Raw genomic sequence first — 57,362 nt, forward strand, 5'->3', positions numbered from 1 at the left:
CCGGGGGCGTCGGCGGACGGGGGCCGCCCCCAGGGTGTATCCGGTGGGCCCGGCGCCGGTTTCTGCCGTATGAGGTTGTCCGCGCGACGCCGTCTCCCCGAGTCGGACGGCGTCGTGCAGTTCTCGGCCTGGCTCAGCTCTCGGCCAGGATGTGTGAGAGCTCCGTATCGAGATCGAAGTGACGATGCTCGGTGCCGGGCGGAACCGCGGCGTCGGTCCTTTTCAGGAACGACTCCAGGGCCCTTGCCGGGGCCTCGAGCAGGGCTTCGCCCTCCGGGGAGCTCAGCGCGATACAGACGACGCCCTGGCCGTGACTTCGGGATGGCCAGACGCGGACGTCTCCGGTGCCGGTGGGCCTGTGCAGCCCCTCGGCAAGGAGGTCACGGGCGAAAACCCACTCGACCGTTTCCTCCGCTCCGGTGTGGAAGGTGGCGTGCACGGCATACGGATCGGCCGTGTCATACCGCAGGCCCGCGGGTACAGGCAGTGAGGACTCGCTCGACACAACGAGGCGCAGGTGCAGCTCGCAGCTGACCGTGGTGTTCATAAGCGCCAGGGCCTTTCGCTCAGTGTGCGCTCGGGGATTCGCACGTCGGCGAAATCGACATGCCACCTACGGTGGCGTTGTAAACCCCTCTGACCGTTTTGTGATCCTTCAGGTAGCTCGTACAGCGGTGTGTAACTTTGGGTTATGCGGCCATTCTGGTGACGGAGAGCGTTCCGGTAGGTTGACCCCCATGAACGCGGAGAGTGACGAGCGGGACGGGGCTGCCCCAACGGCGGATCCGTCGGCCGCGACGGGGGACGTGTCGGAAGGCGTGACGGGGGGCGTCGCGCGGGATGCGACGGGGGAGGGTCCGGAGCTCGGCTCCAGGGCGCCCGGATTCATCAAGGCGTCCAGGCCGCTGCATCTGAGCTGGCAGGTCGGCGTCTTCGTGGTCGGTCTCGCCGTGGTGGTGGCGGGGATCATCATGCTGCCGCTGCCCGGCCCCGGCTGGCTGGTGATCTTCGGCGGCATGGCGATCTGGGCGACCGAGTTCGTCTGGGCCCAGCTGGTGCTGCGGTGGACCCGCCGGAAGGTCACCGAGGCCGCCAGGCGCGCCCTCGATCCCAAGGTCCGTCGGCGCAACATCGTCCTGACCGTGACCGGTCTCGTGATCATCGCGGTGCTGGTGGGGATCTACGTGTGGAAGTTCGGAATCGTCATGCCCTGGAAGATCCACGAGTGACCCGGAGCCGGTCGGGGAGCGCCGCTGACATGGGGTAATGTTTGCCGTGCACCCGGGCGATTAGCTCAGTGGGAGAGCGCTTCGTTCACACCGAAGAGGTCACTGGTTCGAACCCAGTATCGCCCACCCCGGACCGAGGGCCCGGAAGCTTCCTGAAGCTTCCGGGCCCTCGGCGTTTTCGTATGCGCCGTTCAAGCGCTTCGACTGATTTTCGTCCCAGCTGTTGACGCCACCGATGACGCTCCCTACTTTGACCCGGCAAGCGCTTTCTAAAACGATTCAATCAAGTCGATTCAATCGAGGGCAGGGGCGAACTATGTCTCGGAACGAAGGCATGGACCGACGGCGGATGCTGCGGCTTGCGGGGCTGTCGGCCGCCGGTCTCGGTCTGACCGCGGCGGGCTGCGGCTCGGGAGGCGGCTCGAACGGGCCTGTCACCATCCGGCATGCCTGGTGGGGCGCCGACGACCGGGCCAAGAAGGTCCAGGAATGCGTCAGGCTCTTCGAGAAGAAACACCCGAAGATCAAGGTGAAGACGGACTTCCAGCAGTACGCGGACTTCTGGAAGAAGTTCAACACCCAGGCGGCGGGCGGCAATCCGCCGGACGTGATCCAGAACGCGGTGACCTTCCTGCGCAAGTACGAGGCGAAGAACGTCCTGCTGGACCTCAACCCGCAGGCGAAGAAGGGCAACCTGAAGCTCGACGGCTTCCGCGCCGGGCTGGAGAAGTTCGCCGAGATCGACGGCAAGCTGCTCGGCGTACCGGTAGGCAGCAACTCGATGGCCCTGGTCATCGACGAGAAGGTGTACGAGGATGCCGGCGTCGACCACGGCGTCGGCTGGACCTGGGACGACTGGTACGCGGGGCTGCGGAAGATCAAGTCCGGCCGGCACGTGGCCGGCGACTCGGGCCCGCACGGAATCATGTACCTGTACGACCTGGTCCTCCGCCAGAACGGCAAGGCCTTCTTCACCGAGGAGGGCATGGGCTTCGGCGAGGCCGAACTGCTCCCGTACTGGACCGAGTCGCTCGAGCGCGTCAGGTCCGGGATCTACGCCGACCAGAAGAAGGTCGAGCAGATCAAGCCCGCGTCCGCGCTCGCCAAGGGCATCTCGGCCGGTGAGTTCACCTGGGACAACTTCTCCGTCCGCTACAGCGCGGAGGGCAGGAGCAGTTACGGCCTCGCGCCCATCCCGAGCACCGACGGCAAGAGGACCGGCCAGTACCTCGGCTCGCTGATGCTGAGCGGCACGGCCCGCACCAAGCACCCCGCCGAGGTCGCCACCTTCATCGGCTTCATGACCCACGACCCCGCGGTCGCCCGGATCATGGGGTACGACCGCGGAGTGCCCGCCACCACCGCACAGTTCGAGGCCTTCCAGCCGGCCGACGCCCCGAGCAGGGCCATCGGCGCGTACGAGACCGCGATAGCCGACGCCGGAGTGCTGGAGCCCATCACGCCCCACCCGGCCGGCGCCGACGTCGTCGAGGCGGCCTTCCTGCGCATCGGCGGCGACATGTCCCTGGGCAAGGCCTCGCCGGAGGACTCCGTGAAGCAGTTCTTCTCCGAGGCGAAGACCGCCCTCGCCTCGAACTGAGAGGGAACGCGGTGACTCAGATCCAGCCCTCCGCGAGTGCCCCGCCCGTCACGGGCGGCCCCGCCGCCGGGAGGCGGGAGCCCCGTCCCGCCCGGCCACCGCGTGGCCAACGCGAGAACCTGACCGGCTATCTCTTCATGTCGCCCTGGATCGCGGGCTTCCTGTTCCTGATCGCCGGACCCATGGTCTTCTCGCTGTACCTCGCCTTCACCGACTACAACCTGTTCGACGCCCCGCGCTGGGTCGGCCTGAAGAACTTCACCGACATGTTCGCCGACCCGCGCTGGCGCCAGTCCGTCAAGGTGACGTCCTGGTACGTGCTGATCGGCACCCCGGTCAAGCTGGCCGCCGCACTGGCCGTGGCCATGCTGCTCGCCCAGAAGAGGTGGGGCCAGTCCTTCTACCGGGCCGCGTTCTACGCCCCGTCGCTGATCGGCGCGAGCGTCTCGGCGGCCATCGTCTGGCGCGCACTGTTCTCGGACGGTGCCGTCGTCGACCGCGGGCAGCAGCTGTTCGGCATCGACGCGGGCGGCTGGATCGGCGACCCGCAGATGATCATCTACGCGTTGGTGGCTCTCACGGTCTGGCAGTTCGGCGCTCCGATGGTGATCTTCCTGGCCGGTCTCAAACAGGTCCCCAGGGAGCTGTACGAGGCCGCGGAGGTGGACGGGGCCGGGTCCTGGCGCAGGTTCTGGAGCATCACCCTGCCGATGATCTCGCCGGTGCTGTTCTTCAACGTCCTGCTCGAGACCATCCACTCGTTCCAGATCTTCGCCTCGGCCTACATCGTCAGCAACGGCAGCTGCGGACCGGGCGACGCGACGCTCGTCTACACCTGTTACCTCTACGACCAGGGCTTCGCGAACAGCCGGATGGGCTTCGCCTCCGCCATGGCATGGCTGCTGCTCGTCGCGGTGGGGCTGGTCACCGCCGTGCTGTTCCGGTCCCAGAAGCGCTGGGTGCACTACGAGGAGGGCGGCCGATGAGCCGGACGGAAGCCACTGCCCCGCGCCGCCGGATCCCCGGGTCGCTCGCCTGGCACCTCGGGGCGCTCGTCATCCTCGTGGTGATCCTCTATCCGGTGGTCTGGACGATCGGCGCCTCCTTCAAGCCGAGCGAGGACATCGTCGGCGCGCTGAACCTCTTCCCGACCGACCCGATCACCTCCAACTACCGGCGGCTCGCCGACGGCATCGCCGACATACCGGTCTGGAGGTTCTTTCTCAACTCCGCCTACATATCGGTCGGTTCGGTGATCGGTGTGGTGTTCTCCTGCTCACTCACGGCCTACGCCTTCACCAGGGTCCGGTTCGCCGGGCGAAGGATCATGTTCGGCGTCATGGTCGGCACCCTGCTGCTGCCGTACCACGTACTGATCATCCCGCAGTACGTGATCTTCCAGAAGCTGGAACTGATCAACACCTTCACCCCGCTGCTGATCGGCAAGTTCCTCGCGACCGACGCGTTCTTCGTCTTCCTGATGGTGCAGTTCATGCGCGGACTGCCGGGGGAACTCGACGAGGCGGCCCGGCTCGACGGCTGCGGACACCTGAGGATCTACTGGTCGATCGTGCTGCCGCTGTGCCGGCCCGCGCTGATCACCAGCGCCATCTTCACCTTCATCCAGGCCTGGAACGACTTCATGGGCCCCCTGCTGTACCTCAACGAACCGGACAAGTACACCGTCTCGATGGGGCTGAGGATGTTCATCGACCAGGACGCGGTCGCCGACTACGGCGGCATGATCGCGATGTCACTGGTGGCCCTGCTACCGGTGCTGGCCTTCTTCCTGGCCTTCCAGCGCTACCTCATCGACGGCATGGCCACCTCCGGACTGAAGGGCTGAGAAGACAGTGGCGACCCCATCCGGCACCGCGTCCAGGACCTCCTTCGTCCGGGAGCGGTTCAGCGTCTTCACCGAGTGTCTGCTCACCGGCGTCTGGATCACCGTCGCCGCCCTGCCGCTGGTCACGTTCCCCGCGGCCTTCGCCGCGGGCACCCGTCACCTGCGCCGCCATCTGGCCGGTGAGGCGGGCGGGGTACGGGAGTTCGCCGCCGACGCGGTGGCGGCGTTCCGCAGCGGATGGCGGACCGCGCTGTTGTGGTGGGCGGCGCTCGCCCTGCTCGCCTTCGACTGGCAGGTCGCCCGCTCGGGGCTGCTGCCGGGCGGCCGTCCGCTCGTCGTCGTGAGCCTGCTCGGGCTGCCGGCCGTCGCCGTCTGGGGACTGCGTACGGCCGCCGCCTGGAGGCCCGGCACCCCCTGGCCGCGCACCGCACGGGCGGCCGGCCGCAGGAGCCTGACCGACCCGGCCGGATCGCTACTGCTCGTCGGCGGATTCGTCGCCCTGGCCGTCACCGCCTGGCAGTTGCCGCCGCTTGCCGCGCCCGCCCTGGGCTGCCTGGCCGCCGCGGCGGTCGCCGCCGACCGCCGCTGAGCCGACGCCCCGCCCCCGTCGTCGAACCGCTTCCCCCACGCGTCCGCGTGCGATCAGCCATGCCCCTCCCGCAACGAACTGGAGTCGCGATGTCCCCGATCCCCCGTCGTGCCGTGCTCAGGGCCGCCGCCGTCGCCGGCGCGGCCGCCCCCTTCTCCTGGGTGCTCAGCGACACCGCCCGGCAGGCATCCGCCACCACCCCGGGGAAGGCCGCCGACGACCCCGTGGAGATCGGCTGGCTGGAGGACGCCGGGCTCGGCGCCGCGCCCGGCTCCACCTTCGGCGTCCCGTGGCCCCGGGGGCGCTTCCCCGCCGGCCAGAAGTTCGCCCTGGCCACCCCCGACGGGAAGGGCGTCCCCGTCCAGAGCTGGACCACCGCCACCTGGCCCGACGGCTCCCTGAAGTGGACCCCCCACGCGGTGGGCGTGACGGCTACCAGGAGTCCGCCCCCTGGAAGACCGAGAAGGTGAACGGCCCGCTGGCCACCGTCCCGGGCAGCGAGGCCGACTGGGTCCACACCAACGACACCGCGCTGTACGGACTCGCCGCCATCGAGAACCTCGCCCTGGTCGGGGACCGCATGCCGGCCTGAGGCCCACGAGGGCGCCCCGGGCCGGCCGTACCGCGTGTCAGCGCATCCGGCCCAGGGCGTCCCTCAGCCGCCGTGCGTCCCGCATCCGCTTCTCGTACGTCGCCCCCACCGTCAGCAGCAGCACCCCGGCCAGCGCGGGCGCCACCCAGCGCGGCATCGTGCCCACCACCTGCACCACATACGGCGCCAGCTCGTGCAACGCGTCGAGCGCCAGCACCGCACCGCCCAGCACCAACAGCGCCTGGAGCCGAAGCCGCGCCCCCAGCAGAGTGATCACCAGCGCCGCCGTACCGAGCAGCAGCGGCCGCAGCCAGTACGGATCGGCCCAGGCGGCAACGAGCGACGGCACCAGCGTCGCCGCCAGGCCCGCCCCGTACGCGGCCCACGACGAGGCCGCGGGATCGCTGCGGCGCCGCAGCGCACCGATCACCAGCGCCGGAACGCTCACCGGCAGGGTGTACGCCTCAGGGGACGACACACCGGACGCCGACAGCCGGACCCAGGCCGCCAGCACGAACAGCGCCGTCGCCAGCCAACCGGCGACCGGGCGCCGCTCGGGGCGCAGCGCCGTGCCCGCCGCCAGTACGCCGCACAGGGCCAGCACCAGGGACAGGAAGGGCATGTCGTCCGCCGCCATGACCACGGCCGGAAGCGCCGCCGCACCACCTGTCACCTCGATCGGCAGCGCCACCTCGCGCCCCTTCAGCCGGGCGCTCAGCAGCACCGTCACCGCGGTCACGGCCAGGATCAGCGGAGCCGCCCGGTGCGCGGTCAGTCCCAGGGACACACCGCACGCGCCCGCCGGCACCGCGGCACAGACCACGGCTGCGCACGCCGCCACCGCCTGCACGGCCGCCGCCACCCGGTCCCGCCCCGACGCCCCGGACACCGAAGCGTCCAAGGCCACCGCGACCGCCGTGAACAGCGCCAGCAACACTCCGAACACCGCGTACATGGCCGGCTCGACGGCCAGCGACAGCAGCGCCACACCCACCGCCCCGACCGCACCGCACACCGACGCGGTCAGCCCCACCCCCGTCATCCCCCGGCGCAGACCCGCGACCGCCACCACGGACGCACCCGCGACCAGCACCAACTGCACCGGGACCGCTGCCGCGTACGAGAGGTCCAGCGCGGCGGGCAGCACCGTGAGTCCCGCCCAGCCGAGCACCGCGGCCGACGCGCCCACCGCGTCCCGAGCCGTGGGGCCGGGGGTGAACACCGGGTCGAACCGGCGCAGCACGCCGTCCCACCAGCGGTACGCCGCCGCGAGCACCGCGGCCACCATGAGCAGCACGACCGGGGCGGCGGCCAGCTCGGACCACGGCAGCTCCGTCGCGCCCAGGGCACCCCTGGCACCGCCCTGCGGAGCACCCGCCCAGACCCGGCCCAGCTGTGACACCGGGCCCACCAGCCCCACCGCGACCGGCGGCAGCGCGTACAGCACCGACCCCGCCGTCACGACCCCCGACGCCCACATCAGCCCCTGCCCGGCCGGGCGCCCCACCGGAGCGCGTACGGCACCCAACAGCGCCCCGCCGCACAGCAGATACACCGGAGCCGCCCAGCCCCCGGGCGCCCCCGCGACCACCACACCGGCGACAGCGGCCACCGCCGCCAGACCCGCCACCAGACCACCGGTCACCGCCGCTGCCGACGGTGCCCGCCGCGCCCCGGCCAGGGCGATCGCGGAACCCGTGAGCAACAGTGCCCCCGGCACCACCGCGTCCGCCGGAGCACCGGCCGACATCGACTCCACCAGCGCCACCAGCAGCCCGGCGCCACCCGTCACGCAGAGCCCGGCACAGGCGCTCACCCGTACCGCGACTCCCTTGCCCCACACGGCGATCGCGCAGTCCAGTGCCGCCGTCGCCAGCAGCGCACCGGCGAACACCAGGGCGTCCGCCCGCTCCGCGCACGCCCACAGCAGCAGCGGGAACTGCGCGCCGAGCACCGCCGCGGGCAGCGGCAGCCGCAGCCCGCCGAGCAGCAGCCCGTAGGCCGCCCAGACCACGGCCAGTACCGCCGACGCGGTCGCGGCGAAGCCGAGGCCGTCCGTCCCCGGCAGCGCCACCTCGTGCAGCGCGTACGCGTCCAGCACCATCAGCACCGACGCGAGGGCCCCGAGCGCCTCGGCCGTCGAGGACAGCCCCCGGCGCAGCAGCACCGCCGGCGCGACGAGTGCCGCCAGGGTCACGGTCGCCAGCACCGCCGAGCGGCCGCTGATCCCCATATGACCCCAGCTGACGAGGGTGAACGCGATCGCGGCGACCGCCAGCAGCAGACCGCCGAGGACGAGCAGCACATTCTGCGCACCGCGGGTGCGGACCGGGGGAGCGGGAGGCCCACCGGGAGCGGTGAACGCCCGGGCGGGCCGGCTCACGGGCGAGGGGAGCGGGTGCGCGCGCGGTGCGGCCATCGGCGGTGCGGGCGCCTGCAGGACGCTCACCAGCCAGGCGCGACGGTGCAACAGATGGGACCTGCGAAGGTCCAGCCCGGCGAGCTCACGGTCGAGGAGCGCCAATTCCTCGGCAGGCGGCGGCAGATGTTCCATGAACGCGAGTGTGTCGGCGACCACGCGCCCGGACATGCGCGCAGGTACTCAGTTCCACGGCTGAGTACGCGCATCCTGGACGCATGGACTGGAACCACTACCGATTTGTCAGCATCTGGGACCTCACCGCCCCGCCCGCCGCCGTGTACGAGCTCCTGCGGAAGGTGGAGCAGTACCCCCAGTGGTGGCCGCAGGTCCGTGAATTCACCCCCGTCGACGACACCTCGGGGACCAGCCGGATCCGCTCCCTCCTCCCGTACGACCTCGTCACGACGGTCCGCGAGACCCGCCGGGACCCGCTCGCGGGCGTACTCGAGGTGACCCTGGCCGGACATCTCGAAGGCTGGGCCCGCTGGACCCTCACCCCGCACGGAGCGGGGACCCGCGCCACCTACGAACAGGAGGTCGAGGTGCGCAGGAGGCTGATGCGGCTGCTCGCGGTGCCGGGACGCCCGGTGTTCCGGGCCAACCACGCCCTGATGATGCGCGCCGGACGCCGGGGGCTCGCCGCCCTGCTGGAAGCGGTTTGAACCACACCCGCCGAGCCCTGTATGGTTCAACCCGTTCCCGGGCGATTAGCTCAGTGGGAGAGCGCTTCGTTCACACCGAAGAGGTCACTGGTTCGAAACCAGTATCGCCCACCCCGGGAGAGGCCGGTCCGTCAGCAGCACCGACGGACCGGCCTCTGCGTGTCCCGCTCCGGAGCCATCCCCGCTCACGCGGCCGCGCGCAGCTCCGGACGCAGCGGCCACGCCGGATCCACCGTCTCCGGAGTGCCGCTCTTGGTGAACCAGGCCTGCAGCCCGCGCGCCTGGCCCGCGTGCCACACCGCCTGAAGCGTGTGCAGTTCCGCGGGGGTCAACCGCTCCAGCCGGGTGGCGAACCGCCGCCCCACCGCCCGGACCACCTCCAGCGAGGCCGCCGCATCGGCCGCCGCGTCATGCGCCCCGTCCAGCACCACCCCGTACAGCTCGCACAGATCGGTGAGCGTGCGCCGGCCCTTGCGGTAGCGGTCCAGATGCTTGTCGAGCACCCGCGGATCCAGCACGCACAACGGGGTGTTCCCCAGGTAGCCGGCCAGCGAGGACGCCCGGTGCCGTTTCAGCTCCCGGTCCAGCAGCGTCAGGTCGAACGGCGCGTTCATCACCACCAGCGGCCGGCCCGCCGCGCTCTGCTCGGCGAGCGCCCGCGCAATCTCCTCCACCACCGGCGCGGGCCACCGCCCGTTGCGCTGGAGGTGGTCGTCGGTCAGCCCGTGGATCTCCGTCGCCCCCACGGGCACCGGCACCCCCGGATTCACCAGCCAGCGGGTGACGCGCATCCGGCCGCCCGCACCGTCCTGGACGACGAGGGCGGCCGACACGATCCGGTCGCCCTCCACGTCCACTCCCGTCGTCTCCGTGTCAAAAGCGGCCAGTGGCCCCTCGTACCAATGAGTCATCCCCGAACTCCTCGCGCCCGAGCGGCAGATGGTGTGATTCCTCTGCCCGATTCGGTGATACCCGCACCCTTTGCCTGATACGCCGTTTGCGGCCCGCCCTCTGCGGTGACAACACAGATGACGGGGACGGCAGTTGGTACACCGCCACGTCCGGCAACCCATTGGCACGGCCCGGAAGGCACACGGAGCCATGGCGATCGCGCAGCCCGAACCAGCGGGCCCCTCCCGTGCCGGAGGCCACGGGGGAGGGCTGCTGCCCCAGCGGATCGCACCGCTGCGCGGCACACTCGCCACCACCGCCTGCATGGAGACCCTCCAGGTGGGCTACCTGCACGCCGTCGCTGCCGCGGCCGGGTGCTCCCTTTCGCAGCCCTTCCCCGACAACGGCATCGACTGGCACGTCAGCCACGGAGCCCCCGGCCATCTCGTCGACGACGAGGTGACCATCAAGGTCCAGCTGAAGTGCACCTACCAGATACCGGCCCGGCCGCCCGGCGCGACGTTCGCCTTCACACTCGACAACGCCCACCTCGTGAAGCTCGCCCGGACCCCCGTCTCGGTGCACAAGATCCTCGTCGTGATGCTCGTGCCCCGCAGCCAGGACGACTGGCTGCGGGCCGGACACGACCGGCTCGACCTGCGGCACTGCTGTTACTGGACCAATCTGGCCGGTCACCCGGTGACCGGCCGGCACCGGACCACCGTGCGGATCCCGACCTCGCGCATCTTCGACGACCGAGCGCTCTGCGAGATCATGACCCGTGTCGGGGCGGGAGGGAGACCCTGATGCACCGGCCGATGAACGAGTCCGACCACGAAGCGATCCCGCCGGCCGTACGACCGCACCCCGCCGAACCGCCCGGCTCCCGGCCCGCCGGTTCACCGGCCGCCGGGGGCCTCCCCGACCCCGCCCGGGTGGATCCCGCCGTGCTCGGCACCCTCCTCGCGCGGCACGGCTGGCGCCGGCGCGGCGGGGCCGCCGGCCGCTACAGCCGCTGGACCCCACCCGGGCCGCCCGCCCCGCCGGGCGGCCCCACCAGCCTGCTCGTCCCCGACACCGCGTCCTTCCCGGACAGTGAGGACCTGTTGGGGGAGGCGTTGACCGCGCTGGCCCGCAGCGCCGCCCCGTCCGCCCGCGACATCCTCGTCTCCCTCACCGTCCCCAGCGACGAGATCCGATGGTGGCGCGAGGCCCCCGAACCGGCCGCCGGATCCGTCGGCGCGGCCAGTTGGACCGGGGCCGAGCAGCTGCACGGCGCGGCCAGGCAGATCCTGCTCGCCGGCGCCCTCGCCGTCCGCGGCCGGGCCGGTTACCACGGCGCCCGACACCGGCGGCGAGCCCTCGCGGCCCTGGACGGCATCCTCGTCGGACCCGCGCCGGGCGGCCGCGACCTCACCGCGTTCATCCCGGTCGAGGCGGGCCGCCCCGTCGCGGTACGCCTCCACCACGCCCTGCACGCCACCCGGGAGGCCATCGACTACCAGCGGGCCACCGGCGGCATGGAGGCCTTCGACAGCGCCGTCGGGGCAGGCGTCAGCCGCGAACTGACCGAGGCCGTCGTCGCACTCGTCCGCGGCTCCGAGGGCGCCGGAATCGCTCTGGAGTGGGCGCCCGCCGCGGGAACCCCCGAGGGCTGCCCGGCCCGGCCCGAACCCGTGGAGTTCTCCCCGGGCGACCTGCCGGCGCTGCGCCGTGCCGGCATCCGGTACCTGCGGGACGAACCCGCGGTCGCGGTAAGCGTCACGGGCGCCGTCGTCCGGCTGCGCCGCTCCGGGCCGCGCGGCGCCGGAATCGTACGGCTGCGGGTGCTGGCGGGCGCCGAGGTCCCGCACGTGCGGCTGGAGCTCGACGAGGAGGCGTACCGGATCGCGGGCCACGCCCACCTGGTGGGGCTGCCGGTACGGGTGGAGGGCCGGCTGGAGAGCCGGGGCGGGTTCCGGCGGCTGACAAGGACCTCGCAGGTGGTGCCCGTGCAGGTCGACGACGCGGAACGGGACCGGCTGATGAAGTCGCTCCAGGAGAACGTCGACTATTTCGAGGAGGCCTGCACCGGCGAGTAGGGGTGTGGGGGCGCCAGGAGCGGCCATTTCGCTAAGGAGGCCGTCGGCTCGGTACGATTCCTCTTGCGCGCGCAGGAGGAATGCGCCGCACCCCCTGAGTCAGGAGAGACCGGTGTCAGACGTCCGTGTGATCATCCAGCGCGATTCCGAGCGGGAAGAACGCGTGGTGACGACGGGCACTACGGCAGCGGAGCTCTTCCCCGGCGAGCGCACCGTCGTCGCCGTCCGCGTCGCCGGTGAGCTGAAGGACCTCGCCCACGTGCCCGCCGACGGCGAAACCGTCGAGCCCGTCCTGATCTCGTCCGAGGACGGCCTCAACATCCTCCGGCACTCCACCGCGCACGTCATGGCGCAGGCCGTGCAGGAGCTGCACCCCGAGGCCAAGCTCGGCATCGGCCCGCCGGTCAAGGACGGCTTCTACTACGACTTCGACGTCGAGAAGCCGTTCACGCCCGAGGACCTCAAGGCCATCGAGAAGAAGATGCAGGAGATCCAGAAGCGGGGCCAGAAGTTCGCCCGCCGGGTCGTGACGGACGAGGCGGCCCGCGAGGAGCTGGCCGACGAGCCGTACAAGCTGGAGCTCATCGGCATCAAGGGCTCGGCCTCGTCGGACGACGGCGCTGACGTCGAGGTGGGCGGCGGGGAGCTGACCATCTACGACAACCTCGACCCGAAGACCGGCGAGCTGTGCTGGAAGGACCTCTGCCGGGGTCCGCACCTGCCGAGCACCCGGTACATCCCGGCGTTCAAGCTGATGCGCAACGCCGCCGCGTACTGGCGCGGCAGCGAGAAGAACCCGATGCTCCAGCGCATCTACGGCACCGCCTGGCCCACCAAGGACGAGCTGAAGGCGCACCTGGAGTTCCTGGAGGAGGCCGCCAAGCGCGACCACCGCAAGCTCGGCAACGAGCTGGACCTCTTCTCCTTCCCGGACGAGATCGGGCCGGGCCTGGCCGTCTTCCACCCCAAGGGCGGCGTCATCCGCCGGGCCATGGAGGACTACTCGCGGCGCCGCCACGAGGAGGAGGGCTACGAGTTCGTCTACAGCCCGCACGCCACCAAGGGCAAGCTCTTCGAGAAGTCCGGCCACCTGGACTGGTACGCCGACGGCATGTACCCGCCCATGCAGCTCGACGACGGGGTGGACTACTACCTCAAGCCGATGAACTGCCCGATGCACAACCTGATCTTCGACGCCCGCGGCCGTTCCTACCGTGAACTGCCGCTTCGCCTCTTCGAGTTCGGCACGGTGTACCGGTACGAGAAGTCGGGCGTCGTGCACGGCCTGACCCGCTCGCGCGGCTTCACGCAGGACGACGCGCACATCTACTGCACCAAGGACCAGATGGCCGAGGAGCTGGACCGGACGCTGACGTTCGTCCTGAACCTGCTCCGCGACTACGGTCTGACCGACTTCTACCTGGAGCTCTCCACCAAGGACCCGGAGAAGTACGTCGGCAGCGACGAGACCTGGGAAGAGGCCACGGAGACGCTGCGCCAGGTCGCCGAGAAGCAGGGGCTGCCGCTGGTCCCGGACCCGGGCGGCGCCGCGTTCTACGGCCCGAAGATCTCGGTGCAGGCGCGGGACGCCATCGGCCGGACCTGGCAGATGTCGACCGTGCAGCTCGACTTCAACCTGCCGGAGCGCTTCGACCTGGAGTACACCGGCCCCGACGGCACCAAGCAGCGCCCGGTCATGATCCACCGCGCCCTGTTCGGCTCCATCGAGCGCTTCTTCGCGGTGCTCCTCGAGCACTACGCGGGTGCGTTCCCGGTGTGGCTGGCACCCGTCCAGGCGGTCGGCATCCCGATCGGCGACGCGCACATCCCGTACCTCCAGGAGTTCGCGGCCAAGGCCCGCAAGCAGGGGCTGCGGGTCGATGTGGACGCCTCGTCGGACCGGATGCAGAAGAAGATCCGCAACCAGCAGCGCGCGAAGGTCCCCTTCATGATCATCGCGGGCGACGAGGACATGGCCAACGGCGCCGTCTCCTTCCGGTACCGCGACGGGACCCAGGAGAACGGCGTCCCGGTCGAGGACGCCATCGCCAAGATCGCGAAGGTCGTCGCGGACCGCGTCCAGGTCTGATCCGCGCCCGACCCGTGCAGAAGGGGCCCCCGGTGAGCTACCCGCTCGCCGGGGGCCCCTTCTCGTCCTCCCGCCGGAACACCTGGATCAGCCACGAGGAGAACGAACCGGTCACCGCCCCCAGCAGTGCCAGCCCGCATGCCATCAGGCCCGCTGCCACCACCCGGCCGACCGGTGTCACCGGCACGGCGTCCCCGTACCCCACCGTCGTGAGCGTCGCGCACGCCCACCAGACGGCGTCGCCGAAGGTCCGGATCGAGCTGCCCGGGGCGTTGTGCTCCACGTGGTAGACGGCGAGGGCGGCCGATACGCCGAGCAGCACGGACGTCATGCCGGCGTACGTCATCACCCGGGCGTACAGGCTCAGCCGGGGCTGGTCGTAGCGCTTCTGGACGGCTGTGTAGACCTTGACCACGCGCAGCGGCCGCAGCAGCGGCAGCAGGAGGACGAGTGTGTCCAGCCAGTGCACCCGGACGAAGCGGTGGCCGAGGCCGCTGAGCCGGATCCTGACGGCGTAGTCGATGACGAAGAGCAGCCAGGTGGCGCCGACCAGGGCGAGGGAGATGTCGTGCCACGGCTCGGCGTCGTGCGGGGCCAGGACGCGGGCCGCGTAGCCGAGCAGGAACAGCAGCGAGGCTGCGAAGAGCGGTACCTCGGTGCGCTGCTCCCATCCGGTCAGCGCGGGCGGGGACTGGGCCGGTGGGCGGTCGCTCATCGGCCAAGCATCGCGGTGCGGGCCGGGGTCCGGCCCCGGCGACACGCTCCTTACGGGGTAAGCAATATGCTGATCGGCATGACGAGTGAGCCGGAGCAGCAGATCGGAGTGGGGACGCCCGACGCGTTCCAGCGCCTGTGGACGCCCCACCGGATGGCGTACATCCAGGGTGAGAACAAGCCGACCGGTCCGGAGGCCGGCGACGGCTGTCCGTTCTGCGCCATTCCGTCGATGTCCGACGAGGACGGGCTCGTGGTGGCGCGCGGCGAGAGGGTCTACGCCGTGCTGAACCTGTACCCGTACACCGGCGGGCATCTGATGGTGGTGCCGTACCGGCACGTCGCCGACTACACCGAGCTGGATGGTCCGGAGACGACGGAGCTCGCCGACTTCACCAAGCGTGCGATGACCGCTCTGCGTGCCGCGTCGGGGGCGCACGGCTTCAACATCGGGATGAACCAGGGCGCGGTGGCGGGCGCCGGGATCGCCGCGCACCTGCACCAGCACCTGGTGCCCCGCTGGGGTGGTGACACCAACTTCATGCCGGTGGTGGGCCACACCAAGGTGCTGCCGCAGCTGCTGGCGGACACCCGGAAGATGCTGGCCGACGCCTGGCCCGTCTGATCGGTGTCATCCGGCTGATCCGTGTGGTCCGGCTGATCCGGTGGGGTGCCCCGGTCTCCGGGGCACCCCACACGTGGTCTACGCGTCGTAGAGGTCGGCCTTGCGCGGGGTCGGGTCCTGCACGCTTCCGCTCAGTATCGACGAGCGGTTCCCGAAGCGTTCGGTGTCGACGCCGTTCTCGTCGAGCACCTTCATCGCGGCGCTGTGCACCACGCGCAGAACGGGCGTGGCCGCCCGCATCGCGTCGTCGGCCATGAAGCGGTGGCGCCACGGCTTCTCGGCCCAGGCGTGCCGCAGACCGAAGGGCTCCGGCAGCGCGATCTTGCCGCCGAGGTAGTCGAGCAGCGGCGGGTACCAGGTGAAGGGGGCGCGCAGGGCGAGGCGGACGACCTCGCCGGACTCGACCAGCGCCAGCTTTATGTCGCGGGTCTCCCAGAACTTGACGGTCTTGTTGACCGTCTTCGTCTTGGCTGCGGGTTTGCTGGTGAAGAGGGAGTGGACCGGGCCGAGCGCGTGTCCGGTGACCTCGATGCGCAGGGTCTCGAAGAGCACGGTGACGGTGATCATCATGGTGATGACCAGCTGACCGTCCCAGAGGGTGAACTGCACGCCGAGGTAGTGGCGGTCGCCGCCGCCGAACTGCTGGTGGTTGCAGATCCGCTGTATCTCGTGGGGCTTGACCTGGAAGGTGGCGACGTCCTCGCCCGCGGGGCGGGAGACGGAGTCGGCGTTCTCACCGACGGGCGAGACGATCCAGTGCGTGACCGACGGCTTGGGGAAGCCGCCGGTGTTCAGCGGGCCGCGTTCCAGCATCTTGAGCTGGTCGTGGATGACCCGTATCAGGTCCCAGCTGCGGAACTGGTGGAACTCCTTGCCGGGGTCCTTGGAGACGAGGTCCTCGGCGAGCTGCCAGCTGCCCCAGCGGGTGCCCATCCCGAGGATGCCCTTGGGACCGGCGTAGAAGACAGAATTGGACTGCTGCTCCGCCGAGAGCTTCTCCAGCCCCTGGCGGAGCGATTCGCGGGCGGTCTCGCTCGGGTTCTTCGGCACCGCTTCGGGGATCTTGGCGATGACGCCGCCGCCGGAGAGGAGGCCTTCCCAGCGGGCGCGCATGTCCTGGGCGGAGTTCTCCGCGATCCGTTTGGCGATCAGCCAGCCGATGACGGGCGCGACGGCCGCCGCCCGTACGTAGAGCGCCAGGAATCCGGTGAGGGGCAGTTTGATCAGGAAGAACACCGCGGCGATCCCGATGATCGGCAGCAGTGCGGCGCCGAGGGCGGAGAAGGCCTTGTCCTTGGTGTTGCCGAGGGCGTCACGCAGGCGGAAGGCAATGACCCACAGGAGCATTCCGGGCAGGAAGAGGAAGCCGAACAGGGCGGTCACGAGCGTGAGTTTGGTGTCCCGTGCCTTGCGGAGCCTGGACGCGGACAGGCAGTGCTCGACGACGGTCTGCGGATCGCTGCCGAAGGACTGGATGAGTGCCTTGCGGGCGCCGCCCAGCGTGCGCTCCTGGACGGCTCGGGAGTAGGCCTCGCCGAAGTTGGGTTTGAAGTAGTCGGATTTGAAGAACCTGGAGCGGCCGGCTTTCACTTCGGACTTGTGCCACTCGCTGTTGGCCTTGAGGATCTCGTCCACCGGGGTGTCGCGGTACGCGGCAGAGGCGAGGGCGTTCGTCGCCACCGCCGCTCCCGCCGCCCCCTGGAGCGGAATCTGCGCTCCGGGAGAGAAATCGAATCCGTCACTGGCCACTGTCGCCCCCACTCGCCCGCCAAGGAACCGCTCCTGCGGCTGTTTCCCAACTGCCGTGCCCGGCACACTTTCTGACCAGGGACCACAGCGTATCGTCCGGATCGGTGCGGTGTCCGGCCCTGTGGACAACCGTGGGTGACGCGGCTGTTACGCAACGTTTGTGTCGTTCTGCTGTTGTTCGCGCACGCGGTCCGCGAGCTGTGCGGGCATGGCTTCGTGGCGGGCGTACGAGCGGTCGAAGCGGCCGGCGCCATGGGCCAGGGAACGCAGATCGACCGCGTACCGGCCGATTTCCAGCTCCGGCACCTCGGCCCGTACGAGGGTGCGTCCGGGGCCGGACTGCTCGGTGCCGACGACCCGGCCGCGGCGGCCGGCGAGATCGCTCATCACCGGGCCGACGTACTCGTCGGGGACGAGGACGCGGATCTCGGCGACCGGTTCGAGGAGCTGGATGCGGGTGTCCGCCGCCGCCTCGCGCAGGGCCAGGGCGCCGGCGGTCTGGAAGGCGGCATCGGAGGAGTCCACCGAGTGGGACCTGCCGTCCCGCAGGGTGACCCGCAGGTCGACGAGCGGGTGTCCCGTGGCGACGCCCCGGGCGGCCTGGGCGCGGACGCCCTTCTCGACGGACGGGATGAACTGGCGCGGTACCGATCCGCCGACCACCTTGTCGACGAACTCGATGCCGGAGCCCGGCGGCAACGGCTCGACGTCGATCTCGCAGATGGCGTACTGGCCGTGGCCGCCGGACTGCTTGACGTGCCGGCCGCGCCCGGCGGACGGCGCCGCGAAGGTCTCGCGCAGGGCCACCCGGTGGGGGAGCGCGTCGACCTGGACCCCGTACCGGCTGCGCAACCGGTCCAGTGCCACGTCCAGATGGGCCTCCCCGAGGCACCACAGAACCAGCTGATGGGTGTCCTGGTTCTGTTCGAGGCGCATGGTCGGGTCCTCGGCGACGAGGCGTGCGAGACCCTGGGAGAGCTTGTCCTCGTCCGCCTTGCCGTGTGCCTCGATGGCGAGGGGCAGCAGCGGGTCGGGCATGGCCCAGGGTTCCAGCAGCAGCGGGTGGTCCGGGTCGGAGAGGGTGTCGCCGGTCTCGGCGGTGCCCAGCCGGGCGACGCAGGCGAGATCTCCGGCGATGCACTCGGTGAGCGGATGCTGCTGTTTGCCGAAGGGCGAGGAGAGCGCGCCGACGCGGATCTCCGCCTCGTGGAAGGGCCGGGCCTCGTGGCCGGGATCGTCGAGCCCATGGCCGAACACGTGCACGGTGTCGTCGGGTCGCAGTGTGCCGGAGAAGACGCGGACGAGGGAGAGCCGGCCCACGTACGGGTCCGAGGCCGTCTTGACGACCTCGGCGACCAGCGGCCCCCCGGCGTCGCAGCCGAGGGCGGGCAGTGCCGTGCCGTGCAGGGGGGTGACGGCGGGCAACGGGCGTTCGAGCGGGGTCGGGAAGCCGCCGGTGATCAGGTCGAGGAGCTCGACGGTGCCGATGCCCTGCTGGGCGCCCTCGACGGCCGGGGCCGCGGTGAGGACGGGGTGGAAGGTACCGCGTGCGACAGCGCGCTCCAGGTCGTCCACCAGCGTCTTGAGACCGATGTCCGCACCTTCGAGGTAGCGGTCCATCAGCGTTTCGTCCTCGCTCTCGGCGATGATCCCCTCGATCAGCCGGTTGCGGGCATCGGACAGGGGCGCCCGCTGGTCCTCGGCGGGCGGGTTCTCCCTGCGCTCACCGCCGGAGTAGTCGAAGATCCGCTGGGAGAGCAGCCCGGTGAGCCCGGTCAGCGGCGCGTGGCCGTCGGCGCCCTCGGGGCCCTGCACCGGCAGGTAGAGCGGGAGCACCGCGTCGGGGTCGTCGCCACCGAAGATCTCGCCGCAGATCCGCGTCATCGCTTCGAACGGGGTGCGGGCGGTGTCGAGGTGGGTGACGACGATGGCGCGCGGCATGCCGACGGCGGCGCACTCCTCCCAGACGGCGCGGGTGGCACCGGCCACGGCGTCGGCCTCCTGGGCCGCCGAGACGACGAAGAGGGCCGCGTCCGCCGCTCGCAGACCGGCCCTGAGTTCCCCGACGAAATCCGCGTATCCCGGGGTGTCCAGCAGATTGATCCTGACCCCGCCCCATTCCACGGGGACCAGCGAGAGCTGTACGGAGCGCTGTTGCCGGTGCTCGATCCCGTCGTGGTCGGAGACCGTGTTGCCGTCCTCGACCCGGCCGGCCCGGTTGACCGCGCCCGCGGTCTGTGCGAGGGCCTCGACGAGGGTGGTCTTGCCCGATCCGCTGTGGCCGACCAGCACCACGTTCCGCAAGGATGAGGGGTGGCCGGCCGCCGGTGTTCCTCCGGCGGCCCCGGTCTGTGCGTGTGTCCTGTCGCCCATGGTGCGTGCCTCCCAGATGGCGGCGCGGGCGGGAGGACCCGCCGGCGCGGGGTGGGGAGTGGTGCACGGGCACGGGGGAGCCGCCGCGGCGGCTTCGGCGACGCCCGCGGTACTTCCGAGCTTTCCACTGTGTCCGGGTCCCGTCCATACGTCGCACGCCGCGGCACGATCCGGGCGGCCGGCCGCGGGAGCCCCGGGGGTGCCCGGACGGTGGAGCACGCCGGTCGTGACTACGATGGGTCAATAGGGTGCCGAAGGTCCTGGCCGGGCTCGCGGCGCCGGGCACGCACGTCTGCGGCGTTGCCGAAACGTCCCCGTGGTCCAGCCACGGGACGCTCCGGCGCCCCGCAGCCGCACGCACCGGACGCCGCGCCCTGAACCGGCCAGGACCTTCGGCGCCCTCCAGCCGGTGGCCGATGGGGCCATGCGGCCCACCGAGCCCTCGGGAAGGCCATGCTGAACAAGTACGCGCGTGCATTCTTCACGCGTGTCCTCACGCCGTTCGCCGCTCTGCTGCTCCGTCTCGGCGTGAGTCCTGACGCGGTCACTCTGATCGGCACGGCCGGGGTGATGGCAGGTGCGCTGGTCTTCTTCCCGATGGGGGAGTTCTTCTGGGGCACGATCGTCATCACGATCTTCGTCTTCTCCGACCTCGTCGACGGGAACATGGCGCGGCAGGCCGGCATCTCCAGCCGGTGGGGCGCGTTCCTCGACTCGACGCTCGACCGGGTGGCCGACGGTGCGATCTTCGCCGGCTTCGCGCTCTGGTACGCGGGCAGCGGCGACGACAACGTCCTGTGCGCGGTCGCGATCTTCTGCCTCGCGAGCGGCCAGGTCGTCTCGTACACCAAGGCGCGGGGTGAGTCGATCGGTCTCCCGGTCGCGGTCAACGGACTCGTCGAGCGCGCCGAGCGCCTGGTGATCTCGCTGGTGGCCGCCGGTCTGGCGGGTCTGCACAAGTTCGGTGTGCCGGGCATCCAGGTGCTCCTGCCGATCGCGCTGTGGATCGTCGCCGCGGGCAGCCTGGTGACGCTGGTGCAGCGGGTCGTGACGGTGCGCCGCGAGTCCGCGGAGGCAGACCGGGGGAGCGAGGCCGCTCAGTGAGCGGCGCACCCGGGGACGCGAAGCCCGGACCCAGGGAACGGCTCAGCGACGGGCTGTACGGACTCGGCTGGGCCGCCGTCAAGAAGCTTCCCGAACCGGCCGCGCGGGCGCTCTTCCGCACCATCGCCGACCAGGTGTGGAAGCGGCGGGGCAAGAGCGTGCTGCGACTGGAGTCGAACCTGGCGCGGGTCGTACCGGACGCGGACCCGGCCCGTCTCGCCGAGCTGTCCAGGGCCGGGATGCGCTCCTACATGCGGTACTGGATGGAGTCGTTCCGGCTGCCCACCTGGGACGCGGAGCGGATCAAGGCGTCCATCGACGTGACGGACGCGCACCGGCTGACCGAAGGGCTCGATGCCGGCCGCGGTGTCGTCCTCGCCCTGCCGCACCTGGGGAACTGGGACCTCGCGGGGGCTTGGGTCACCACGGATCTGAAGGTCCCGTTCACCACCGTCGCCGAGCGGCTGAAGCCGGAGACGCTGTACGACAGGTTCGTCGCGTACCGCGAGGGACTGGGCATGGAGGTCCTCGCGCACAACGGCGGGACCGCGTTCGGGACGCTGGCGCAGCGGCTGCGGGCGGGCGGCCTGGTCTGTCTGGTGGCCGACCGCGATCTGTCGGCGTCCGGTGTCGAGGTGACGTTCTTCGGCGACACGGCCCGGATGCCGGCCGGACCCGCGCTGCTGGCCCAGCAGACGGGGGCGCTGCTGCTGCCGGTCACGCTCCACTACGACGACACGCCGGTGATGAGGGCGCGGATCCATCCGCCCGTCGAGGTGCCCGGCTCAGGTGACCGTGCGGAAAGGACGTCTGTGATGACACAGGCCCTGGCCGACGCCTTCGCCCTGGGCATCGCCGAGCACCCGGAGGACTGGCACATGCTGCAACGGCTCTGGCTGGCCGACCTCGAACCCCGCGGAGACCAGCAGTGAAGATCGGCGTCGTCTGTCCGTACTCCTGGGACGTACCGGGCGGCGTGCAGTTCCACATCCGTGATCTGGCCGAGCATCTGATCGGACTCGGACACCAGGTGTCCGTGCTGGCCCCGGCCGACGACGAGACACCGCTCCCGCCGTACGTCGTCTCCGCGGGCCGGGCCGTGCCCGTCCCGTACAACGGCTCCGTCGCCCGGCTGAACTTCGGTTTCCTGTCCGCGGCGCGGGTGCGGCGCTGGCTGCAGGCCGGCACGTTCGACGTGATCCACATCCACGAGCCGACCTCGCCGTCGCTCGGGCTGCTGAGCTGCTGGGCGGCCCAGGGGCCGATCGTCGCCACGTTCCACACCTCCAATCCGCGCTCCCGCGCGATGATCGCCGCGTACCCGATCCTCCAGCCGGCACTGGAGAAGATCAGTGCGCGCATCGCGGTGAGCGAGTACGCCCGCCGGACCTTGGTCGAGCACCTGGGCGGCGACGCGGTGGTCATCCCGAACGGCGTCGACGTCGGCTTCTTCGCCGCGGCCGAGCCCCGGCCCGAGTGGCAGGGGGGCACCATCGGCTTCATCGGGCGCATCGACGAGCCCCGCAAGGGGCTGCCCGTCCTGATGCGCGCGCTGCCCGCGATCCTGGCCGCGCGTCCGGACACCAGACTGCTGGTGGCCGGCCGGGGCGACGAGGAGGAGGCCGTCGCCTCGCTGCCGAAGGAGATGCGTGCGCGCGTCGAGTTCCTCGGCATGGTGAGCGACGAGGACAAGGCGCGGCTGCTGCGCAGCGTCGATGTGTACGTCGCGCCCAACACCGGCGGCGAGAGCTTCGGCATCATCCTGGTCGAGGCCATGTCGGCGGGCGCGCCGGTCCTCGCCAGCGACCTGGACGCCTTCACACAGGTGCTGGATCTTGGCGCGGCGGGCGAACTGTTCGCCAACGAGGACGCGGACGCGCTGGCGGCGTCCGCGATCCGGCTGCTGGGCGACCCGGAGCGGCGCACGGAGCTGCGGGAGCGCGGTAGCGCCCACGTACGGCGCTTCGACTGGTCGACGGTGGGGGCGGACATCCTCGCGGTCTACGAGACGGTGGCGGACGGGGCGGCGTCGGTGGCGGCGGACGAACGCACGGGTCTGCGGGCCCGGTTCGGCATGGCGCGCGACCAGGGCTCGGGGCGCCCCGGACTCTGATCCGCCCGGCGGGCACCGGCCGTCACGGCTCCCCGGACGGCCTCCGTACCTGTCCGGGCGGCCGGACGGGGGCCGGTCACCGGTAGCCTTCGGGCCGTGACCGAAATCCTCGTCTGGACCGCCGTCGTGCTCGTCGTGCTCGTCGCGATCGGCCTCTACCTCAGCTGGACCGCCGGCCGCCTCGACCGGCTGCACACCCGCATCGACGCGGCCCGGGCCGCTCTCGACGCGCAACTCCTGCGCCGCGCCTCGGTCACTCAGGAACTCGCGACGTCCGGTGTCCTCGACCCGGCCGCCTCCATCGTCCTGTACGAGGCCGCGCACGCCGCCCGGCAGTCGCAGGAGGAGCACCGCGAGGTCGCCGAGAGCGAACTGAGCACCGCGCTGCGCGCGGTGTTCGGCGAGCCGGCCCAGGTGGAGGCGGTGAAGGAGATTCCGGGCGGCGAGGAGGCCGCGTCCGAACTGGCCGCCGCCGTCCGCCGGGTCCCGATGGCGCGCCGGTTCCACAACGACGCGGTGCGGGCCGCCCGCGCGCTGCGCCGCCACCGCACGGTGCGCTGGTTCCGGCTGGCCGGACACGCCCCGTTCCCGCTCGCCTTCGAGATGGACGACGAGCCGCCGGTGGCCCTGGCCGCACGCCCCGTCAGCTGACACCCGCGCGGCGAGCCGCCCGCGCCCGCCCGCCGGGCCGGGCCAAAACGATCCACCGGCCTGCTATTGGCCCTTGCTGTGGACCGCTTCCGGAGAGTTTGCTCAGCAGTGCACCAAGCCCCTGCACGCTCAGCGTCTTTTCTCCCAGTGAGGTCGATCCGTGTCCACGCTTCCCACCACCCCGCAGTCCGCTGACTCCCCGGCGACCGGCACCGCACGCGTCAAGCGCGGCATGGCCGAGCAGCTCAAGGGCGGCGTGATCATGGACGTCGTCGACGCCGAGCAGGCGAAGATCGCCGAGGACGCGGGCGCCGTGGCCGTCATGGCCCTGGAGCGCGTGCCCGCCGACATCCGTAAGGACGGCGGCGTGGCCCGGATGTCCGACCCGAACATGATCGAGGAGATCATCGAGTCGGTCTCCATCCCGGTCATGGCGAAGTCCCGCATCGGCCACTTCGTCGAGGCCCAGGTCCTGCAGTCCCTCGGCGTCGACTACATCGACGAGTCCGAGGTGCTCACCCCGGCCGACGAGGTCAACCACAGCGACAAGTTCGCCTTCACCACCCCGTTCGTCTGCGGCGCCACCAACCTGGGCGAGGCGCTGCGCCGCATCGCCGAGGGCGCGGCCATGATCCGCTCGAAGGGTGAGGCCGGCACCGGCAACGTCGTCGAGGCCGTCCGTCACCTCCGGCAGATCAAGAACGAGATCGCCCGGCTGCGCGGCTACGACAACAACGAGCTGTACGCCGCCGCCAAGGACCTCCGCGCCCCGTACGAGCTGGTCAAGGAGGTCGCCGAGCTCGGCAAGCTGCCCGTCGTCCTCTTCTCCGCCGGCGGCGTCGCCACCCCCGCCGACGCCGCGCTGATGCGCCAGCTCGGTGCCGAGGGCGTCTTCGTCGGCTCCGGCATCTTCAAGTCCGGCGACCCGGCCAAGCGCGCCGCCGCCATCGTGAAGGCCACCACCTTCTACGACGACCCGAAGATCATCGCGGATGCCTCCCGCAACCTGGGCGAGGCCATGGTCGGCATCAACTGCGACACGCTGCCCGAGACCGAGCGCTACGCCAACCGTGGCTGGTAGTCACTGATGAGCGACACCCCTGTGATCGGAGTCCTGGCTCTCCAGGGCGACGTACGGGAACACCTGACCGGCCTGGCCACGGCTGACGCCCTGGCCAGGCCGGTCCGGCGGCCCGAGGAACTCGCCGAGGTCGACGGACTGGTCGTCCCCGGCGGCGAGTCCACCACGATGTCCAAACTGGCCGCCCTGTTCGGGATGCTGGAACCACTGCGCGAGCGGGTCGCCGCAGGGATGCCGGTGTACGGCACCTGCGCCGGAATGATCCTGCTCGCCGACAAGATCCTCGACCCCCGCTCGGGCCAGGAGACCATCGGCGGCATCGACATGATCGTGCGCCGTAACGCTTTCGGGCGGCAGAACGAGTCGTTCGAAGCTGCCGTCGACGTCGACGGAATCGACGGCGGCCCGGTCGAGGGCGTCTTCATCCGCGCCCCCTGGGTCGAATCCGTGGGGGCCCGCGCCCAGGTCATAGCCGAGTACGGCGGCCATATCGTGGCGGTACGGCAGGGAAACGCCCTTGCCACGTCATTCCACCCCGAACTGACCGGGGACCACCGGCTCCACGCGTACTTCGTCGACATGGTGCGCGCAGCGGGCTGACTCGATCCCGGTAGGATCTCTCGGGTTCGTACGGAATTTGGTGACGCGAAGGAGAAGGCAGATGTCCGGCCACTCTAAATGGGCTACGACGAAGCACAAGAAGGCCGTGATTGACGCCAAGCGCGGCAAGCTCTTCGCGAAGCTGATCAAGAACATCGAGGTCGCGGCCCGCACCGGCGGTGTGGACCCCGAGGGCAACCCGACCCTTGTGGACGCGATCCAGAAGGCGAAGAAGAGCTCGGTCCCGAACAAGAACATCGACTCCGCGGTCAAGCGCGGTGGCGGTCTCGAAGCGGGCGGCGTCGACTATCAGACGATCATGTACGAGGGCTACGGCCCGAACGGGGTCGCGGTGCTCATCGAGTGCCTCACCGACAACCGCAACCGCGCCGCGTCCGACGTTCGTGTCGCCATGACGCGCAACGGCGGCTCCATGGCCGACCCGGGTTCCGTCTCGTACCTGTTCAACCGCAAGGGCGTCGTGATCGTCCCCAAGGGCGAGCTGTCCGAGGACGACGTGCTCGGTGCCGTCCTGGACGCGGGCGCCGAGGAGGTCAACGACCTCGGTGACACGTACGAGGTCGTCAGCGAGGCCACCGACATGGTCGCGGTCCGCACCGCGCTCCAGGAGGCGGGCATCGACTACGACTCGGCCGAGGCCAACTTCCTGCCCACCATGCAGGTCGACCTCGACGAGGAGGGCGCGCGCAAGATCTTCAAGCTGATCGACGCGCTGGAGGACAGCGACGACGTGCAGAACGTCTTCGCCAACTTCGACGTCTCCGACGAGGTCATGGAGAAGGTCGACGCCTGAGAGGCCGTCGGTCGACCGGCGCAGCCTTCCGTGGACGGGCCGACGGGGACACACCCCGTCGGCCCGTCGCATTGTCAGTGCGAGCCGATAACCTGCCAGAACAGTTGACCGATCGGCAGGGAGGGGGCGACCCATGCGGGTACTCGGTGTGGACCCCGGGCTGACCCGGTGCGGCGTCGGAGTCGTCGAAGGGGTCGCGGGGCGGCCCCTGACGATGGTCGGCGTCGGCGTCGTGCGCACACCGGCCGACGCGGAGCTCGGCCACCGGCTGGTGGCCATCGAGCGCGGCATCGAGGAGTGGCTCGACGAGCACCGCCCCGAATTCGTCGCGGTGGAGCGGGTGTTCAGCCAGCACAACGTCCGTACGGTGATGGGCACCGCCCAGGCCAGCGCGGTCGCCATGCTCTGCGCGTCCCGTCGCGGTATCCCGGTGGCCCTGCACACGCCCAGCGAGGTCAAGGCCGCCGTCACCGGCAGCGGCCGCGCGGACAAGGCACAGGTCGGAGCCATGGTGACCCGGCTCCTGCGGCTGGACGCCCCGCCGAAGCCGGCCGACGCCGCCGACGCCCTCGCCCTCGCCATCTGTCACATCTGGCGTGCCCCGGCGGTCAACCGCCTCCAGCAGGCGCACGCGGCCGCGGCAGCGGCCCGTAACCCGCGCGTCCCGCGCACCGCAGCAGTCCCCGTCCGGAAGGTCCCCCGATGATCGCCTTCGTCAACGGCCCCGTGGCCGCGCTCGCCCCGACCACGGCCGTGATCGAGGTCGGCGGCATCGGCATGGCCGTCCAGTGCGCCCCGAACACCCTCGCCGGTCTCCGCATCGGCAAGGAGGCCAAGCTCGCCACCTCCCTCGTCGTACGGGAGGACTCGCTCACCCTGTACGGCTTCGCCGACGACGACGAGCGGCAGACCTTCGAGCTGCTCCAGACCGCCAGCGGGGTCGGCCCCCGGCTCGCCCAGGCCATGCTCGCCACGCACAGCCCGGACGCCCTGCGCATCGCCGTGGCCACCGGCGACGAGAAGGCGCTCACCGCGGTCTCGGGCATCGGCAAGAAGGGCGCGCAGAAGCTCCTGCTCGAACTCAAGGACAGACTCGGCGAGCCGCTCGGCGCGCACATCGCCCAGCAGGGCATCGGGACCGCGGTCACCTCCTCCTGGCGCGACCAGCTGCAGGCCGCCCTGATCGGCCTCGGATACGCCACCCGCGAGGCGGACGAGGCGGTGGCCGCCGTGGCCCCGCAGGCCGAGGCGGCCGTCGCGGAGGGCGCACAGCCGCCCGTGCCGCAGCTGCTGCGGGCCGCCCTGCAGACCCTCAACCGCGCGCGCTGAGCGGGCCCGGAGGGCACCCTTGGCCACCCCGGACCGGGCAACGCGCGGCCCGGCACCGAAACACCCTAGGCGGGACTGACGAGATGAACTGGGACGAGACCGGACCCGACACCGACGAGCTGGTCGACGACCGGCTGGTCGACGCCGGCGCGGACGGCGAGGACACCGCCGTCGAGGCGGCACTGCGCCCCAAGGACCTCGACGAGTTCGTCGGCCAGGAGACGGTGCGCGAACAGCTCGACCTGGTCCTCAAGGCGGCCCGCGCCCGCGGCGCCACCGCCGACCACGTGCTGCTCTCCGGCGCCCCCGGCCTGGGCAAGACCACCCTCTCCATGATCATCGCCGCCGAGATGAACGCACCGATCCGGATCACCTCGGGCCCCGCCATCCAGCACGCGGGCGATCTGGCGGCGATCCTGTCCTCGCTCCAGGAGGGCGAGGTCCTTTTCCTCGACGAGATCCACCGCATGTCCCGGCCCGCCGAGGAGATGCTCTACATGGCGATGGAGGACTTCCGGGTCGACGTGATCGTCGGCAAGGGGCCGGGAGCCACCGCCATCCCCCTGGAGCTGCCACCCTTCACCCTGGTCGGCGCCACCACCAGGGCCGGACTCCTGCCGCCCCCGCTGCGCGACCGCTTCGGCTTCACCGGGCACATGGAGTTCTACGCCCCGGCCGAACTGGAAAGGGTGATTCACCGCTCGGCCGGCCTGCTCGACGTCGGGATCGACGTCGAGGGTGCCGCGGAGATCGCCGGCCGCTCCCGCGGCACGCCCCGCATCGCCAACCGGCTGCTGCGCCGGGTCCGGGACTACGCCCAGGTCAAGGCCGACGGCAGGATCGACCGGGACATCGCCGCGGCGGCCCTCAAGGTCTACGAGGTCGACGCCCGCGGTCTCGACCGGCTGGACCGGGCGGTGCTCGGCGCCCTGATGAAGCTCTTCGGCGGTGGTCCGGTGGGCCTCTCCACGCTCGCGGTCGCGGTGGGGGAGGAGCGCGAGACGGTCGAGGAGGTCGCCGAGCCCTTCCTGGTGCGCGAAGGTCTGCTGGCCAGGACGCCGCGGGGCAGGGTCGCCACACCGGCGGCCTGGGCCCACCTCGGGCTGGTTCCGCCACAGCAAGGCGGAAAGGGACAACAGGGCCTGTTCGGGGCGTGATGCATCACAGGTTGGCCCGCAGAGGAACCCGGGTGCCATGCTGGGCGTTGTTCCATCGATGCGGACTCGCTTAGACTCCGCCGATGCCGCCCTTAAAGGTCGGTGTACCCACCCCCGTAGACCAGGCCGCTTTCCAGTGCGGTCGTGCGAAGGAAACTCGTCCCGTGAATCCCGTGACTCTCCTCCCCTTCATCGTGCTCATCGGGGCCATGTTCCTGATGACGCGGTCCGCCAAGAAGAAGCAGGCGGCGGCTGCGAACATGCGCAATGAAATGCAGCCCGGCACCGGCGTCCGGACGATCGGGGGCATGTACGCCACCGTCAAGGAGCTTCACGACGACTCGGTCCTCCTTGAGATCGCTCCCGGCGTCCACGCCGTCTACGCCAAGAACGCCATCGGTGCCGTCCTGGACGACGCGGAGTACAACCGCATCGTCCACGGTGACGAGGAGGAGGAGCTCGACGTCGACGGCGCGGTAGTGCCTGACGACGCCTCCTCGCTGACCGAGCTCGACGTCGCCGACGACGAGGCCGCCGCCGACGACGAGAAGATCGACCTGGGCAAGAAGGCCGAGGCGGACGACGCCGAGCCGGCCGAGAGCCAGGCCGACAAGAAGTCCGACGGCAAGTCCGACGGCGAGGCCGACGCGAAGTAGCACACGACCCGGGGACGCACGCCGTGAGCCCACAGGCATCCGGCGTTCCCCGGACCGTGCGGTCTTCTGCGGGGGCGGGTCCCCACTACACTTCGTGGCCGCTTGGGCGCGTACCCGGCGCGGGGCGGTTGGACAGGGAGAAACGAGAAGGTGGCAGCACCGAAGAAGGGCCGAGGGCCGGCCGGCGGTCAGGGCAGGCCGGGGCGTTCCCTGGCTCTGATCCTGATCGCCATGGTCGCGCTCACCGGCGGGATGTTCCTGGCCCACCAGCCGACGCCGCGACTCGGCATCGACCTCGCGGGCGGTACGTCCATCACGCTTGAGGCGAAGGCCGAGCCGGGCCAGGAAAAGGCGATCAACAAGACCAACATGGACACCGCGGTCCAGATCATGGAACGCCGCGTCAATGGTCTTGGTGTCTCCGAGGCCGAGGTCCAGACCCAGGGCGATCGCAACATCATCGTCAACATCCCCAAGGGCACCAACTCCGCCCAGGCCCGTCAGCAGGTCGGTACGACCGCCAAGCTCTACTTCCGGCCGGTGCTGACCGCCGCCCAGGGCACACCCACCCCGGAGCCCAGCGCCTCGTCCTCGGACAAGGCCAGCCCGTCGGCGAAGCCGAGCACGTCCGCGTCGGACAAGGCGTCCAGCCCGTCGACGAAGCCGAGCTCCAGCGCCACCACACAGGGCCGCGCGGTCACCGGCGCCCTGAAGGCCGACTCCTCGCCGACGCCCGAGGCGAGCGGCACCCCGACCCCCTCGGCGGAGGACCAGGCGGCCGCCGCCAAGCTTCAGAAGAAGTTCGAGGCGCTCGACTGCTCCACCAAGGCCTCCCGCTCCAAGGCGGCCCAGGGCACCAAGTCCAGCGACACGGTCGTCGCGTGTGAGCAGGACGGCTCCGCCAAGTACGTGCTCGGCCCGGCCGAGGTGTCCGGCACCGACGTGGACAGTGCCAAGGCGGCGATCAACCAGCAGACCGGTCAGTGGATCGTTCAGATGGAGTTCACCGGCGGCGGCGCCAAGAAGTTCCAGAAGACCACGAGCAAGCTCGCCGCTCAGCAGTCGCCGCAGAACCAGTTCGCCATCGCGCTCGACGGCGAGGTCGTCTCGGCTCCCTCCGTGCAGGCGGCGCTGAGCGCCAACGCCGAGATCTCCGGAAGCTTCACCCAGCAGTCCGCCGAGGACCTCGCCAACGTGCTGTCCTACGGTGCGCTCCCGCTCTCCTTCCAGGAGCAGAGCGTCACCACGGTCACCGCCGCCCTCGGCGGCGAGCAGCTCCGGGCAGGCCTGATCGCCGGTGCCATCGGCTTGGCCCTCGTGATCATCTACCTGGTGGCCTACTACCGCGGGCTGGCGCTCATCGCGCTCCTCAGCCTGCTGGTGTCCGGCATCCTGACCTACACGCTGATGTCACTGCTCGGACCGGCCATCGGATTCGCGCTGAACCTGCCCGCGGTCTGTGGTGCCATCGTGGCCATCGGTATCACCGCGGACTCGTTCATCGTGTACTTCGAACGCATCCGTGACGAGATCCGCGAGGGCCGGACCCTGCGTCCCGCCGTCGAGCGGGCCTGGCCGCGTGCCCGGCGCACCATCCTCGTCTCCGACTTCGTGTCGTTCCTGGCCGCCGCGGTGCTGTTCGTCGTCACGGTCGGAAAGGTCCAGGGCTTCGCGTTCACGCTGGGTCTCACCACCCTGCTCGACGTGGTCGTGGTGTTCCTCTTCACCAAGCCGGTCATGACGCTCATGGCCCGCAAGAAGTTCTTCGCGAGTGGTCACCCGTGGTCCGGTCTGGACCCGAAGCGGCTCGGCGCCAAGCCGCCGCTGCGTCGTTCGCGCCGTGTCAACGCCCCCACCGACCCGAAGGAGGCGTGAGATGTCGCGACTCGGCAATCTCGGCGCCCGTCTCTACCGCGGCGAGGTCGGCTACGACTTCATCGGCAAGCGCAAGATCTGGTACGGCATCTCGATCCTGATCACCATCACGGCCATCGTCGGCCTGGCGGTCAGCGGCCTGAACATGGGCATCGAGTTCAAGGGCGGTGCCGTCTTCACCACCCCGAAGACGAGTGTCTCGGTGACCGACGCGGAGGACCTGGCCACCGAGGCCTCCGGTCACCAGGCGATCGTCCAGAAGCTGGGCAACGGCGGTCTGCGCATCCAGATCACCGAGGTCGACACCGCGAAGTCGGACGAGATCAAGAACCAGCTCTCCAAGGACCTCGACGTCTCGGCGGAGAAGATCGCCGCGGACCTGGTCGGTCCCAGCTGGGGTGAGCAGATCGCCAACAAGGCCTGGACCGGTCTCGGCGTGTTCATGGTCCTCGTGGTGATCTACCTGGCCATCGCGTTCGAGTGGCGGATGGCGATCGCGGCCCTGGTCGCGCTGATCCACGACATCACCATCACGGTCGGCGTCTACGCCCTGGTCGGCTTCGAGGTCACCCCGGGCACCGTGATCGGTCTGCTGACGATTCTCGGTTACTCCCTCTACGACACGGTCGTCGTCTTCGACAGCCTCAAGGAGGGCACGAAGGGGATCACCAAGCAGACCCGGTGGACGTACAGCGAGATCGCCAACCGCTCCATCAACGGCACGCTGGTCCGCTCGATCAACACCACGATCGTGGCCCTGCTGCCGGTCGCCGGCCTGCTGTTCATCGGCGGCGGTGTCCTCGGCGCCGGTGTGCTGAACGACATCTCCCTGGCGCTCTTCGTCGGCCTCGCAGCCGGTGCCTACTCCTCGATCTTCATCGCCACTCCGCTCGTCGCCGACCTCAAGGAACGCGACCCGCAGATGAAGGCGCTGAAGAAGCGGGTCCTCGCCAAGCGCGCGGCAGCCGCCGCCAAGGGCGAACTCAACGAGGCGGAGCAGGAGGACGAGCGCGCCCCCCAGGACGAGGCACCCGCCGGTGCGGTCGTCGGCCAGCGCCAGCAGCCCCCCAGGGGCCACGGCCGGACCCCGGGGAAGCGTCGATGACCAGCAGCACCACCGAGAGCACGAGGGACCTCCTGCTCAGCCGGATCCGTGACGTGGCGGACTACCCGAAGCCGGGTGTGATGTTCAAGGACATCACCCCGCTGCTCGCTGACCCGGTGGCCTTCACCGCTCTCACCGACGCCCTCGCGGAGCTGTGCGTACGGCACGGCGCCACGAAGATCGTCGGTCTGGAGGCCCGCGGCTTCATCCTGGCGGCACCGGTCGCGATCCGTGCCGGGCTCGGCTTCGTCCCCGTCCGCAAGGCCGGGAAGCTGCCGGGCGCCACGCTCAGCCAGGCGTACGAGCTGGAGTACGGCACCGCGGAGATCGAGATCCACGCCGAGGACCTGTCCGCCGACGACCGGATCATGGTCATCGACGACGTCCTGGCCACCGGCGGCACCGCCGGCGCCTCGCTGGAACTGATCCGGCGGGCCGGAGCCCGGGTCGCCGGTGTCTGTGTCCTCATGGAGCTGGGCTTCCTGTCCGGCAGGGCCCGGCTGGAGGAGAGCCTGCAGGGCGCTCCGCTGGAGGCCCTGATCACGGTCTGAGCAGCGCCGGGCACAGCGGCCGGCAGAGCAACACGTGCACCGAAGGGGGCACCCGGAGAGCGATCCGGGTGCCCCCTTCGCGTGCGGCGGAGGTGTGCCGGAACCGTCTTTCGGCCGACTTCCGCGACATGCGCTCCAACGGAGTAACGGGGGAACTGCTGTCTGATTGGATCTTGGTGGTGCCACTGACCAGGCATCCCAACAGAAGGAATCCGATGACAATCGCACGCACGTTTGCTCTGGGAGCCGTATCCGCGCTCTCCTTCGCCGCCCTCGCCATCGGTGCGGCGCCTGCCGGGGCGAGCCCCGCCGAGGCGGCCGTCGCCGCCGCTCCGGCCGGTGCCGCCGCGAAGGGCATCTGCTCGGGCTGGAAGAACGCGGGGGGAGTCCCGGGGAAGTGGACGACGGTCAACGACGGCTGTGCCCACTTCGGCGCCAAGGGCATGAAGATGGCCTACGGCTGGAAGGTCTTCAAGGGCGGCAGCGTCTGCGTGAAGGTCAAGGGCTTCAACGCCAAGGGGAAGAAGACCTGGTACGACGCCGGCTGCGGAAAGACCGGATCGGTCAAGGCGCCGTGGGGGAACGTGGCCGCCAAGAAGGAAATGCAGATCAAGGGCGGTGCGCTGCTTCGCTGGAACTGAACGGCGAGCGGGCCCCCGTCCCACCGGGGACCCGTGGGCGGGCCACCTGCTCCGCGCTGATCATGGCCTGAGCGAGCTGCCGGGCGGTACGCCACCGCAGCTCTCGCACCATGGCGGGCACCCGGGAACAATCGGGTGCCCGCTCCGCGTTGTGAGGGCTCTCACGGTCCCCGGGGGAGGACCGGCCACAGGGTCGTTACGATGGCCTTTCCGGGTGTCCGGATCCGCACGAGGAGCGCTCTTGCCAGACGAGGCCCAGCCAGTCGCCGCCCCGCAGCCCGAAAAGCCCGCGGCGGCCCCAGCCACGCCCGCGAAGCAGCAGCCCGCGGAGAAGCCGAAGCCCCCGGCTCCCGAGCCCGGCTCCGGGCCGGCTCCCGCGCAGGCGAACGGGCCCGCGCCCGACTCGCCCGCCCAGCCGGCCGCGCCCGCCTCACCACCCCCGACGGCGCCGAAGCCCCCGGCGAAGCCCGTGGCGGCTGCCGCGCCCGCGGGCCCGGCGGCCCGTAGCGGCGGCGGCTCCTCCAACCGGGTCCGGGCCAGGCTGGCCCGCCTCGGCGTCCAGCGATCCAGCCCGTACAACCCGGTGCTGGAACCGCTGCTGCGTACCGTGCGCAGCAACGACGCCAAGATCGAGACCTCCACACTGCGCCAGATCGAGCGCGCCTACCAGGTCGCCGAACGCTGGCACCGCGGCCAGAAGCGCAAGAGCGGCGACCCCTACATCACCCACCCGCTCGCCGTCACCACCATCCTGGCGGAGCTGGGCATGGATCCGGCCACCCTGATGGCGGGACTGCTGCACGACACGGTCGAGGACACCGAATACGGCCTGGACACCCTGCGCCGCGACTTCGGTGACCAGGTCGCACTGCTGGTCGACGGCGTCACCAAGCTGGACAAGGTCAAGTTCGGCGAGGCCGCGCAGGCCGAGACCGTGCGCAAGATGGTCGTGGCGATGGCCAAGGACCCCAGGGTGCTGGTCATCAAGCTCGCCGACCGGCTGCACAACATGCGCACCATGCGTTACCTCAAGCGGGAGAAGCAGGAGAAGAAGGCCCGCGAGACGCTGGAGATCTACGCCCCGCTGGCGCACCGCCTGGGCATGAACACCATCAAGTGGGAGCTGGAGGACCTCGCCTTCGCGATCCTCTACCCCAAGATGTACGACGAGATCGTCCGCCTCGTCGCCGAGCGTGCTCCCAAGCGCGACGAATACCTCGCCATAGTGACCGACGAGGTCCAGTCCGACCTGCGCGCCGCCCGTATCAAGGCCACCGTCACCGGCCGGCCGAAGCACTACTACAGCGTCTACCAGAAGATGATCGTGCGAGGCCGCGACTTCGCCGAGATCTACGACCTGGTGGGCATCCGGGTGCTCGTCGACACGGTCCGCGACTGCTACGCGGCGCTCGGCACCGTCCACGCGCGGTGGAATCCGGTCCCCGGCCGGTTCAAGGACTACATCGCGATGCCCAAGTTCAACATGTACCAGTCGCTGCACACCACGGTGATCGGCCCCAGCGGCAAGCCCGTCGAGCTGCAGATCCGTACGTTCGACATGCACCGCCGCGCCGAGTACGGCATCGCCGCGCACTGGAAGTACAAGCAGGAGGCCGTCGCCGGCGCCTCCAAGGTGCGCACCGACATCCCGAAGAACACCGGCCGCGGCCAGGACACCGTCAACGACATGGCGTGGCTGCGCCAGCTCCTGGACTGGCAGAAGGAGACCGAGGACCCCAGCGAGTTCCTGGAGTCCCTGCGCTTCGACCTCTCGCGCAACGAGGTCTTCGTCTTCACGCCGAAGGGCGACGTCATAGCGCTCCCCGCGGGGGCGACACCGGTCGACTTCGCGTACGCCGTCCATACGGAGGTCGGCCACCGGACCATAGGGGCCCGGGTCAACGGGCGGCTCGTACCGCTGGAGTCCACCCTCGACAACGGCGACCTGGTGGAGGTCTTCACCTCCAAGGCGGCCGGCGCGGGGCCGTCCCGCGACTGGCTCGGCTTCGTCAAGTCGCCCCGGGCACGCAACAAGATCCGCGCCTGGTTCTCCAAGGAGCGCCGGGACGAGGCGATCGAGCAGGGCAAGGACTCCATCGCGCGGGCCATGCGCAAGCAGAACCTGCCCATCCAGCGGATCCTGACCGGCGACTCACTGGTCACCCTCGCCCACGAGATGCGCTACCCCGACATCTCGTCCCTGTACGCCGCTATCGGCGAGGGACACGTGGCGGCGGCCGGTGTCGTGCAGAAGCTGGTGCAGGCGCTCGGCGGCGAGGACGCGGCCAACGAGGACCTGGCGGAGAGCTCCCCGCCCTCGCACGGCCGCAACAAGCGCCGGGCCAAGGCGGATCCGGGTGTGGTCGTCAAGGGCGTCGAGGACGTCTGGGTCAAGCTGGCCCGCTGTTGTACGCCCGTTCCCGGTGACCCGATCATCGGATTCGTGACCCGGGGCAGCGGCGTCTCCGTCCACCGCGCGGACTGCGTCAACGTCGACTCGCTCTCGCAGGAGCCGGAGCGGATCCTCGAGGTCGAATGGGCCCCCACCCAGTCCTCGGTCTTCCTCGTCGCCATCCAGGTCGAGGCGCTCGACCGGTCCAGGCTCCTCTCCGACGTCACACGCATCCTGTCCGACCAGCACGTCAACATCCTGTCCGCGGCGGTGCAGACCTCCCGCGACCGGGTGGCCACCTCGCGCTTCACCTTCGAGATGGGCGACCCGAAGCACCTGGGCCACGTCCTGAAGGCCGTACGCGGCGTGGAGGGCGTCTACGACGTCTACCGGGTGACCTCGGCCCGCCGGCCCTGACCGGGGCCCTGAGGGGCTCCGTACGGCCATGTGAAGGGCCCCTCCGCCACGGCGGAGGGGCCCTTCACTACCGAACCGGCGAACAGGTGCTGCTCAGCCGCCGAACTCCTCCAGGCCCTTCAGCGCCTGGTCCAGCAGCGCCTGCCGGCCTTCCAGCTCACGGGCGAGCTTGTCCGCACGGGCGTTGTTGCCCGAGGCGCGCGCCGTGTCGATCTGCGTACGCAGCTTGTCCACGGCCGACTGGAGCTGTCCCGTCAGACCCGCGGCACGGGCACGTGCCTCCGGGTTCGTCCGGCGCCACTCCGACTCCTCGGCCTCCTGGAGCGCCCGCTCCACCGTGTGCATCCGCCCCTCGACCTTCGGACGGGCGTCACGCGGCACATGGCCGACGGCCTCCCAGCGCTCGTTGATGGCCCTGAACGCCGCCCTGGCGGCCTTCAGGTCCTTCACCGGCACCAGCTTCTCGGCCTCGACGGCGAGCTCCTCCTTCAGCTTGAGGTTCTCGCCCTGCTCCGCGTCCCGCTCGGCGAAGACCTCGCTGCGGGCGGCGAAGAAGACGTCCTGGGCACCGCGGAAACGGTTCCACAGATCGTCCTCGGCCTCGCGCTGGGCACGGCCCGCCGCCTTCCACTCCGTCATCAGATCGCGGTAGCGGGCAGCCGTCGGACCCCAGTCCGATGATCCGGACAGCGACTCGGCCTCGACGACCAGCTTCTCCTTGGCCTTGCGGGCCTCCTCGCGCTGGGCGTCCAGCGAGGCGAAGTGGGCCTTGCGACGCTTGGAGAACGCCGAGCGCGCGTGCGAGAAGCGGTGCCACAGCTCGTCGTCCGACTTGCGGTCGAGCCGCGGCAGGCCCTTCCACGTGTCGACGAGCGCGCGCAGCCGCTCACCCGCGGAGCGCCACTGCTCGCTCTGCGCCAGCTCCTCGGCCTCGACGACCAGCGCCTCCTTGGCGTGCTTCGCCTCGTCGGTCTGCTTGGCCTTCTGGGCCTTGCGCTCCTCCCGCCGCGAGTCGACCGTCGCCACCAGGGCGTCCAGCCGCTTGCGCAGTGCGTCGAGGTCGCCGACGGCGTGGTGCTCGTCGACCTGCGCACGCAGATGCTCGATGGCGGTCGTCGCGTCCTTCGCGGACAGATCGGTGGTCTTCACCCGCCGCTCGAGGAGGCCGATCTCGACCACAATGCCCTCGTACTTGCGCTCGAAGTAGGCCAGGGCCTCCGCCGGAGAACCGGCCTGCCACGATCCGACGACCTGCTCGCCGTCGGCTGTACGCACGTACACGGTGCCTGTCTCGTCGACACGGCCCCACGGGTCGCTGCTCACAGCGCCTCCTCCACCTGATGCCCGCGAGAGGGTTCGCCCCCCTGGCATCGTCCACAGTTTCCTGGGGCGGGCAGCGCCCGCCCTGCACAACGCCAATCTAGGCGACGGGCCACCCGGCTGTCCGCACTCCGCGCGGCCGAAATTATCCGGCCCGCGCCCCGGTGCCTGTCGTGCGGATCACGCCGGGCCCGCCGCGCTCACGCCTTGTCGACGGCCGCCTTCGAGATGTTCACGGCCTTCTTCGGGGCACCGTCCGCCGCACCACCGGCGACGCCCGCCTTGCCGATGGCCGCGACGGCCTTCAGCGAGTCCGCGTCCATCGTGCCGAACGGCGTGTAGGTGGGCGGCAGTTTGCTGTCCTTGTAGACCAGGAAGAACTGGCTGCCGCCGGTGTGCTCCTGGCCGGTGTTGGCCATGGCCACCGTGCCCGCCGGGTAGGTCACCGTGCCGTCCTTGCCGGCCTTGCCGAGCGCGGTCAGGTTCTCGTCCGGGATCGTGTAGCCGGGACCGCCGGTGCCGTCGCCCTTGGGGTCGCCGCACTGCAGGACGAAAATACCCTGCGTGGTCAGACGGTGGCACTTCGTGCCGTCGAAGAACTTCTTGTCGGCGAGCGACTTGAAGGAGTTCGTGGTGTGCGGCGTCTTCGCCGCGTCCATGGTGAACGCGATGTCGCCCTGGCTCGTCTTGAGCGACAGGGTGTACTTCGCCTTCTTGTCGATCTCCATCGCCGGCTCCGGCGCACTCTTCTCGCTCGGCGAGGGGGACGCCGACGGGCTCTGGCTCGCCGCCGCGTCGGCCTTGTCCTTCTTGCCGTCGTCGCCGGCGGCGAAGTAGGTGACGCCGCCGATGACGGCCACCACGGCCACCGCCGACGTGATGATGACCGTCAGCCTCCGCGTCCTGCGACGAGCCTCCTCCCGGCGCTGCTGCTGCCGCTCGAACTTCTCCCTGGCGAGCTGCCGCCGCCGCTGATCGCTGCTGACCACCGGGTGATCTCCTTGTACGTCGTGTGATCGGGCCTGAGTTGCCCCGTACCGTATATGGGTTAGCTGTGGAATGAGGAGCGCCGGTAGGCTCTGAACTGCTGCGACCTCGCAGCCGCAATCCCTCGTCGGACGACCATTAAGGACGATCGTGCTCATTGCCGGGTTCCCCGCCGGGGCCTGGGGGACCAACTGTTACCTGGTCGCCCCCGCCGCAGGTGAGGAGTGCGTGATCATCGACCCGGGCCACCAGGCCGCCTCCGGGGTCGAGGACGCGCTGAGGAAGCATCGGCTGAAGCCCGTCGCCGTCGTGCTCACCCACGGCCACATCGACCACGTCGCCTCGGTCGTCCCGGTGTGCGGCGCGCACGACGTCCCCGCCTGGATCCACCCCGAGGACCGCTACATGATGAGCGACCCGGAGAAGGCCCTCGGCCGCTCCATCGGGATGCCGCTCATGGGCGAGCTGACGGTGGGCGAGCCGGACGACGTCAAGGAGCTGAGCGACGGCGCCCGGCTGACGCTGGCCGGTATGGAGTTCGGTGTCTCGCACGCGCCCGGCCATACCAAGGGGTCGGTGACGTTCAGGATGCCCGAGGCCGCGGAGGTTCCGCAGGTCCTCTTCTCGGGCGACCTGCTCTTCGCCGGCTCCGTCGGACGCACCGACCTGCCCGGTGGCGATCACGCCGAGCTGCTCGAGTCGCTGGCCCGTGTGTGCCTGCCGCTCGACGACTCGACCGTGGTGCTGTCCGGCCACGGCCCCCAGACGACCATCGGCCGCGAGCGCGCCACCAATCCGTATCTGAGCGGTATGGACGCGCCCCGACGAGGAATGTGACGAGAGCGAAATCGTGAGCACCTTCAAGGCCCCCAAGGGCACGTACGACCTGACCCCGCCCGACTCCGCGAAGTACCTCGCGGTGCGTGAGGCGATCTCCGCGCCCCTGAAGAACTCGGGCTACGGCTACATCGAGACCCCCGGCTTCGAGGACGTGGCCCTCTTCTCCCGAGGCGTCGGTGAGTCCACCGACATCGTCAGCAAGGAGATGTACACCCTCACCACCAAGGGCGGCTCCGAGCTCGCCCTGCGCCCCGAGGGCACCGCGTCCGTGCTGCGCGCCGCCCTGGAGGCCAACCTCCACAAGCTCGGCAACCTGCCGGTGAAGCTCTGGTACTCCGGCTCGTACTACCGCTACGAGCGCCCGCAGAAGGGCCGTTACCGCCACTTCTCGCAGGTCGGTGCCGAGGCCATCGGTGCGGAGGACCCGGCGCTGGACGCCGAGCTGATCATCCTGGCCGACCAGGCGTACCGAACGCTGGGGCTGCGCGAGTTCCGCATCCTGCTGAACTCGCTCGGCGACAAGGAGTGCAGGCCGGTCTACCGGGACGCCCTCCAGGGCTTCCTGCGCGAGCTCGACCTCGACGAGGAGACCCGGCGCCGCATCGAGATCAACCCGCTCCGGGTCCTCGACGACAAGCGCCCCGACGTCCAGAAGCAGCTGACCGGCGCCCCGGTGCTGCGCGACTACCTCTGCGACGCCTGCAAGGCGTACCACGAGGAGGTCCGGGACCTGCTCAACGAGGCGGGTGTCCGGTACGAGGACGACGAGAAGCTCGTCCGCGGTCTCGACTACTACACGCGCACCACCTTCGAGTTCGTCCACGACGGACTGGGCTCGCAGTCGGCGGTGGGCGGCGGCGGACGGTACGACGGCCTGTCCGAGATGATCGGCGGCCCGGCGCTGCCTTCGGTGGGCTGGGCGCTCGGCGTGGACCGCACGGTGCTCGCGCTGGAGGCGGAGGGCATCGAGCTCGAACTGCCCTCGACCACCAGCGTCTTCGCCGTACCGCTCGGCGAGGAGGCGCGGCGGAAGCTGTTCGCCGTCGTCACTCGGCTGCGCCGCGAGGGCGTGGCGGCCGACTTCGCGTTCGGGGGCCGCGGTCTCAAGGGCGCGATGAAGAGCGCCAACCGGTCGGGCGCGCGGTTCACCGTCGTCGCGGGCGAACGCGACCTGGCCGAAGGCGTCGTCCAGCTCAAGGACATGGAGTCCGGTGAGCAGACGGCCGTTCCCCTGGCCGAGGTGACCGAGGTGATCAGGGCGCGCCTCGCGTAGCTTCTCCTCCCGGTCGCGGGCGGGCGGTGTTCCGGCCGCCCGCGACCGGGAGTTCCACCGCCGTTCCGTCAACGCGGTGCATCCGGATTCATCCTGCCGGACGATTCCGGGCCCGGCAGCCTGGTAACACCCCCTGCCGCCGATGCCGTTCGTACGCGGAGTCCGACGCCGGTTCCCGCCCGCATCTTTATGTTCATCGAACGGAAGACCGGCGCCCGAGTACGGCACAATGACCGTGCCCAGCAGGCTACTCAGCGACGGAACGGCGATATGACGACTGCAGCGGTTGACCATCCCTCCTCCCACCAGGACGAGGACGACGGGAAGAGGACCACCGGCAGTGGTCGCGCCTTCGCGCTGCTGCTGGTGATCACGGGCGCTGCCGGACTTCTCGCCGCGTGGGTCATCACGCTCGACAAGCTCAAGCTGCTGGAGGACCCCACCTTCGTCCCGGGGTGCAGCCTCAACCCGGTGGTGTCCTGCGGCAACATCATGAAGAGCGAGCAGGCGACCGCGTTCGGTTTCCCCAACCCGTGGCTCGGCATGGCCACCTATCCGGTGATCATCGGCATCGGCCTGGCGCTGCTCGCCGGAGCGCGCTTCCGCAGCTGGTACTGGCTGGGGATGAACGCGGGCACCCTGTTCGGCGTCGGCTTCTGCACCTGGCTCCAGTACCAGTCGCTGTACAACATCAACTCGCTCTGCCTGTGGTGCTGCCTGGCCTGGGTCGCCACGATCCTGATGTTCTGCTACGTCACCACGCACAACATCAAGCACCGGATCCTGCCCGCGCCGAACTGGCTGCGCGACGGACTGACGGAGTTCCACTGGGTCCCGCCGGTCCTGTGGGTCGGCATCATCGGCATGCTGATCCTGACCCGCTGGTGGGACTTCTGGACCAGCTGACCGGCAGCGTTGTCAGTGCGGTGACATAGGCTTCGAGACGTGGAGCCCGACCTCTTTACCGCAGCAGCCGAAGACCGCCAGGAGAAGGACCCGTCCAGCAGCCCCCTTGCTGTCCGGATGCGTCCACGTACCCTCGACGAGGTCGTCGGCCAGCAGCATCTGCTCAAGCCGGGCTCGCCGCTGCGCCGCCTCGTCGGCGAGGGAAGCGGGGGACCGGCCGGCCCCTCATCGGTGATCCTCTGGGGCCCGCCCGGTATCGGGAAGACGACACTGGCGTACGTGGTCAGCAAGGCCACCAACAAGCGCTTCGTCGAGCTCTCCGCGATCACCGCGGGCGTCAAGGAAGTGCGGGCGGTCATCGAGGGCGCCCGCCGTGCCACCGGTGGCTACGGCAAGGAGACCGTCCTCTTCCTGGACGAGATCCACCGCTTCTCCAAGGCGCAGCAGGACTCGCTGCTCCCCGCCGTGGAGAACCGCTGGGTGACGCTGATCGCGGCCACCACCGAGAATCCGTACTTCTCGATCATCTCCCCGCTGCTCTCCCGCTCGCTGCTGCTGACGCTTGAATCGCTGACCGACGACGATCTGCGCGGCCTGCTGCGCCGGGCGCTGACCGACGAGCGCGGACTCGGCGGCGCGGTGGCGCTGCCCGAGGATGCCGAGGAGCACCTGCTGCGCATCGCGGGGGGCGACGCACGCCGTGCGCTGACGGCGCTCGAGGCGGCCGCCGGGGCGGCGCTGTCGAAGCAGGAGGAGGAGATCACCCTCCTGACCCTGGAGGAGACGGTCGACCGTGCGGCGGTGAAGTACGACCGGGACGGTGACCAGCACTACGACGTGGCGAGTGCGCTGATCAAGTCGATCCGGGGCTCCGACGTCGACGCCGCGCTGCACTACCTGGCCCGGATGATCGAGGCGGGGGAGGACCCCCGGTTCATCGCCCGGCGGCTGATGATCTCGGCCAGCGAGGACATCGGTCTGGCGGACCCCACGGCGCTGCCCATAGCGGTGGCGGCGGCCCAGGCCGTCGCCATGATCGGTTTCCCGGAGGCGGCGCTCACCCTCAGCCACGCCACGATCGCCCTGGCCCTCGCCCCCAAGTCCAACGCGGCGACGCTGGCGATCTCCGCCGCCCAGGAGGACGTGCGCAGGGGCCTGGCCGGCCCGGTCCCGGCCCATCTGCGCGACGGCCACTACAAGGGCGCCGCCAAGCTGGGGCACGCACAGGGCTATGTCTATCCGCACGACGTGCCCGGCGGGATCGCCGCCCAGCAGTACGCTCCGGACGCGGTTCGCGACAAGCGGTACTACCTGCCCACGCGTTACGGCGCCGAGGCTCGGTACGCGGATGTGGTGGACCGGGTCCGCGAGCGGCTCGGCCGCACGGAGGCGGACGGCGACGCGAGCCCGTCCGATTCGTAGGCCCCTTCACGGGGTCTCCGGATTCCGGCCTCCCGGGGCCCGCGGGTCCCGGCCGGACCGGCTCAGTGCGCGGCCGCTTCGAAGAGCGTGTGCATGGCGTGCCGCAGCTCGACCACGTCACGCACCGGCTCGGGGAACTCGAAGCGCGCGTCGAAGCACCTGCCGTCCCGCTCACAGAAGCGCACCCGCAGCCCGAGACGGTCCAGCGCGACCGGCACGACGGCCGGCCGGTGCTCCGAGCAGAGGCCGGCGGCCCGCTCGCCGAGCAGTCCGCACAGCGTCCCCAGCTGGTCCCCGTGCGCCGCGTGCAGATGCTGGAGCAGTTCCGCCTCGTGGTCGACGAGCGGGTCGGCCGCCGCGTCCCGGAATTCCTCCGGCTCGACACCCTCCGCGCCCCAGAGATCCTCGACGTACGCCTCACCCGTCTCCAGGCGCAGCAGCATCCGGCCGGGGCCTGCCATGCCGGGTACGGTGGTCAGCCAGCCGGAGACCCGGGCGCGGCCGCGGATGCGGTGCGGTACGGAGACCGGAGCGACGTCCGTGATCTCCAGCACAGCCGACAGTTCGTCGTCCTGGGCGTGCGTCGCGGCCCGTACGGCCGGGGAATCCACGGGGAATTCCAGGAAGAGATCCCCGTCCGGACCCACGCTGCGGGACAGGGGCAACAGGTGGTCCGCGCCCGCTGAGTCGAGGCCGGGGACGAGCAGTACCGCGGAGCAGGTACTCTGTACGAGAGTTCGTGTGCGCTCGGCTGCTGACGGCATCCGAGTGTTTTCAAGCCCGCTGGGACGCGGCTGACCACGATCAGATCGGCCTTCCGTCGTAGCAGCACCTTCATGTGTGCTGCCGCTGTCTGTGCTGTCCGTGACGTGTGTGGTGTTCCCAGGGCGAGACATGCGATCTCCTTGAGTAAGGTGAGCCTAACCTAACCTACAACGGAGGTCTGGAGAACGTGCCTAATCAGTCGCGTCCCAAGGTCAAGAAGAGCCGCGCGCTCGGCATTGCGCTGACGCCGAAGGCCGTCAAGTACTTCGAGGCCCGCCCCTACCCGCCGGGCGAGCACGGCCGCGGCCGTAAGCAGAACTCGGACTACAAGGTCCGTCTGCTCGAGAAGCAGCGTCTGCGCGCCCAGTACGACATCAGCGAGCGTCAGATGGCGCGTGCCTACGACCGCGCCAAGAAGGCCGAGGGCAAGACGGGCGAGGCGCTCGTCGTCGAGCTCGAGCGCCGTCTCGACGCGCTGGTCCTGCGTTCGGGCATCGCCAAGACGATCTACCAGGCGCGCCAGATGGTCGTGCACGGTCACATCGAGGTCGACGGCCACAAGGTCGACAAGCCGTCCTTCCGTGTCCGTCCCGACAACATCGTGATGGTCCGCGAGCGCAGCCGCGACAAGCACCCCTTCCAGGTTGCTCGCGAGGGTGGTTACGACACCGACGGTGAGACCCCGCGCTACCTGCAGGTGAACCTGAAGGCCCTGGCCTTCCGCCTTGACCGGGACCCGAACCGCAAGGAAATCCCCGTGATCTGCGACGAGCAGCTCGTCGTCGAGTACTACGCCCGCTGATCCAGGCGTAGCCGCTCCTCACCAGCGCTCAGGCCCGCCCCTTCCCGAAGTCGGGGAGGCGGCGGGCTTTCGCGTCTTCCCGGCCGGCGGTTGCGGGCCGGGTGCCTCCTGCGCACCGGTGTCCGCGCCGTCCTGTCGCTGCCGCGGCCGGCTCGCCAGCGCCCTGGCCACCACCGCGTCCGCGCCCAGCCTCCCGCCGGCGCGCCGCTGCGAGGCGTAGAGCGCCTCGCCCAGCTCATGGCGGGCCAGTTCCTCGCACCGGGCCCTCGGCGCCCCGTAGTGCGCCGAGCCGAACAGGGGCAGTCCCACCGATGGCCAGATCTGTTCGGCCGCGCCCTGGAGCAGCGCCGCCTCGGCCGCGTCGCCCTCGACCACCGTGACGAGCGCCAGCAGTTCCAGCGAGAGTACGGTCCCGAGCAAGTCGTGGAAGGTGTGGCTGATGGTCAGGGACTCCCCGAGAAGCTCCCGGGCCCGGGCGGGGCGGCCCCGCTCCAGCGCGGCGAAGGCCAGCACGAACAACGCGTAACTGAGCGCCCACCGCTCCCCGTGGTCCTCGCAGATGTCCCGGACCTCTTCGCAGATCGTGACCGCACGGTCCAGCTCGCCCCGGAACCCGACCGCCATGGCCAGCTCGACCTGGGCCATCAGCACATTGCTGTTCAGCTCCCCGAGCTCCCGGTAGCGGCCGAGCGCCTCGTGCAGCAGTTCCTGGGCGCGTGCGGTGTCGTCCGTGACCAGTGCCAGACAGCCGGTGCGGTGGACGGCGTACGCCGACGCCGCCGCGTCACCCGCCAGATCCGCCTCGTCCCGGCACTCGGTCAGCGCCGAGATCGCGCCCACCGGGTCCCCCTGGAGCACTGCGACATAGCCGAGCACCCACAGCGCCTTGAGCCGCGAGGAGTCGTACGGGGTCTCCTCCTCCAGTACGTGGTCCAGCCAGTGCCGCCCCTCCGAGAGCCGCCCGCAGCCGACCCACAGGAACCAGAGCGTGCCCGCCAGGTACTGCGCGAGGTGCGCCTCCTCGGGGCTCTCCAGCGAACACTCCATGGCCCGCCGCAGATTGGGCAGCTCGCATTCCACCCGGGCCGCGACCTCGCCCTGCCGCGGGCTGAACCAGTCCAGCTCGCACCAGGTCGCCAGCCCCAGGAACCAGTCGCGGTGGCGGCGGCGCAGGCGTTCCGTCTCGCCCGTGGCCGCCAGCCACTCGGCTCCGTACTCGCGCACCGTGTCCAGCATCCGGTAGCGGGTACCGGCCGCCGAGTCCTCGCGCGCCACGATGGACTGCGCCAGCAGCCCGGAGAGCACGTCGAGGACCGAGTCGGCAGGGAGGTCGGAACCGCTGCAGATGTACTCGACCGCCTCCAGATCGAACTGCCCGGCGAAGACCGAGAGCCGTGCCCAGAGCAGCCGCTGCTCCGGGGCGCACAGTTCGTGGCTCCAGCCGATGGCCGTGCGGAGCGTCTGATGGCGGGCAAGCGCGCTGCGACTGCCGCCGGTCAGCAGCCGGAAGCGGTCGTCCAGCCGCTCCAGCACCTGCTCCGCGGACAGGGCCCGCAGCCGCCCGGCCGCCAGCTCCAGCGCCAGCGGAATCCCGTCCAGCCGGCGGCAGAGCTCCAGGGCCGAGCCCCGGGTGTGTTCCGTCAGCCGGTACTCCGGCCGCACGGCGGCGGCCCGCTCGGCGAAGAGCCGCAGCGCGTCCGCGTCGGTCATCGTCGCGAGCGGGTAGGTGGCCTCCCCGTCGAGCTCCAGTGGCAGCCGGCCGGCCGCCAGCACCCGCAGCCGCGGGGCGCGGCGCAGCAGGTCGCTCACCAACTCCGCACAGGCGTCCACGAGATGTTCGAAGCCGTCGATCACCAGCAGCAGCCGACGTCCGGCGCAGTGTTCGAGGAGTGTGGTGCGGGGCGGCCTGTTGGTGTGATCGGTCAGTCCCAGCGCGTCCACGAGCGCGTGTTCCAGCAGCTCGGGATCGTGCACGGCGGACAGCTGCACCAGCCAGACCCCGTCGCAGTACCGTTTCTCCAGGAGGGCCGCGGCCCTGGTGGCCAGCCGGGTCTTGCCGACTCCGCCCACCCCGACGACGGTGACGAGCCGGGACTCCTCCAGCAGCCGGGCGAGTTCCGTCAACTCGTCCTCGCGACCCACGAATCTGTTCAGCTCCGCCGGGAGATTGCCCGGCAGGCCGCGTACGAGTCCGCCACGGGGGGAGGAGGGCGGACCCGGATCGTCGGAGGAGGGGAAGGGGCGCTGAGAGCGTCGCATGAAACACGCAGAGTACTGGCCCGAAAGCGCTCCGTACAATCTTGTACCGGGAACTCCCGCCGGGCCCAACGGTAATGCGGTACAGGGCGCGAGCCCCGGCGCGATAGGCTCGGAGGCGGTGAGCGGCCGCTACGCGGGCCGCCGCCGAAGAGCAGAGAACCAAGACAGAGACAGACGACAAGCCAGAGAGAGCGGTGCACTGTGTCCGGTGGTGAGGTGGCCGGGATCCTGGTGGCCGTCTTCTGGGCGATCCTGGTTTCGTTCCTCGCGGTGGTGCTGGTGAGGCTCGCCCAGACGCTCAGGGCGACCACCAGACTCGTGGCGGACGTGACCGAACAGGCCGTCCCGCTGCTCGCCGACGCCTCCGCGACCGTACGCTCCGCGCAGACCCAGCTCGACAAGGTCGACGCGATCGCGACGGACGTCCAGGAGGTCACCTCCAACGCCTCGGCGCTCTCCACCACCGTCGCCTCGACCTTCGGCGGTCCGCTGGTCAAGGTCGCCGCGTTCGGTTACGGGGTCCGCCAGGCCATCGGCCGCAAGACCGCTCCCGAACCGGAAGCGCGCTCCCGGCGATCGGTGATCGTCGGCCGGACCGTGCCGTCCGCGCGTGGCAGGAAGCGCAACGGCAGAAACTCCCGCGGATCGAAGGACTGACGCAGCGATGTTCCGCCGTACGTTCTGGTTCACCGCCGGCGCAGCCGCCGGGGTCTGGGCCACCGCCAAGGTCAACCGCAAGATCAAGCAGCTGACCCCCGAGAGCCTTGCGGCGCAGGCCGCCGACAAGGCGGTCGTGGCCGGTCACAAGCTCAAGGACTTCGCACTCGACGTCCGCGAGGGCATGGTCAGGCGCGAGGCCGAGCTCGGTGAGGCACTGGGCCTCGAAGCCCCGGTCGACCCCGAACTCCCGGTGCGGCCCCACTTCGCCGTCGAGGCGGCGGATTCCGACCGGCGCGGTGCGTCCGCCCGAAACCGCAAGCTTCCCTACAACTCGTACAACCGGAATGAGGACCACTGATGGAGTCGGCTGAAATTCGCCGCCGCTGGCTGAGCTTCTACGAGGAGCGCGGTCACACCGTCGTCCCTTCGGCGTCGCTCATCGCGGACGACCCGACTCTGCTGCTCGTTCCCGCCGGTATGGTGCCGTTCAAGCCGTACTTCCTCGGTGAGGTCAAGCCGCCCGCCCCGCGCGTCACCAGTGTGCAGAAGTGCGTCCGCACGCCGGACATCGAAGAGGTCGGCAAGACCACCCGGCACGGCACGTTCTTCCAGATGTGCGGCAACTTCTCCTTCGGTGACTACTTCAAGGAAGGCGCCATCGACTACGCCTGGGAGCTGCTCACCGGCTCCGTGGCGGACGGCTGCTTCGGCCTCGACCCCGAGCGCCTGTGGATCACGGTCTACCTCGACGACGACGAGGCCGAGCAGATCTGGCGCGACCGGATCGGCGTCCCCGCCGAACGCATCCAGCGCCTGGGCAAGAAGGACAACTTCTGGTCCATGGGCGTCCCAGGTCCCTGCGGCCCCTGTTCCGAGATCAACTACGACCGCGGCCCCGAGTTCGGTGTCGAGGGCGGCCCCGCCGTCAACGACGAGCGGTACGTGGAGATCTGGAACCTGGTCTTCATGCAGTACGAGCGCGGCGCCGGCGACGGCAAGGAGGACTTCCCGATCCTCGGGGACCTGCCCTCCAAGAACATCGACACCGGTCTCGGCCTCGAACGCCTCGCGATGATCCTGCAGGGCGTGCCGAACATGTACGAGACCGACACCCTGCGCGTCGTCATGGACAAGGCCACCGAGCTCACCGGTGTGCGCTACGGCGCGGCCGAGAGCACGGACGTCTCGCTGCGCGTGGTCGGGGACCACATCCGCACCTCCGTCATGCTCATCGGTGACGGCGTCACCCCCGGCAACGAGGGCCGCGGCTACGTCCTGCGCCGCATCATGCGCCGGGCCATCCGCATGATGCGGCTGATGGGCTCCACCGGTTCCGTCGTCAACGAGCTGGTCGGCGTCGTGATCGAGACGATGGGGCTCCAGTACCCCGAGCTGATCACCGACCGCAAGCGCATCGAGACCGTCGCCCTCGCCGAGGAGGCCGCCTTCCTCAAGGCCCTCAAGGGCGGCACGAACATCCTCGAGACCGCCGTCACCGAGACCAAGGCCGCCGGCGGCCGGGTCATCGCCGGTGACAAGGCCTTCCTGCTCCACGACACCTGGGGCTTCCCGATCGACCTCACCCTGGAGATGGCCTCCGAGCAGGGCCTGTCCGTGGACGAGGACGGGTTCCGCCGCCTGATGCAGGAGCAGCGGGACAAGGCCAAGGCCGACGCCAAGGCCAAGAAGACCGGTCATGCCGACCTGTCCGCCTACCGCGAGGTCGCCGACAACTCCGGCATCACCGAGTTCACCGGCTACACCACCACCGAGGGCGAGTCGACGATCGTCGGTCTCCTCGTCGACGGTGTCCCCTCGCCCGCCGCGTCCGAGGGCGATGAGGTGGAGGTCGTCCTGGACCGCACCCCCTTCTACGCCGAGGGCGGCGGCCAGCTCGCCGACCAGGGCCGGATCCGGCTGGACACCGGTGCCGTCATCCAGGTGCGCGACGTCCAGCAGCCCGTCCCGGGCGTCTCCGTGCACAAGGGCCAGGTCCAGGTCGGCGAGGTGACGGTCGGCGCCAGTGCCTTCGCCGCCATCGACAACACCCGCCGCCGCGCCATCGCCCGCGCCCACAGCGCCACCCACCTCACGCACCAGGCGCTGCGTGACGCCCTGGGCCCGACGGCCGCGCAGGCCGGTTCGGAGAACTCCCCGGGCCGCTTCCGCTTCGACTTCGGCTCGCCCGCCGCCGTTCCCGGCACGGTCCTCACCGACGTCGAGCAGAAGATCAACGAGGTGCTGGCCCGCGAGCTGGACGTCCAGGCCGAGGTCATGTCCATCGACGACGCCAAGAAGCAGGGCGCCATCGCCGAGTTCGGCGAGAAGTACGGCGAGCGGGTCCGGGTCGTCACCATCGGCGACTTCTCCAAGGAACTGTGCGGTGGCACGCACGTCCACAACACCGCCCAGCTCGGCCTGGTGAAGCTGCTCGGCGAATCGTCCATCGGCTCCGGAGTTCGCCGTATCGAGGCCCTCGTCGGTGTCGACGCGTACAGCTTCCTCGCCAAGGAGCACACGGTCGTCGCCCAGCTCCAGGAACTGGTCAAGGGCCGTCCCGAGGAGCTCCCGGAGAAGATCGCCGGGATGCTCGGCAAGTTGAAGGACGCCGAGAAGGAGATCGAGAAGTTCCGCGCGGAGAAGGTCCTTCAGGCCGCCGCCGGACTGGTCGACTCCGCCAAGGACGTACGGGGCGTGGCCCTGGTCACCGGGCAGGTGCCGGACGGCACCTCGGCCGACGACCTGCGCAGGCTGGTCCTCGACGTGCGCGGGCGCATCCAGGGCGGCCGGCCCGCCGTCGTGGCCCTGTTCACCACGGCCAACGGCCGTCCGCTGACCGTCATCGCCACCAACGAGGCCGCCCGTGAGCGCGGCCTCAAGGCGGGCGACCTGGTCCGCACCGCCGCCAAGACCCTCGGCGGCGGTGGCGGCGGCAAGCCGGACGTCGCCCAGGGCGGCGGCCAGAACCCGGACGCCATCGGTGACGCAGTCGCCGCTGTCGAACGCCTCGTCACCGAGACGGCGTGACGCCGGACATGACGCGGATGCGCCGCGGTCGCCGACTGGCGATCGACGTCGGGGACGCCCGGATCGGGGTCGCCTCCTGCGACCCCGACGGGATCCTCGCCACGCCGGTGGAGACCGTGCCGGGACGTGATGTCCCGGCCGCCCACCGGCGGCTGGGGCAGATCGTCGCGGAGTACGAGCCGATGGAGGTCATCGTCGGTCTGCCCAGGTCCCTCGGCGGCGGAGAGGGACCGGCCGCGGTCAAGGTCCGTGCTTTCGCCGATGTGCTCGCCCGTGCGGTTGCACCCATTCCGGTGCGATTGGTGGACGAGAGGATGACCACAGTGACGGCCACTCAGGGGCTGCGCGCCTCGGGCGTGAAGTCCAAAAAGGGCCGATCCGTCATCGATCAGGCTGCCGCTGTGGTGATCCTCCAGAACGCTCTGGAGTCCGAGCGCGCTTCGGGCAATCCTCCCGGCGAGGGCGTCGAAGTGGTGGTCTGATCGCGATACGGTAACGTTCCGCGCGATGCGGCGGTGTTCGAACAAACACCGCACAGCAAAGAGACGGAACATCGTCTCGCGGCTCAAGGGGATCGATGACTGAGTATGGCCGGGGCCCCGGCTCCGAACCGTGGCATCCCGAGGACCCCTTGTACGGGGACCAGGGATGGGGAGGCCAACAGCCTGCCCACGGCCAGAGCCAGTACGGCGGCCAGCAGCAGCCCTACCCGCAGGACCCGTACGCCCAGCAGCAGCCGCAGGACCCTTATGGGCAGCACCAGCAGCAGGACCCGTACACCCAGCAGTCGCAGCATGACCCCTACGCGCAGCAGCAGTCGCAGGACCCGTATGCCCAGCAGCAGCCGCAGGATCCGTACGCGCAGCAGCAGCAGTACCAGCAGCAGCCCGGATACGGCGCCCAGCAGGACCCGTACGCCCAGCAGCCCCCGTACAACGGCGGCTGGGACACCGGCGGGCAGCCCGCCGCGATGCCTTACGAGGACCAGGCCGCCGATCCGTACGGGCAGCCCGGCGGTTACGCCGGGAACAACGACTACTACGGCACGCCCGAGGCCTACCCGCCGCCCCGGCCGCCGGGCCGTCGCGAGGCCCCGCCGGCCGAGCCTGCCCCGGTGCAGAACCCGGACTGGGACCCGGAGGTCCAGCCGGAGGAGACCCACCCCTTCTTCACCGGTGCCGACGGCCCCGACGACGAGGAGTCGGACGACGACCCGGGCGAGACCCGCCGCGGCGGCGGAGAGCGCCGCGGCAAGGGCAAGAAGAAGAAGGGCCGCGGCGGCTGCGCCTGTCTGGTCGTCTCCCTCGTCCTGGTCGGCGGTCTCGGCGGAGTTGGCTACGTCGGCTACTCCTTCTACAAGGACAAGTTCGGCTCGGCCCCCGACTACTCGGGCAGCGGTTCCGGCTCGGTCGAGGTGGAGATCCCCAAGGGCGCGTACGGGTACGACATCGGCAACATCCTGAAGAAGCAGGGTGTGGTCAAGAGCGTCGACGCGTTCGTCTCCGCGCAGAACGAGAACCCCAAGGGGAAGTCGATCCAGGCCGGCGTCTATCTCCTCCACTCGGAGATGTCGGCGTCCGAGGCCGTGAAGATGATGGTCGACCCGAAGAGCCAGAATCTCCTGGTGATTCCCGAGGGCTCCCGCAACGCCGCCGTCTACGAGAAGATCGACGCGAAGCTGAACCTCAAGAAGGGCACGACCAAGGGCATCGCGAAGTCCAAGGCGTCCGATCTCGGCCTGCCCGACTGGGCGAGCAAGAACAAGGACATCAAGGACCCGCTGGAAGGTTTCCTTTACCCGGCCGCGTATTCGGTCACCAAGGAGACCAAGCCGGAGGCGATCCTGGAGAAGATGGTCTCGCGGGCCAACGAGGAATACGAGAAGGTCGACCTCGTGGGTGCGGCCAAGAAGCACAACCTGGACGGCCCCTGGCAGGTGATCACGGCGGCCAGTCTCGTCCAGGCCGAGGGCAAGACGCACGATGACTTCCGGAAGATGGCGGAGGTCATTTACAACCGTCTCAAGCCGACCAACACGGAGACGAACCAGTATCTGCAGTTCGACTCCTCGTTCAATTACCTCAATAACCAGAGCAAGATCAATATCGGTCTGGCGGAAATCCGGAAGAACAAGGATCCGTACAACACGTACACCCAGCGTGGCCTGACTCCCGGCCCCATCGGGAACCCTGGAAACGAGGCGCTCGCCGCCGCCTTGAATCCGACCAAGGACGGCTGGATCTACTTCGTGGCCACCGATGGGCAGCACAAGACCGAGTTCGCCAAGACGTACGACGAGTTCCTGAAGCTCAAGGACAAATTCGATGCCATCGACTGATGGGCGGAAGCGGGCAGCCGTCCTCGGCTCGCCCATCGCCCACTCGCTCTCTCCGGTCCTGCACCGGGCCGCGTACGCGGAGCTCGGTCTCGACGACTGGTCCTACGACCGGTTCGAGATCGACGAGCAGGCCCTGGCCGGCTTCGTCGAGGGGCTGGACGGGGCATGGGCGGGGCTGTCGCTGACCATGCCGCTCAAGCGGGCGATCATCCCGCTGCTGGACTCCGTCACCGAGACCGCGGCCTCGGTGGAGGCCGTGAACACGGTCGTCCTCACCGAGGACGGCCGGCGTACCGGTGACAACACCGACATCCCGGGCATGATCGCCGCGCTGCGTGAGCGCGGTGTGGAGAAGGCCGAGTCCGCCGCCGTGCTCGGTGCCGGGGCCACGGCCTCCTCGGCGCTCGCCGCGCTCTCCGAGATCTGCACGGGGCCGGTCACGGCCTACGTACGCAGCCGGGCACGCGGTGACGAGATGCGCGGCTGGGGCGAACGCCTCGGCGTCGACGTCCGGATCGCCGACTGGGCGGAGGCCGAGCAGGCACTACGGGCCCCGCTGGTCATCGCGACCACTCCGGCCGGCGCCACGGACGCGCTGACGGATTCGGTACCGGCGGCTCCCGGCACGCTCTTCGACGTGCTGTACGAGCCCTGGCCCACCGGACTCGCGGCCTCCTGGGCGGACCATGGCGGCTCAGTCGTCGGAGGTCTCGACCTCCTGGTGCACCAGGCCGTCCTCCAGGTCGAGCAGATGACGGGCCGGGCGCCCGCGCCACTGGCCGCCATGCGGCAGGCCGGCGAGCGGGCCCTGGCCGCCCGCTGACCGCGCCGCCGGGCAGGCTGATCCGTCCGCCAGCTGGACCGGCGGCGGGCAGGCGTCCCGGGCCGTGGGAGGATCGGGGGCGGCGGGCCAGGGCCGCGCACCCGGTCGCGCCGTTGGATTTCAGGCGCGAGCATGAGGAGCACCGTTGAGCAGGTTGCGCTGGCTGACCGCGGGGGAGTCGCACGGCCCCGCACTGGTGGCGACGCTGGAGGGTCTTCCCGCCGGTGTCCCGGTCACCACGGAGATGGTGGCGGACGCGCTCGCCCGGCGACGGCTCGGATACGGCCGCGGCGCCCGGATGAAGTTCGAGCAGGACGAGGTCACCTTCCTTGGCGGGGTCCGGCACGGCCTGACCATGGGTTCGCCGGTCGCCGTGATGGTGGGCAACACCGAGTGGCCCAAGTGGGAGCAGGTCATGTCGGCCGACCCGGTCGACCCCGACGTACTGGCCGCGCAGGCCCGCAACGCCCCGCTGACCCGCCCCCGGCCCGGCCACGCCGACCTCGCCGGAATGCAGAAGTACGGCTTCGACGAGGCCCGGCCGGTCCTGGAGCGCGCGAGCGCCCGGGAGACCGCGGCGCGCGTCGCTCTCGGGGCCGTCGCCAGGTCGTACCTCAAGGAGACGGCCGGCATCGAGATCGTCAGCCACGTCGTCGAGCTGGCCGCCGCCAAGGCGCCGTACGGGGTCTACCCGGTTCCCGCCGACGTCGACAGGCTCGACGCCGACCCGGTGCGCTGCCTCGACGAGGACGCGAGCAAGCAGATGGTCGCGGAGATCGACCAGGCTCACAAGGACGGCGACACCCTCGGCGGTGTGGTCGAGGTGCTGGCGTACGGGGTGCCGGTCGGCCTCGGCTCGCACGTCCACTGGGACCGCAGGCTCGACGCCCGGCTCGCCGCCGCTCTCATGGGTATCCAGGCCATCAAGGGGGTGGAGGTCGGTGACGGCTTCGACCTCGCCCGGGTGCCGGGGTCGCAGGCGCACGACGAGATCCTGGTGACCGAGGACGGCATCAAGCGGGCCTCCGGCCGCTCCGGCGGCACCGAGGGCGGGCTCACCACCGGTGAGCTGCTGCGCGTGCGGGCCGCGATGAAGCCCATCGCGACCGTGCCGCGCGCCCTGGCCACCGTCGACGTGGTGACCGGCGAGGCCGCCAAGGCCCATCACCAGCGCTCCGATGTCTGTGCCGTGCCGGCCGCCGGAATCGTCGCCGAGGCGATGGTCGCGCTGGTGCTCGCCGACGCGGTCGCGGAGAAGTTCGGCGGCGACAGCGTCCCCGAGACGCACCGCAACGTGCAGTCGTACCTCGACCACCTGCAGATCCGATGAGCGCCCCGCTGATCGTCCTCGTCGGCCCGATGGGCGTCGGAAAGTCCACCGTGGGCGAACTGCTCGCCGAACGGCTCGGCACCACCTACCGGGACACCGACGCCGACGTCGTCGCCACGGCCGGGAAGCCGATCGCCGAGATCTTCTACGACGAGGGCGAGGAGCGCTTCCGCGAGCTGGAGAGCGAGGCCGTCCGGGCCGCGGTCGCCGGGCACACGGGTGTGCTCTCGCTCGGCGGCGGCGCCGTCCTCGACGACGCCACGCGGTCCCTGCTGGCCGGACATGCCGTCGTCTACCTCTCGATGGACGTCGACGAAGCGGTCAAGCGGGTCGGGCTGAACACCGCCCGCCCCCTGCTCGCCGTGAATCCGCGCCGGCAGTGGCGCGAACTCATGGAGGCCCGCCGCCACCTCTACACGGACGTGGCCCGCGTCGTCGTCGCGACCGACGAGCGCACACCGGAAGAGGTCGCCCAGGCGGTCCTCGACTCACTGGAACTGCCGGACGCGCCGTCGTCCGGCCGGGAGAACGCAACGATGACCGAACAGCCGCCCACCCGTATCCAGATCGCCGGCAGCGCGGGCACCGACCCGTACGAGGTGGTGGTCGGCCGGCAGCTGCTCGGCGAGCTGCCCACGTTCATCGGCGACCGCGTCAAGCGCGTCGCGGTCCTGCACCCCGAGGCGCTCGCCGAGACCGGTGAGGCCGTCCGCCAGGACCTCGCGGGCCAGGGCTACGAGGCCATCGCCATCCAGCTCCCGAACGCCGAGGAGGCCAAGACCGTCGAGGTCGCGGCCTACTGCTGGAAGGCGCTCGGGCAGACCGGCTTCACCCGCAGCGACGTCATCGTCGGTGTGGGCGGCGGCGCGACCACGGACGTGGCCGGATTCGTCGCGGCGACCTGGCTGCGCGGGGTGCGCTGGATCGCCGTACCCACCACCGTGCTCGCCATGGTGGACGCGGCCGTCGGCGGCAAGACCGGCATCAACACCGCCGAGGGCAAGAACCTCGTCGGCGCCTTCCACCCGCCGGCCGGGGTGCTCTGCGACCTCGCGGCCCTGGACTCGCTGCCGGTCAACGACTACGTCAGCGGCATGGCCGAGATCATCAAGGCCGGCTTCATCGCCGACCCGGCGATCCTCGACCTCGTCGAGGCGGACCCCGAGGGTGCGCGCACGCCGGCCGGACCGCACACCTCCGAGCTGATCGAACGCGCCATCCGGGTCAAGGCCGAGGTCGTCTCCAGCGACCTCAAGGAGTCCGGTCTGCGCGAGATCCTCAACTACGGCCACACCCTGGCCCACGCGATCGAGAAGAACGAGCGCTACAAGTGGCGCCACGGCGCCGCCGTCTCCGTCGGCATGGTCTTCGCCGCCGAACTGGGCCGTCTGGCCGGGCGCCTGGACGACGCGACCGCCGACCGGCACCGTGCCGTCCTGGAGTCGGTCGGACTGCCGCTCACCTACCGCGGCGACCAGTGGCCCAAGCTGCTGGAGAACATGAAGGTCGACAAGAAGTCCCGCGGTGACCTGCTGCGCTTCATCGTCCTGGACGGCCTCGGCAAGCCGACCGTCCTGGAGGGTCCCGACCCCGCCGTACTGCTCGCCGCCTATGGGGAGGTGTCGGCGTGACCCGCAGGGTCCTCGTGCTCAACGGTCCCAACCTCGGCCGGCTGGGCTCCCGCGAGCCCGACGTCTACGGAGCCACCTCGTACGCCGGTCTCGTCGACGCCTGCCGCACCCTCGGCAAGGAGCTCGGCTTCGACGTCGACGTCCGGGAGACCAACGACGAGGGGGAGCTGATCCGCTGGCTCCACGAGGCCGCGGACGGTTCAATTCCGGTCGTTCTCAACCCGGGCGCCTTCACGCACTATTCGTACGGAATGCGGGACGCGGCCGCCCAGCGCACCGCCCCGCTGATCGAGGTGCACATCTCGAACCCGTACGCGCGGGAGGAATTCCGCCACAACTCCGTGGTCGCGCCGGTCGCCACCGGGACCGTCGCCGGATTCGGCATCGGCTCCTACCGGCTCGCCCTGCGCGCCCTCGCGGACGAGCTGACCGACTGACGTATCCCCGCCCCGGGAAAGCCGACTGGCCGACGGGGCACTGTGGCCCCTCTCCGGCCGTTGCCTGTGTGGCGGCCGGGGAAGGTACGGTTGCCGTTCCACCAGCGCCAGTTGCCTGTACGAGACGGAGTGCCACCGGATGCAGCACGCAGTGGGGGCACCGCTGCCGCCGCCCCAGGGACACGGAAACGGACCTGTCGGCTGGTCGCACCAGGCCCAGCACCCCGGCCACCCCGGTCCGCCGGTCCCGCCCGCGGCCGGTCCGCCGGTCCCGCCCGCGGCCGGTCACCCGGCCCCGCCCCCGGCCGGTCCTCCCGCCCCGCCCCCTTCGGGCCCTCCCGCCCCGCCGCCCCCCGCCGGACGCCCCGTGCCGCCTCCCGCGGCCGCGCCCGCCCAGCCGGGGCAGGGCCAGGGCTGGAGCGGCCCGGCACCGCACCAGGCCCCGGCGCCGGTCTCCAGGGAGACCACCGGACACATCCAGCTGCCGCCCGGCGGTCCCGTACCGCTGCCCGCGCCCCCCGCCGAGCCCGGGACCGGCACCGCGACCCTCGCGGTGCTCCTGATCGGCCCGGCGGGCGCCGGGAAGACCACCGT

The 57,362-nt window shown here is 70.6% G+C and carries 52 protein-coding genes, 2 tRNA genes and 1 pseudogene (1 of these 55 running past the window's edge); 45 read left to right on the top strand and 10 right to left on the bottom strand.

The annotated features are described in order from the left end of the window. Window positions 1-133: 133 nt before the first annotated feature. Entirely contained in the window at window positions 134-547 is a 414-nt protein-coding gene (locus tag ACFVJX_RS22960; RefSeq protein ID WP_003959770.1) for an SsgA family sporulation/cell division regulator, read from the bottom strand. 190 nt (window positions 548-737) lie between these two features. On the opposite strand from ACFVJX_RS22960, the gene ACFVJX_RS22965 reads away from it, so the two are divergent. From ACFVJX_RS22965 to ACFVJX_RS23000, 8 genes and pseudogenes are all read left to right on the top strand, one after another. Continuing rightward, window positions 738-1,229 (top strand): TIGR02611 family protein, encoded by a 492-nt coding sequence (locus tag ACFVJX_RS22965; protein WP_384136910.1) that lies wholly within the window; start codon window positions 738-740, stop codon window positions 1,227-1,229. A gap of 54 nt (window positions 1,230-1,283) precedes the next feature. Continuing rightward, window positions 1,284-1,355, top strand: a tRNA-Val gene (locus ACFVJX_RS22970). Window positions 1,356-1,545: 190 nt separating this feature from the next. Continuing rightward, window positions 1,546-2,829 carry an ABC transporter substrate-binding protein gene (locus ACFVJX_RS22975; RefSeq protein WP_384134549.1) on the top strand — a complete coding sequence of 428 codons (1,284 nt, stop codon included), beginning with the start codon at window positions 1,546-1,548 and terminating at the stop codon, window positions 2,827-2,829. Window positions 2,830-2,849: 20 nt separating this feature from the next. Continuing rightward, the gene (locus tag ACFVJX_RS22980) at window positions 2,850-3,815 is read left to right on the top strand and encodes a carbohydrate ABC transporter permease (protein ID WP_384134552.1); all 966 of its coding nucleotides are present in this window, start codon (window positions 2,850-2,852) and stop codon (window positions 3,813-3,815) included. Further along, on the top strand, window positions 3,812-4,675 hold the full coding sequence (locus ACFVJX_RS22985) for a carbohydrate ABC transporter permease (RefSeq protein WP_384134546.1): 864 nt from the start codon (window positions 3,812-3,814) through the stop codon (window positions 4,673-4,675). The genes ACFVJX_RS22980 and ACFVJX_RS22985 overlap by 4 nt, the downstream gene beginning before the upstream one ends. Before the next feature lie 7 nt (window positions 4,676-4,682). After that, the gene (locus ACFVJX_RS22990) at window positions 4,683-5,264 is read left to right on the top strand and encodes a hypothetical protein (protein ID WP_384134543.1); all 582 of its coding nucleotides are present in this window, start codon (window positions 4,683-4,685) and stop codon (window positions 5,262-5,264) included. Window positions 5,265-5,353: 89 nt separating this feature from the next. Further along, a pseudogene (locus ACFVJX_RS22995) lies at window positions 5,354-5,689 on the top strand (Tat pathway signal sequence domain protein); the annotation flags it as partial. Between the two features lie 41 nt (window positions 5,690-5,730). Beyond that, on the top strand, window positions 5,731-5,856 hold the full coding sequence (locus ACFVJX_RS23000) for a hypothetical protein (RefSeq protein WP_384134541.1): 126 nt from the start codon (window positions 5,731-5,733) through the stop codon (window positions 5,854-5,856). Window positions 5,857-5,893: 37 nt separating this feature from the next. Here the strand turns inward: ACFVJX_RS23000 and ACFVJX_RS23005 are convergent, their stop codons facing one another. Further along, window positions 5,894-8,410, bottom strand: a complete 2,517-nt coding sequence (locus ACFVJX_RS23005; protein WP_384134537.1) for an SCO7613 C-terminal domain-containing membrane protein — start codon at window positions 8,408-8,410, stop codon at window positions 5,894-5,896. Window positions 8,411-8,493: 83 nt separating this feature from the next. Here ACFVJX_RS23005 and ACFVJX_RS23010 point away from each other — a divergent pair, with 83 nt between their 5' ends. Further along, window positions 8,494-8,940 (top strand): SRPBCC family protein, encoded by a 447-nt coding sequence (locus ACFVJX_RS23010; protein WP_384134534.1) that lies wholly within the window; start codon window positions 8,494-8,496, stop codon window positions 8,938-8,940. Between the two features lie 39 nt (window positions 8,941-8,979). Continuing rightward, window positions 8,980-9,051 (top strand) — tRNA-Val (locus ACFVJX_RS23015). A gap of 74 nt (window positions 9,052-9,125) precedes the next feature. On the opposite strand, the gene ACFVJX_RS23020 is transcribed toward ACFVJX_RS23015, so the two are convergent. After that, window positions 9,126-9,851 (bottom strand): 3'-5' exonuclease, encoded by a 726-nt coding sequence (locus tag ACFVJX_RS23020; protein ID WP_384134531.1) that lies wholly within the window; start codon window positions 9,849-9,851, stop codon window positions 9,126-9,128. A gap of 190 nt (window positions 9,852-10,041) precedes the next feature. On the opposite strand from ACFVJX_RS23020, the gene ACFVJX_RS23025 reads away from it, so the two are divergent. The 3 genes from ACFVJX_RS23025 to thrS all read left to right on the top strand — a co-directional run bounded on the left by ACFVJX_RS23025 (window position 10,042) and on the right by thrS (window position 14,001). After that, complete coding sequence (locus ACFVJX_RS23025) at window positions 10,042-10,638, top strand: DUF4365 domain-containing protein (protein WP_384134528.1); 597 nt, start codon at window positions 10,042-10,044, stop codon at window positions 10,636-10,638. Next, a complete protein-coding gene (locus ACFVJX_RS23030) occupies window positions 10,638-11,912 on the top strand; it encodes a hypothetical protein (RefSeq protein WP_384134525.1) in 1,275 nt (424 codons plus the stop codon). Before ACFVJX_RS23025 ends, ACFVJX_RS23030 begins: the two co-directional genes overlap by 1 nt. Before the next feature lie 112 nt (window positions 11,913-12,024). After that, a complete protein-coding gene (gene thrS, locus ACFVJX_RS23035; protein ID WP_384134522.1) occupies window positions 12,025-14,001 on the top strand; it encodes a threonine--tRNA ligase in 1,977 nt (658 codons plus the stop codon). A gap of 37 nt (window positions 14,002-14,038) precedes the next feature. Here the strand turns inward: thrS and ACFVJX_RS23040 are convergent, their stop codons facing one another. Then, complete coding sequence (locus ACFVJX_RS23040) at window positions 14,039-14,716, bottom strand: potassium channel family protein (RefSeq protein WP_384134519.1); 678 nt, start codon at window positions 14,714-14,716, stop codon at window positions 14,039-14,041. 66 nt (window positions 14,717-14,782) lie between these two features. Between ACFVJX_RS23040 and ACFVJX_RS23045 the strand changes: the two genes are divergently transcribed. After that, on the top strand, window positions 14,783-15,340 hold the full coding sequence (locus ACFVJX_RS23045; protein ID WP_384134516.1) for an HIT family protein: 558 nt from the start codon (window positions 14,783-14,785) through the stop codon (window positions 15,338-15,340). A gap of 78 nt (window positions 15,341-15,418) precedes the next feature. On the opposite strand, the gene ACFVJX_RS23050 is transcribed toward ACFVJX_RS23045, so the two are convergent. Both ACFVJX_RS23050 and ACFVJX_RS23055 read right to left on the bottom strand, forming a co-directional pair. Next, window positions 15,419-17,089 (bottom strand): hypothetical protein, encoded by a 1,671-nt coding sequence (locus ACFVJX_RS23050; protein ID WP_384134513.1) that lies wholly within the window; start codon window positions 17,087-17,089, stop codon window positions 15,419-15,421. Window positions 17,090-17,236: 147 nt separating this feature from the next. Next, window positions 17,237-19,462 carry an elongation factor G-like protein EF-G2 gene (locus ACFVJX_RS23055; protein ID WP_384134510.1) on the bottom strand — a complete coding sequence of 742 codons (2,226 nt, stop codon included), beginning with the start codon at window positions 19,460-19,462 and terminating at the stop codon, window positions 17,237-17,239. Window positions 19,463-19,915: 453 nt separating this feature from the next. Between ACFVJX_RS23055 and pgsA the strand changes: the two genes are divergently transcribed. The 16 genes from pgsA (at window position 19,916) to ACFVJX_RS23135 (ending at window position 35,948) form a co-directional block, all read left to right on the top strand. Continuing rightward, window positions 19,916-20,566 (top strand): phosphatidylinositol phosphate synthase, encoded by a 651-nt coding sequence (gene pgsA / locus ACFVJX_RS23060; RefSeq protein WP_384134508.1) that lies wholly within the window; start codon window positions 19,916-19,918, stop codon window positions 20,564-20,566. Continuing rightward, window positions 20,563-21,498 (top strand): phosphatidylinositol mannoside acyltransferase, encoded by a 936-nt coding sequence (locus ACFVJX_RS23065; RefSeq protein ID WP_384134505.1) that lies wholly within the window; start codon window positions 20,563-20,565, stop codon window positions 21,496-21,498. The genes pgsA and ACFVJX_RS23065 overlap by 4 nt, the downstream gene beginning before the upstream one ends. Then, window positions 21,495-22,679, top strand: coding sequence for a glycosyltransferase family 4 protein (locus ACFVJX_RS23070; protein ID WP_384134502.1), 1,185 nt, complete (start codon window positions 21,495-21,497; stop codon window positions 22,677-22,679). Before ACFVJX_RS23065 ends, ACFVJX_RS23070 begins: the two co-directional genes overlap by 4 nt. A gap of 96 nt (window positions 22,680-22,775) precedes the next feature. Next, the gene (locus ACFVJX_RS23075; RefSeq protein WP_384134499.1) at window positions 22,776-23,330 is read left to right on the top strand and encodes a hypothetical protein; all 555 of its coding nucleotides are present in this window, start codon (window positions 22,776-22,778) and stop codon (window positions 23,328-23,330) included. A gap of 160 nt (window positions 23,331-23,490) precedes the next feature. Next, window positions 23,491-24,411 carry a pyridoxal 5'-phosphate synthase lyase subunit PdxS gene (pdxS, locus tag ACFVJX_RS23080; protein WP_384134496.1) on the top strand — a complete coding sequence of 307 codons (921 nt, stop codon included), beginning with the start codon at window positions 23,491-23,493 and terminating at the stop codon, window positions 24,409-24,411. Between the two features lie 6 nt (window positions 24,412-24,417). Then, window positions 24,418-25,011 (top strand): pyridoxal 5'-phosphate synthase glutaminase subunit PdxT, encoded by a 594-nt coding sequence (gene pdxT / locus ACFVJX_RS23085; protein WP_384134493.1) that lies wholly within the window; start codon window positions 24,418-24,420, stop codon window positions 25,009-25,011. A 61-nt stretch (window positions 25,012-25,072) separates the two neighbouring features. Further along, window positions 25,073-25,825, top strand: coding sequence for a YebC/PmpR family DNA-binding transcriptional regulator (locus ACFVJX_RS23090; RefSeq protein ID WP_384134490.1), 753 nt, complete (start codon window positions 25,073-25,075; stop codon window positions 25,823-25,825). Window positions 25,826-25,958: 133 nt separating this feature from the next. Continuing rightward, window positions 25,959-26,531, top strand: coding sequence for a crossover junction endodeoxyribonuclease RuvC (ruvC, locus tag ACFVJX_RS23095; protein WP_384134487.1), 573 nt, complete (start codon window positions 25,959-25,961; stop codon window positions 26,529-26,531). Then, window positions 26,528-27,154, top strand: a complete 627-nt coding sequence (ruvA, locus tag ACFVJX_RS23100) for a Holliday junction branch migration protein RuvA (protein WP_384134484.1) — start codon at window positions 26,528-26,530, stop codon at window positions 27,152-27,154. The genes ruvC and ruvA overlap by 4 nt, the downstream gene beginning before the upstream one ends. Before the next feature lie 83 nt (window positions 27,155-27,237). Continuing rightward, complete coding sequence (gene ruvB / locus ACFVJX_RS23105; RefSeq protein ID WP_384134480.1) at window positions 27,238-28,311, top strand: Holliday junction branch migration DNA helicase RuvB; 1,074 nt, start codon at window positions 27,238-27,240, stop codon at window positions 28,309-28,311. Between the two features lie 164 nt (window positions 28,312-28,475). Further along, complete coding sequence (gene yajC / locus ACFVJX_RS23110) at window positions 28,476-28,967, top strand: preprotein translocase subunit YajC (RefSeq protein ID WP_384134477.1); 492 nt, start codon at window positions 28,476-28,478, stop codon at window positions 28,965-28,967. A gap of 150 nt (window positions 28,968-29,117) precedes the next feature. After that, complete coding sequence (secD, locus tag ACFVJX_RS23115) at window positions 29,118-30,842, top strand: protein translocase subunit SecD (protein ID WP_384134474.1); 1,725 nt, start codon at window positions 29,118-29,120, stop codon at window positions 30,840-30,842. 1 nt (window position 30,843) lies between these two features. Continuing rightward, window positions 30,844-31,947, top strand: coding sequence for a protein translocase subunit SecF (gene secF, locus ACFVJX_RS23120; protein WP_384134471.1), 1,104 nt, complete (start codon window positions 30,844-30,846; stop codon window positions 31,945-31,947). After that, window positions 31,944-32,498: an adenine phosphoribosyltransferase gene (locus ACFVJX_RS23125; RefSeq protein WP_384134468.1), complete on the top strand. Its 555-nt coding sequence runs from the start codon at window positions 31,944-31,946 to the stop codon at window positions 32,496-32,498. Before secF ends, ACFVJX_RS23125 begins: the two co-directional genes overlap by 4 nt. A gap of 215 nt (window positions 32,499-32,713) precedes the next feature. Then, entirely contained in the window at window positions 32,714-33,139 is a 426-nt protein-coding gene (locus ACFVJX_RS23130) for a hypothetical protein (RefSeq protein WP_384134465.1), read from the top strand. 241 nt (window positions 33,140-33,380) lie between these two features. Beyond that, on the top strand, window positions 33,381-35,948 hold the full coding sequence (locus ACFVJX_RS23135) for a RelA/SpoT family protein (protein WP_384134462.1): 2,568 nt from the start codon (window positions 33,381-33,383) through the stop codon (window positions 35,946-35,948). A gap of 93 nt (window positions 35,949-36,041) precedes the next feature. Here the strand turns inward: ACFVJX_RS23135 and ACFVJX_RS23140 are convergent, their stop codons facing one another. Further along, a complete protein-coding gene (locus tag ACFVJX_RS23140) occupies window positions 36,042-37,271 on the bottom strand; it encodes a DUF349 domain-containing protein (protein WP_384134459.1) in 1,230 nt (409 codons plus the stop codon). A 197-nt stretch (window positions 37,272-37,468) separates the two neighbouring features. Further along, entirely contained in the window at window positions 37,469-38,257 is a 789-nt protein-coding gene (locus tag ACFVJX_RS23145) for a peptidylprolyl isomerase (protein WP_384134456.1), read from the bottom strand. Window positions 38,258-38,405: 148 nt separating this feature from the next. Here ACFVJX_RS23145 and ACFVJX_RS23150 point away from each other — a divergent pair, with 148 nt between their 5' ends. From ACFVJX_RS23150 to ACFVJX_RS23165, 4 genes are all read left to right on the top strand, one after another. After that, window positions 38,406-39,092 carry an MBL fold metallo-hydrolase gene (locus tag ACFVJX_RS23150; protein ID WP_384134453.1) on the top strand — a complete coding sequence of 229 codons (687 nt, stop codon included), beginning with the start codon at window positions 38,406-38,408 and terminating at the stop codon, window positions 39,090-39,092. A 13-nt stretch (window positions 39,093-39,105) separates the two neighbouring features. Then, complete coding sequence (gene hisS, locus ACFVJX_RS23155; RefSeq protein ID WP_384134450.1) at window positions 39,106-40,368, top strand: histidine--tRNA ligase; 1,263 nt, start codon at window positions 39,106-39,108, stop codon at window positions 40,366-40,368. A 270-nt stretch (window positions 40,369-40,638) separates the two neighbouring features. After that, entirely contained in the window at window positions 40,639-41,274 is a 636-nt protein-coding gene (locus ACFVJX_RS23160) for a vitamin K epoxide reductase family protein (protein ID WP_384133838.1), read from the top strand. Window positions 41,275-41,313: 39 nt separating this feature from the next. After that, on the top strand, window positions 41,314-42,696 hold the full coding sequence (locus ACFVJX_RS23165; RefSeq protein ID WP_384133835.1) for a replication-associated recombination protein A: 1,383 nt from the start codon (window positions 41,314-41,316) through the stop codon (window positions 42,694-42,696). Between the two features lie 62 nt (window positions 42,697-42,758). Here ACFVJX_RS23165 and ACFVJX_RS23170 read toward each other — a convergent pair whose 3' ends face one another. Then, the gene (locus ACFVJX_RS23170; protein WP_384133832.1) at window positions 42,759-43,460 is read right to left on the bottom strand and encodes a DUF2470 domain-containing protein; all 702 of its coding nucleotides are present in this window, start codon (window positions 43,458-43,460) and stop codon (window positions 42,759-42,761) included. Window positions 43,461-43,648: 188 nt separating this feature from the next. Between ACFVJX_RS23170 and rpsD the strand changes: the two genes are divergently transcribed. Beyond that, window positions 43,649-44,263, top strand: a complete 615-nt coding sequence (gene rpsD, locus ACFVJX_RS23175) for a 30S ribosomal protein S4 (RefSeq protein ID WP_123528313.1) — start codon at window positions 43,649-43,651, stop codon at window positions 44,261-44,263. 18 nt (window positions 44,264-44,281) lie between these two features. Here the strand turns inward: rpsD and ACFVJX_RS23180 are convergent, their stop codons facing one another. Next, window positions 44,282-46,522 carry an ATP-binding protein gene (locus tag ACFVJX_RS23180; protein WP_384133827.1) on the bottom strand — a complete coding sequence of 747 codons (2,241 nt, stop codon included), beginning with the start codon at window positions 46,520-46,522 and terminating at the stop codon, window positions 44,282-44,284. Between the two features lie 216 nt (window positions 46,523-46,738). Here ACFVJX_RS23180 and ACFVJX_RS23185 point away from each other — a divergent pair, with 216 nt between their 5' ends. The 10 genes from ACFVJX_RS23185 to ACFVJX_RS23230 form a co-directional block, all read left to right on the top strand. After that, window positions 46,739-47,179, top strand: coding sequence for a DUF948 domain-containing protein (locus ACFVJX_RS23185; protein WP_073737538.1), 441 nt, complete (start codon window positions 46,739-46,741; stop codon window positions 47,177-47,179). Window positions 47,180-47,186: 7 nt separating this feature from the next. Further along, window positions 47,187-47,540: a DUF6167 family protein gene (locus ACFVJX_RS23190; RefSeq protein WP_384133824.1), complete on the top strand. Its 354-nt coding sequence runs from the start codon at window positions 47,187-47,189 to the stop codon at window positions 47,538-47,540. Beyond that, window positions 47,540-50,209: an alanine--tRNA ligase gene (alaS, locus tag ACFVJX_RS23195; RefSeq protein ID WP_384133821.1), complete on the top strand. Its 2,670-nt coding sequence runs from the start codon at window positions 47,540-47,542 to the stop codon at window positions 50,207-50,209. The genes ACFVJX_RS23190 and alaS overlap by 1 nt, the downstream gene beginning before the upstream one ends. 8 nt (window positions 50,210-50,217) lie before the next feature. Continuing rightward, entirely contained in the window at window positions 50,218-50,691 is a 474-nt protein-coding gene (ruvX, locus tag ACFVJX_RS23200) for a Holliday junction resolvase RuvX (RefSeq protein WP_384133844.1), read from the top strand. 95 nt (window positions 50,692-50,786) lie between these two features. Then, the gene (gene mltG, locus ACFVJX_RS23205; RefSeq protein ID WP_384133817.1) at window positions 50,787-52,547 is read left to right on the top strand and encodes an endolytic transglycosylase MltG; all 1,761 of its coding nucleotides are present in this window, start codon (window positions 50,787-50,789) and stop codon (window positions 52,545-52,547) included. Then, entirely contained in the window at window positions 52,534-53,370 is an 837-nt protein-coding gene (locus ACFVJX_RS23210; protein WP_384133815.1) for a shikimate dehydrogenase, read from the top strand. The genes mltG and ACFVJX_RS23210 overlap by 14 nt, the downstream gene beginning before the upstream one ends. A gap of 145 nt (window positions 53,371-53,515) precedes the next feature. Beyond that, window positions 53,516-54,700 carry a chorismate synthase gene (gene aroC / locus ACFVJX_RS23215; protein WP_384133812.1) on the top strand — a complete coding sequence of 395 codons (1,185 nt, stop codon included), beginning with the start codon at window positions 53,516-53,518 and terminating at the stop codon, window positions 54,698-54,700. After that, a complete protein-coding gene (aroB, locus tag ACFVJX_RS23220) occupies window positions 54,697-56,331 on the top strand; it encodes a 3-dehydroquinate synthase (protein ID WP_384133809.1) in 1,635 nt (544 codons plus the stop codon). The genes aroC and aroB overlap by 4 nt, the downstream gene beginning before the upstream one ends. Further along, the gene (gene aroQ / locus ACFVJX_RS23225; RefSeq protein WP_384133806.1) at window positions 56,328-56,768 is read left to right on the top strand and encodes a type II 3-dehydroquinate dehydratase; all 441 of its coding nucleotides are present in this window, start codon (window positions 56,328-56,330) and stop codon (window positions 56,766-56,768) included. The genes aroB and aroQ overlap by 4 nt, the downstream gene beginning before the upstream one ends. 139 nt (window positions 56,769-56,907) lie before the next feature. Beyond that, window positions 56,908-57,362 carry the start of an AAA family ATPase gene (locus ACFVJX_RS23230; RefSeq protein WP_384133803.1) on the top strand. 502 nt of this gene lie beyond the right edge of the window, so only the first 455 of its 957 coding nucleotides appear in the window; its start codon is at window positions 56,908-56,910; its stop codon lies off the right edge, out of view.

This window comes from Streptomyces sp. NPDC127177 (assembly GCF_042672475.1).
Taxonomy (GTDB): Bacteria; Actinomycetota; Actinomycetes; order Streptomycetales; family Streptomycetaceae; genus Streptomyces.

What these genes read in the sequence shown, in the direction of transcription:
- ACFVJX_RS22960 (WP_003959770.1), bottom strand. Translation starts at nt 547, where the DNA reads ATGAACACCACGGTCAGCTGCGAGCTGCACCTGCGCCTCGTTGTGTCG.
- ACFVJX_RS22965 (WP_384136910.1), top strand. Translation starts at nt 738, where the DNA reads ATGAACGCGGAGAGTGACGAGCGGGACGGGGCTGCCCCAACGGCGGAT.
- ACFVJX_RS22975 (WP_384134549.1), top strand. Translation starts at nt 1,546, where the DNA reads ATGTCTCGGAACGAAGGCATGGACCGACGGCGGATGCTGCGGCTTGCG.
- ACFVJX_RS22985 (WP_384134546.1), top strand. Translation starts at nt 3,812, where the DNA reads ATGAGCCGGACGGAAGCCACTGCCCCGCGCCGCCGGATCCCCGGGTCG.
- ACFVJX_RS23005 (WP_384134537.1), bottom strand. Translation starts at nt 8,410, where the DNA reads ATGGAACATCTGCCGCCGCCTGCCGAGGAATTGGCGCTCCTCGACCGT.
- ACFVJX_RS23010 (WP_384134534.1), top strand. Translation starts at nt 8,494, where the DNA reads ATGGACTGGAACCACTACCGATTTGTCAGCATCTGGGACCTCACCGCC.
- ACFVJX_RS23020 (WP_384134531.1), bottom strand. Translation starts at nt 9,851, where the DNA reads ATGACTCATTGGTACGAGGGGCCACTGGCCGCTTTTGACACGGAGACG.
- ACFVJX_RS23025 (WP_384134528.1), top strand. Translation starts at nt 10,042, where the DNA reads ATGGCGATCGCGCAGCCCGAACCAGCGGGCCCCTCCCGTGCCGGAGGC.
- ACFVJX_RS23030 (WP_384134525.1), top strand. Translation starts at nt 10,638, where the DNA reads ATGCACCGGCCGATGAACGAGTCCGACCACGAAGCGATCCCGCCGGCC.
- ACFVJX_RS23040 (WP_384134519.1), bottom strand. Translation starts at nt 14,716, where the DNA reads ATGAGCGACCGCCCACCGGCCCAGTCCCCGCCCGCGCTGACCGGATGG.
- ACFVJX_RS23045 (WP_384134516.1), top strand. Translation starts at nt 14,783, where the DNA reads ATGCTGATCGGCATGACGAGTGAGCCGGAGCAGCAGATCGGAGTGGGG.
- ACFVJX_RS23055 (WP_384134510.1), bottom strand. Translation starts at nt 19,462, where the DNA reads ATGGGCGACAGGACACACGCACAGACCGGGGCCGCCGGAGGAACACCG.
- pgsA (WP_384134508.1), top strand. Translation starts at nt 19,916, where the DNA reads ATGCTGAACAAGTACGCGCGTGCATTCTTCACGCGTGTCCTCACGCCG.
- pdxT (WP_384134493.1), top strand. Translation starts at nt 24,418, where the DNA reads ATGAGCGACACCCCTGTGATCGGAGTCCTGGCTCTCCAGGGCGACGTA.
- ACFVJX_RS23090 (WP_384134490.1), top strand. Translation starts at nt 25,073, where the DNA reads ATGTCCGGCCACTCTAAATGGGCTACGACGAAGCACAAGAAGGCCGTG.
- ruvC (WP_384134487.1), top strand. Translation starts at nt 25,959, where the DNA reads ATGCGGGTACTCGGTGTGGACCCCGGGCTGACCCGGTGCGGCGTCGGA.
- ruvA (WP_384134484.1), top strand. Translation starts at nt 26,528, where the DNA reads ATGATCGCCTTCGTCAACGGCCCCGTGGCCGCGCTCGCCCCGACCACG.
- ruvB (WP_384134480.1), top strand. Translation starts at nt 27,238, where the DNA reads ATGAACTGGGACGAGACCGGACCCGACACCGACGAGCTGGTCGACGAC.
- secF (WP_384134471.1), top strand. Translation starts at nt 30,844, where the DNA reads ATGTCGCGACTCGGCAATCTCGGCGCCCGTCTCTACCGCGGCGAGGTC.
- ACFVJX_RS23125 (WP_384134468.1), top strand. Translation starts at nt 31,944, where the DNA reads ATGACCAGCAGCACCACCGAGAGCACGAGGGACCTCCTGCTCAGCCGG.
- ACFVJX_RS23130 (WP_384134465.1), top strand. Translation starts at nt 32,714, where the DNA reads ATGACAATCGCACGCACGTTTGCTCTGGGAGCCGTATCCGCGCTCTCC.
- ACFVJX_RS23160 (WP_384133838.1), top strand. Translation starts at nt 40,639, where the DNA reads ATGACGACTGCAGCGGTTGACCATCCCTCCTCCCACCAGGACGAGGAC.
- ACFVJX_RS23170 (WP_384133832.1), bottom strand. Translation starts at nt 43,460, where the DNA reads ATGCCGTCAGCAGCCGAGCGCACACGAACTCTCGTACAGAGTACCTGC.
- ACFVJX_RS23180 (WP_384133827.1), bottom strand. Translation starts at nt 46,522, where the DNA reads ATGCGACGCTCTCAGCGCCCCTTCCCCTCCTCCGACGATCCGGGTCCG.
- ACFVJX_RS23190 (WP_384133824.1), top strand. Translation starts at nt 47,187, where the DNA reads ATGTTCCGCCGTACGTTCTGGTTCACCGCCGGCGCAGCCGCCGGGGTC.
- alaS (WP_384133821.1), top strand. Translation starts at nt 47,540, where the DNA reads ATGGAGTCGGCTGAAATTCGCCGCCGCTGGCTGAGCTTCTACGAGGAG.
- ruvX (WP_384133844.1), top strand. Translation starts at nt 50,218, where the DNA reads ATGACGCGGATGCGCCGCGGTCGCCGACTGGCGATCGACGTCGGGGAC.
- mltG (WP_384133817.1), top strand. Translation starts at nt 50,787, where the DNA reads ATGACTGAGTATGGCCGGGGCCCCGGCTCCGAACCGTGGCATCCCGAG.
- ACFVJX_RS23210 (WP_384133815.1), top strand. Translation starts at nt 52,534, where the DNA reads ATGCCATCGACTGATGGGCGGAAGCGGGCAGCCGTCCTCGGCTCGCCC.
- aroB (WP_384133809.1), top strand. Translation starts at nt 54,697, where the DNA reads ATGAGCGCCCCGCTGATCGTCCTCGTCGGCCCGATGGGCGTCGGAAAG.